The sequence below is a fragment of the Planotetraspora mira genome (genome assembly GCF_016863275.1).
Classification (GTDB): Bacteria; Actinomycetota; Actinomycetes; order Streptosporangiales; family Streptosporangiaceae; genus Planotetraspora; species Planotetraspora mira.
Map to the genome: position 1 here is coordinate 1 of NZ_BOOO01000005.1, position 57,671 is coordinate 57,671.

The 57,671-nt window shown below is 69.9% G+C and carries 49 protein-coding genes (1 of these 49 running past the window's edge); 23 read left to right on the forward strand and 26 right to left on the reverse strand.

The genetic code is table 11. From position 1 onward, the window contains the following. The first annotated feature begins 282 nt into the window (after positions 1-282). The 3 genes from Pmi06nite_RS06130 (at position 283) to Pmi06nite_RS06140 (ending at position 3,428) form a co-directional block, all read left to right on the forward strand. Entirely contained in the window at positions 283-885 is a 603-nt protein-coding gene (locus tag Pmi06nite_RS06130) for a DUF4291 domain-containing protein (protein ID WP_203951878.1), read from the forward strand. A gap of 48 nt (positions 886-933) precedes the next feature. Then, complete coding sequence (locus Pmi06nite_RS06135; protein WP_203951879.1) at positions 934-1,479, forward strand: MBL fold metallo-hydrolase; 546 nt, start codon at positions 934-936, stop codon at positions 1,477-1,479. Between the two features lie 80 nt (positions 1,480-1,559). Then, entirely contained in the window at positions 1,560-3,428 is a 1,869-nt protein-coding gene (locus Pmi06nite_RS06140; RefSeq protein ID WP_239113706.1) for a tetratricopeptide repeat protein, read from the forward strand. Between the two features lie 24 nt (positions 3,429-3,452). Here Pmi06nite_RS06140 and Pmi06nite_RS06145 read toward each other — a convergent pair whose 3' ends face one another. Continuing rightward, positions 3,453-4,241, reverse strand: coding sequence for an IclR family transcriptional regulator (locus tag Pmi06nite_RS06145; RefSeq protein WP_203951880.1), 789 nt, complete (start codon positions 4,239-4,241; stop codon positions 3,453-3,455). An 89-nt stretch (positions 4,242-4,330) separates the two neighbouring features. Here Pmi06nite_RS06145 and pobA point away from each other — a divergent pair, with 89 nt between their 5' ends. Genes pobA through Pmi06nite_RS06190 form a run of 9 tightly spaced genes read left to right on the forward strand, consistent with a single transcriptional unit; the run spans position 4,331 to position 11,708 of the window. Next, positions 4,331-5,503 (forward strand): 4-hydroxybenzoate 3-monooxygenase, encoded by a 1,173-nt coding sequence (pobA, locus tag Pmi06nite_RS06150; protein WP_203951881.1) that lies wholly within the window; start codon positions 4,331-4,333, stop codon positions 5,501-5,503. After that, a complete protein-coding gene (locus Pmi06nite_RS06155; protein ID WP_203951882.1) occupies positions 5,500-6,243 on the forward strand; it encodes a CoA transferase subunit A in 744 nt (247 codons plus the stop codon). The genes pobA and Pmi06nite_RS06155 overlap by 4 nt, the downstream gene beginning before the upstream one ends. Then, complete coding sequence (locus Pmi06nite_RS06160; RefSeq protein WP_203951883.1) at positions 6,243-6,866, forward strand: CoA transferase subunit B; 624 nt, start codon at positions 6,243-6,245, stop codon at positions 6,864-6,866. Before Pmi06nite_RS06155 ends, Pmi06nite_RS06160 begins: the two co-directional genes overlap by 1 nt. Continuing rightward, positions 6,863-8,044 carry a thiolase family protein gene (locus Pmi06nite_RS06165; protein WP_203951941.1) on the forward strand — a complete coding sequence of 394 codons (1,182 nt, stop codon included), beginning with the start codon at positions 6,863-6,865 and terminating at the stop codon, positions 8,042-8,044. The genes Pmi06nite_RS06160 and Pmi06nite_RS06165 overlap by 4 nt, the downstream gene beginning before the upstream one ends. After that, the gene (pcaH, locus tag Pmi06nite_RS06170; protein ID WP_203951884.1) at positions 8,041-8,709 is read left to right on the forward strand and encodes a protocatechuate 3,4-dioxygenase subunit beta; all 669 of its coding nucleotides are present in this window, start codon (positions 8,041-8,043) and stop codon (positions 8,707-8,709) included. The genes Pmi06nite_RS06165 and pcaH overlap by 4 nt, the downstream gene beginning before the upstream one ends. Then, positions 8,706-9,197: a dioxygenase family protein gene (locus Pmi06nite_RS06175; RefSeq protein ID WP_203951885.1), complete on the forward strand. Its 492-nt coding sequence runs from the start codon at positions 8,706-8,708 to the stop codon at positions 9,195-9,197. The genes pcaH and Pmi06nite_RS06175 overlap by 4 nt, the downstream gene beginning before the upstream one ends. 54 nt (positions 9,198-9,251) lie before the next feature. Continuing rightward, positions 9,252-10,019: a 3-oxoadipate enol-lactonase gene (pcaD, locus tag Pmi06nite_RS06180; RefSeq protein ID WP_203951886.1), complete on the forward strand. Its 768-nt coding sequence runs from the start codon at positions 9,252-9,254 to the stop codon at positions 10,017-10,019. Then, on the forward strand, positions 10,016-10,390 hold the full coding sequence (pcaC, locus tag Pmi06nite_RS06185; protein ID WP_203951887.1) for a 4-carboxymuconolactone decarboxylase: 375 nt from the start codon (positions 10,016-10,018) through the stop codon (positions 10,388-10,390). The genes pcaD and pcaC overlap by 4 nt, the downstream gene beginning before the upstream one ends. Positions 10,391-10,400: 10 nt before the next feature. Further along, the gene (locus Pmi06nite_RS06190; protein ID WP_239113707.1) at positions 10,401-11,708 is read left to right on the forward strand and encodes a DUF2716 domain-containing protein; all 1,308 of its coding nucleotides are present in this window, start codon (positions 10,401-10,403) and stop codon (positions 11,706-11,708) included. Positions 11,709-11,833: 125 nt separating this feature from the next. Here Pmi06nite_RS06190 and Pmi06nite_RS06195 read toward each other — a convergent pair whose 3' ends face one another. The 17 genes from Pmi06nite_RS06195 to Pmi06nite_RS06275 all read right to left on the reverse strand — a co-directional run bounded on the left by Pmi06nite_RS06195 (position 11,834) and on the right by Pmi06nite_RS06275 (position 36,632). Further along, the gene (locus Pmi06nite_RS06195; RefSeq protein ID WP_239113708.1) at positions 11,834-13,453 is read right to left on the reverse strand and encodes a HoxN/HupN/NixA family nickel/cobalt transporter; all 1,620 of its coding nucleotides are present in this window, start codon (positions 13,451-13,453) and stop codon (positions 11,834-11,836) included. Continuing rightward, a complete protein-coding gene (locus Pmi06nite_RS06200; RefSeq protein ID WP_203951888.1) occupies positions 13,450-14,742 on the reverse strand; it encodes a tetratricopeptide repeat protein in 1,293 nt (430 codons plus the stop codon). The genes Pmi06nite_RS06195 and Pmi06nite_RS06200 overlap by 4 nt, the downstream gene beginning before the upstream one ends. Positions 14,743-14,799: 57 nt before the next feature. Next, positions 14,800-16,182 (reverse strand): DUF4331 domain-containing protein, encoded by a 1,383-nt coding sequence (locus Pmi06nite_RS06205; RefSeq protein WP_203951889.1) that lies wholly within the window; start codon positions 16,180-16,182, stop codon positions 14,800-14,802. Between the two features lie 187 nt (positions 16,183-16,369). Further along, positions 16,370-19,051 (reverse strand): glycoside hydrolase family 38 N-terminal domain-containing protein, encoded by a 2,682-nt coding sequence (locus Pmi06nite_RS06210; protein ID WP_203951890.1) that lies wholly within the window; start codon positions 19,049-19,051, stop codon positions 16,370-16,372. Positions 19,052-19,106: 55 nt separating this feature from the next. After that, positions 19,107-20,300: a CehA/McbA family metallohydrolase gene (locus tag Pmi06nite_RS06215; RefSeq protein WP_239113709.1), complete on the reverse strand. Its 1,194-nt coding sequence runs from the start codon at positions 20,298-20,300 to the stop codon at positions 19,107-19,109. Further along, a complete protein-coding gene (locus tag Pmi06nite_RS06220) occupies positions 20,297-21,367 on the reverse strand; it encodes an ABC transporter ATP-binding protein (protein WP_203951891.1) in 1,071 nt (356 codons plus the stop codon). The genes Pmi06nite_RS06215 and Pmi06nite_RS06220 overlap by 4 nt, the downstream gene beginning before the upstream one ends. After that, positions 21,367-22,185, reverse strand: a complete 819-nt coding sequence (locus Pmi06nite_RS06225; protein WP_203951892.1) for a carbohydrate ABC transporter permease — start codon at positions 22,183-22,185, stop codon at positions 21,367-21,369. Before Pmi06nite_RS06225 ends, Pmi06nite_RS06220 begins: the two co-directional genes overlap by 1 nt. Further along, complete coding sequence (locus Pmi06nite_RS06230; protein ID WP_203951893.1) at positions 22,182-23,108, reverse strand: carbohydrate ABC transporter permease; 927 nt, start codon at positions 23,106-23,108, stop codon at positions 22,182-22,184. Before Pmi06nite_RS06230 ends, Pmi06nite_RS06225 begins: the two co-directional genes overlap by 4 nt. Next, the gene (locus Pmi06nite_RS06235; RefSeq protein WP_239113710.1) at positions 23,083-24,477 is read right to left on the reverse strand and encodes an extracellular solute-binding protein; all 1,395 of its coding nucleotides are present in this window, start codon (positions 24,475-24,477) and stop codon (positions 23,083-23,085) included. Before Pmi06nite_RS06235 ends, Pmi06nite_RS06230 begins: the two co-directional genes overlap by 26 nt. Positions 24,478-24,896: 419 nt before the next feature. After that, positions 24,897-27,872: a glycoside hydrolase family 2 TIM barrel-domain containing protein gene (locus tag Pmi06nite_RS06240; protein ID WP_203951894.1), complete on the reverse strand. Its 2,976-nt coding sequence runs from the start codon at positions 27,870-27,872 to the stop codon at positions 24,897-24,899. A gap of 38 nt (positions 27,873-27,910) precedes the next feature. Beyond that, the gene (locus Pmi06nite_RS06245) at positions 27,911-30,640 is read right to left on the reverse strand and encodes a glycoside hydrolase family 38 N-terminal domain-containing protein (RefSeq protein ID WP_203951895.1); all 2,730 of its coding nucleotides are present in this window, start codon (positions 30,638-30,640) and stop codon (positions 27,911-27,913) included. Positions 30,641-30,690: 50 nt separating this feature from the next. Continuing rightward, on the reverse strand, positions 30,691-31,548 hold the full coding sequence (locus Pmi06nite_RS06250) for a carbohydrate ABC transporter permease (RefSeq protein ID WP_203951896.1): 858 nt from the start codon (positions 31,546-31,548) through the stop codon (positions 30,691-30,693). Further along, positions 31,545-32,492, reverse strand: coding sequence for a carbohydrate ABC transporter permease (locus Pmi06nite_RS06255; protein ID WP_203951897.1), 948 nt, complete (start codon positions 32,490-32,492; stop codon positions 31,545-31,547). Before Pmi06nite_RS06255 ends, Pmi06nite_RS06250 begins: the two co-directional genes overlap by 4 nt. Before the next feature lie 7 nt (positions 32,493-32,499). Beyond that, positions 32,500-33,852 carry an ABC transporter substrate-binding protein gene (locus tag Pmi06nite_RS06260; protein ID WP_203951898.1) on the reverse strand — a complete coding sequence of 451 codons (1,353 nt, stop codon included), beginning with the start codon at positions 33,850-33,852 and terminating at the stop codon, positions 32,500-32,502. A 180-nt stretch (positions 33,853-34,032) separates the two neighbouring features. Continuing rightward, positions 34,033-35,274, reverse strand: coding sequence for an ROK family transcriptional regulator (locus Pmi06nite_RS06265; protein WP_203951899.1), 1,242 nt, complete (start codon positions 35,272-35,274; stop codon positions 34,033-34,035). A 237-nt stretch (positions 35,275-35,511) separates the two neighbouring features. Continuing rightward, a complete protein-coding gene (locus Pmi06nite_RS06270; protein ID WP_203951900.1) occupies positions 35,512-36,348 on the reverse strand; it encodes an SDR family oxidoreductase in 837 nt (278 codons plus the stop codon). Continuing rightward, positions 36,345-36,632, reverse strand: a complete 288-nt coding sequence (locus Pmi06nite_RS06275) for an antibiotic biosynthesis monooxygenase family protein (RefSeq protein ID WP_203951901.1) — start codon at positions 36,630-36,632, stop codon at positions 36,345-36,347. Before Pmi06nite_RS06275 ends, Pmi06nite_RS06270 begins: the two co-directional genes overlap by 4 nt. Before the next feature lie 62 nt (positions 36,633-36,694). Between Pmi06nite_RS06275 and Pmi06nite_RS06280 the strand changes: the two genes are divergently transcribed. The 4 genes from Pmi06nite_RS06280 to Pmi06nite_RS06295 all read left to right on the forward strand — a co-directional run bounded on the left by Pmi06nite_RS06280 (position 36,695) and on the right by Pmi06nite_RS06295 (position 40,733). After that, positions 36,695-37,147 (forward strand): MarR family winged helix-turn-helix transcriptional regulator, encoded by a 453-nt coding sequence (locus Pmi06nite_RS06280; RefSeq protein WP_203951902.1) that lies wholly within the window; start codon positions 36,695-36,697, stop codon positions 37,145-37,147. Positions 37,148-37,520: 373 nt separating this feature from the next. Next, positions 37,521-38,903, forward strand: coding sequence for an FAD-binding oxidoreductase (locus Pmi06nite_RS06285; RefSeq protein ID WP_203951946.1), 1,383 nt, complete (start codon positions 37,521-37,523; stop codon positions 38,901-38,903). A gap of 59 nt (positions 38,904-38,962) precedes the next feature. Beyond that, positions 38,963-39,589, forward strand: a complete 627-nt coding sequence (locus Pmi06nite_RS06290) for a TetR/AcrR family transcriptional regulator (RefSeq protein WP_203951903.1) — start codon at positions 38,963-38,965, stop codon at positions 39,587-39,589. A gap of 40 nt (positions 39,590-39,629) precedes the next feature. After that, complete coding sequence (locus Pmi06nite_RS06295; RefSeq protein WP_203951904.1) at positions 39,630-40,733, forward strand: SGNH/GDSL hydrolase family protein; 1,104 nt, start codon at positions 39,630-39,632, stop codon at positions 40,731-40,733. 162 nt (positions 40,734-40,895) lie between these two features. Here Pmi06nite_RS06295 and Pmi06nite_RS06300 read toward each other — a convergent pair whose 3' ends face one another. Continuing rightward, on the reverse strand, positions 40,896-42,872 hold the full coding sequence (locus tag Pmi06nite_RS06300; protein ID WP_203951905.1) for a phosphocholine-specific phospholipase C: 1,977 nt from the start codon (positions 42,870-42,872) through the stop codon (positions 40,896-40,898). 22 nt (positions 42,873-42,894) lie between these two features. Continuing rightward, positions 42,895-44,661, reverse strand: a complete 1,767-nt coding sequence (locus tag Pmi06nite_RS06305; RefSeq protein WP_203951906.1) for an endonuclease/exonuclease/phosphatase family protein — start codon at positions 44,659-44,661, stop codon at positions 42,895-42,897. Between the two features lie 133 nt (positions 44,662-44,794). Between Pmi06nite_RS06305 and Pmi06nite_RS06310 the strand changes: the two genes are divergently transcribed. Further along, positions 44,795-45,169, forward strand: a complete 375-nt coding sequence (locus Pmi06nite_RS06310) for a hypothetical protein (RefSeq protein ID WP_203951907.1) — start codon at positions 44,795-44,797, stop codon at positions 45,167-45,169. Positions 45,170-45,215: 46 nt separating this feature from the next. Here Pmi06nite_RS06310 and Pmi06nite_RS06315 read toward each other — a convergent pair whose 3' ends face one another. Both Pmi06nite_RS06315 and Pmi06nite_RS06320 read right to left on the reverse strand, forming a co-directional pair. Further along, the gene (locus Pmi06nite_RS06315; RefSeq protein WP_239113711.1) at positions 45,216-46,505 is read right to left on the reverse strand and encodes a M1 family metallopeptidase; all 1,290 of its coding nucleotides are present in this window, start codon (positions 46,503-46,505) and stop codon (positions 45,216-45,218) included. Between the two features lie 20 nt (positions 46,506-46,525). Next, positions 46,526-50,392, reverse strand: coding sequence for a Pls/PosA family non-ribosomal peptide synthetase (locus tag Pmi06nite_RS06320; RefSeq protein WP_239113712.1), 3,867 nt, complete (start codon positions 50,390-50,392; stop codon positions 46,526-46,528). 457 nt (positions 50,393-50,849) lie between these two features. Here Pmi06nite_RS06320 and Pmi06nite_RS06325 point away from each other — a divergent pair, with 457 nt between their 5' ends. Then, positions 50,850-51,689, forward strand: a complete 840-nt coding sequence (locus tag Pmi06nite_RS06325) for an NAD-dependent epimerase/dehydratase family protein (RefSeq protein ID WP_203951910.1) — start codon at positions 50,850-50,852, stop codon at positions 51,687-51,689. 98 nt (positions 51,690-51,787) lie between these two features. Here the strand turns inward: Pmi06nite_RS06325 and Pmi06nite_RS06330 are convergent, their stop codons facing one another. The 3 genes from Pmi06nite_RS06330 to Pmi06nite_RS06340 form a co-directional block, all read right to left on the reverse strand. Continuing rightward, the gene (locus Pmi06nite_RS06330; RefSeq protein ID WP_203951911.1) at positions 51,788-52,501 is read right to left on the reverse strand and encodes a RibD family protein; all 714 of its coding nucleotides are present in this window, start codon (positions 52,499-52,501) and stop codon (positions 51,788-51,790) included. A 25-nt stretch (positions 52,502-52,526) separates the two neighbouring features. Further along, complete coding sequence (locus tag Pmi06nite_RS06335) at positions 52,527-53,159, reverse strand: GTP cyclohydrolase II (protein WP_203951912.1); 633 nt, start codon at positions 53,157-53,159, stop codon at positions 52,527-52,529. 128 nt (positions 53,160-53,287) lie between these two features. Further along, complete coding sequence (locus Pmi06nite_RS06340; protein ID WP_203951913.1) at positions 53,288-53,752, reverse strand: MarR family winged helix-turn-helix transcriptional regulator; 465 nt, start codon at positions 53,750-53,752, stop codon at positions 53,288-53,290. A gap of 122 nt (positions 53,753-53,874) precedes the next feature. On the opposite strand from Pmi06nite_RS06340, the gene Pmi06nite_RS06345 reads away from it, so the two are divergent. Next, complete coding sequence (locus Pmi06nite_RS06345) at positions 53,875-54,525, forward strand: helix-turn-helix transcriptional regulator (protein WP_203951914.1); 651 nt, start codon at positions 53,875-53,877, stop codon at positions 54,523-54,525. A gap of 48 nt (positions 54,526-54,573) precedes the next feature. Further along, positions 54,574-55,050, forward strand: coding sequence for a DUF3291 domain-containing protein (locus tag Pmi06nite_RS06350; protein ID WP_203951915.1), 477 nt, complete (start codon positions 54,574-54,576; stop codon positions 55,048-55,050). An 85-nt stretch (positions 55,051-55,135) separates the two neighbouring features. Here Pmi06nite_RS06350 and Pmi06nite_RS06355 read toward each other — a convergent pair whose 3' ends face one another. Further along, the gene (locus Pmi06nite_RS06355; RefSeq protein WP_203951916.1) at positions 55,136-55,720 is read right to left on the reverse strand and encodes a hypothetical protein; all 585 of its coding nucleotides are present in this window, start codon (positions 55,718-55,720) and stop codon (positions 55,136-55,138) included. A 32-nt stretch (positions 55,721-55,752) separates the two neighbouring features. Here Pmi06nite_RS06355 and Pmi06nite_RS06360 point away from each other — a divergent pair, with 32 nt between their 5' ends. From Pmi06nite_RS06360 to Pmi06nite_RS06370, 3 genes are all read left to right on the forward strand, one after another. Continuing rightward, positions 55,753-56,019: a hypothetical protein gene (locus tag Pmi06nite_RS06360; protein ID WP_203951917.1), complete on the forward strand. Its 267-nt coding sequence runs from the start codon at positions 55,753-55,755 to the stop codon at positions 56,017-56,019. A 147-nt stretch (positions 56,020-56,166) separates the two neighbouring features. Next, on the forward strand, positions 56,167-56,436 hold the full coding sequence (locus Pmi06nite_RS06365; protein WP_203951918.1) for a YciI family protein: 270 nt from the start codon (positions 56,167-56,169) through the stop codon (positions 56,434-56,436). A 342-nt stretch (positions 56,437-56,778) separates the two neighbouring features. Next, positions 56,779-57,671, forward strand: the 5' portion of a protein-coding gene (locus Pmi06nite_RS06370; protein WP_203951919.1) for a MerR family transcriptional regulator. Its footprint extends 49 nt past the window's final position; only the first 893 of its 942 coding nucleotides appear in the window; it begins with the start codon at positions 56,779-56,781; the stop codon falls past the right edge of the window.

Genomic DNA, 57,671 nt, shown 5'->3' on the forward strand with positions numbered 1-57,671 from the left:
CCGTGGTCTTGCCCGCCCCGTTGGAGCCGAGCAGGGCGAAGATGCTGCCCCGCGCCACGTCGAAGTCCACACCGCGCAGCACCTGCAGCGTCTTGTACGACTTCTCCAGGCCCTGCACATGGATCGCGGGCGCCTGGAGATCGGCTGTTGGAGAAATGCTCATGACAGCCACGATGGAGGGTTGACGCTGCGTCAAGGTCAAGCCCGCAGGGCGGATTCGATTCGTCGCCGGTGCGCTAATTGTGTTGCCCGGCGATCGCCGGGTTCGGCACCGTAGCGGCCATGAACATCCCCTATCGGCAGATCCGTGCCGCGTACTCCGAGGAGTCCATCACCGTCTACCAGGCCTATGATCCGGCCGTCGCGGGACCCGCCGTCGCCGCGCAGCGGTTCGTCCCCCCGTTCAAGCGAGAACGGATGACCTGGATCAAGCCGTCCTTCCTCTGGATGATGTACCGCTGCGGCTGGGCCACCAAGGCCGGGCAGGGCCGCGTCCTGGCGATCGACATCACGCGCGCGGGGTTCGAGTGGGCGCTCGGCCGTTCGTGCCTGAGCCACCCGGCCCACGGCGCCGACCAGGCGGACTGGGCGGCGCGGCTGCGGCGGTCTCCGGTCCGCGTCCAGTGGGACCCCGAACGCGACCCGCACCACAACGCGTTGCCGTACCGGTCGATCCAGATCGGCCTGTCCGGCGAGGCCGTCGACCGCTACCTGGACGAGTGGACCGTGGCGATCACCGACATCACCGACCTGGTCCGCACCGCCCACGCGGTCGTCAGGAGCGGTCAGGATCCCGCCGGGCTGCTTCCCGTCGAGCGGCCGTACCCGATCAGCGCGGGCCTCGCCTCGATCATCGAGGCGACGACGGAGGCGGACGTCGTCTGAGCCGCCCTCGGCGCAGATGGGTCGGGTGAAGGTGAATAGTCTGGCGGGATGGCGACAGTTCATGTGCTGACCGAAGGCTACGTCGGAGACCGGGTGGCCGGCACGGTGACCCTCATCAGGGACGGGTCGACGATCGCCGTCGTGGATCCCGGAATGGTGGCGGACCGGCGCCTGATCCTCGATCCGATCGAGGCGCTCGGCCTGACTCCCGCGGACGTGACCGACGTGGTGTTCTCGCACCACCATCCCGACCACACGCTCAACGCGGCGCTGTTCTCCGAGGCCCGCTTCCACGACCACTGGGCGATCTACCAGGGCGACCGCTGGGACGACCGGGACGCGGACGGCTTCGCGCTCTCCGAGTCCGTACGGCTGATGCGCACCCCCGGCCACAGCCCGGAGGACATCACCACCCTCGTGGAGACGGACGACGGACTGGTCGCGCTCACCCACCTGTGGTGGAACGCCGACGGCCCGGCCGAGGACCCGCTCGCCGTGGACGGCGCCCTGCTTCTCACGTCGCGCGAACGCCTGCTCGGCCTCTCCCCCGCCTTGATCGTCCCCGGCCACGGAGCACCGTTCTCCGTGCGCTGACCGCCCGAAGCGAGCGGGTTCGTGTTCGGTGTCCGGGCATGGCATCGTAGGTCCTCATTTGCCGCGGATGAGGAGTTTTTGTGACGCCAGCACCGGAGGGCATGGGAGACCGCCGCATGGAGGCAGAAGGCGAGCTGAGCATGGCCCGCCTGGCCCTCGACGACGGTGAACGGCAGCACGCGGCGGAGCACATCGCGAACGCCCTGGTCTGCGATCCCACGCTGCCGGACGCCCATGAGCTGCTGACGGTGCTCACCGCACGCTCGAAGGACCGCCTCGACCTGTTCCCGGTCGAGCAGCCGGCCTTCCTCGGCGCGGTCGTCGCCCGCGCGCACGTGCTGGCCGCCGACGGGGAGCACGACGAGGCCCTCGGCCTGCTCGTGTCGGCTCAGTGCCATCAACCGGCGGGCCGGTGGGCGGACGTCCCCTGGGTGCTCGACGGCGCGCTCGCCACCCGGGTGCCGCCGGACGACCTGTGCGCCCTGGCCGCCCGGCTGCTCCGGGTGCTTCCCGACCCGATCCCGCGCGACATGCGGCCCGGCGTCCAGCCGTACCTCTCGCTGGTGCGCAACTCGGCCGGTCTGTGGCCGGAACACGCCGGGATCCTGTGGGTCACGTCCGTGCTGTCCCGCCGCATGGAGTTGTGGGACGAGGCGCTCGACACGGCTCTGCGCTCGGAGAAGGCGGCCCCTTCGCTGCAGGCGTCGGTGGCCGTGGCGTACGCCTACCGGAGCATGAAGCGCTGGGCCGAGGCCGAGCGGGCCTTCCTGCGCGCCCTGGAGCACGATCCCGGCAACGCCGCGGTGGAGACCGACATCGCGGAACTGCTCGCGACGAGCGGACGCGCCGAGGACGGGCTCGTCTGGGTGGAACGCGTCCTCGAACGCGAGCCGCACCAGGAGAACGCCTTCCCCACGGCGTGCGGCATGCGCTTCGCACGCGACGGCGACGTGCGCCACTTGATCGACCTCGCCGACCACCTGCGCGAACACCCCGACAATTCGCACGCCGAGGGCGTGCTGACGTCCTGGTCCCAGCGTCGTTTCTGGCTCGGCCCGGTGCCGGCGCCCTCAGAGTCGGTCGTCAACGTGCTGTCCCAGGTGCTGGAGGCGGAGGAGAAGCCGAGCGGGGGAACGTTGACCGTCTCGGCGCCGGAGCCGCCGAGCGCCCTGCTGGCCTTCAAACGCTCTCTCGCGGACTTCACGCTGACGATCGACGGCGTTCCCGACCCCGACCCGCGGTCGCCTGTTCCTGATGTGTTCGCGGCGGGCCCGGTCCGCTCGATCGGCAGAAGGGTGTGGGACTACGAGGGAACCGAGGCCCGGCCGTCGGCCGCCCCGCCGTCACCCGAGGCTGCCCGCGCGCTGCAGGACATCGCCCAGGAGGGATGGCCGCATCTCCTCGCCGCCTACGATCACGCGGTGCGCCTGTCGGGTCTGCCCCTCGACGACCTCCTCGGCGTTCTGGTCCACCCGCCGGCGCCGCTGAAGGACGACGCGGCCACCTGGCCGGAGTGGATCCGCTCGGTCCAGGCGTGGGCCTGCCTCGGCATCGCCCATCATCGGGCGGACCAGCCCTGGGCCGCCTCCGACCGGCGGGCGGTGCTCATCGATCTGGCATACGGGCCGGAGGACTGGGTGACCGAGACGGCCCTGCTGGGGCTGGTCGCGACGGCGTGGGTGACGCCTGACACCCGTGCCGACGTCGCCGAACTGGTCGGATGGCGCTTCATCGCGGCGATGGAGGCGAGCCGCACGCGCCCCGTCACCCTCCTGGAGTCGCTGGCGCTGCTGACGCTGGCGACCCCGGAGATGAATCCCGACGTCCGGGCCCTGGCCTCACGAGTCCTGACGCCCGACGACGGCGATGAGCCGCCTCGCGCGACCGGGGAGATCAAGCCTCGCTGGTGGCGCCGCGTCGTGCCGCGGCGACGCCGTGGCGGGTCCTGACCCGCGACTCTGTACCGTGCGCTCTCACTCCGAGCGGCCACGCGGCCGCGCCGGCGGAGCGACGGCGGTCTGGTAGGCCCGGGCGATGCCGCCGGTGGCCGCCAGGAGCGGGTCGACCAGGCGCGGCAACTCCCGCACACGCCGCGACGAGACGACGATCCCCACCGCCGCCACCGGCACGCCGTCCGCGATGATCGGCGCGGCCGCGGAGCATGAGCCGAGCGTCATCTCCTCATGGGTGACGGCGTATCCGCGGGCTCGGATCTGGGCGAGCTCCCGCGACAGCCGTCCCGGCTCGGTGACCGTGTGCGGGGTGAACCGCTCCAGCGGACGCGACAGGAAGGACGTCACGAACCAGCCGGGCTCGAACGCGAGGAGCGCCTTGCCGACGCCGGTGCAGTGCATGGGCAGGCGGCCTCCGGTGTGCGAGACGATCGGCACCGCGCGCTTGCCGAACACCCGGTCCACGTAGAGCACCTCGACGCCCTCGCGGATCGCCAGGTGGACGTTCTCCCCCGTGCTGCCGAACAGCTCCTGCAGCCAGGGATGCGCGACCGCCTGCAAGGAGTCGGGGGCGAGTTGCCCGAGCTCCCACAACCGGATCCCGATGTGGTAGCTCCCGTCCGCCGTGCGGCGCAGCGCCTGCCACTCCTCGAGCTCGCCGACCAGCCGGTGGACGGTGCTCAGGGCCATCCCGCTGCGGGCCGCGATCTCGCTCAGTGTCAGCCGGGAGTGATCGACGTCGAAGGCGTCGAGGATCGCCAGGACACGCGAGGTGACCGAACGTCCCGGATCGCGCGCGCCCCCGGCCATCCGCCTCACCACCGAAAATCGTTCGGGCGATTCCACTGAGTAGAAGCAAAGACTACGCTCCACCCCCCGCGCTCCCGAATGCTCGTCTCATGCGAACCAAGGTCGGGATCATCGGAGCGGGGCCGGCGGGCCTGCTGCTCTCCCACCTGCTCCACATACGCGGCATCGACTCGGTGGTGCTGGAACGACGCTCACGGGCGTACGTGGAGCAGCGGATACGGGCAGGCGTGCTGGAACAGGGCACGGTGGACACCCTCGTCGCCTCGGGGGTGGGCGAGCGCCTGCTCAGGGAGGGGCTGCCCCACCAGGGCATCGAGTTGCGGTACGGCGGCGCGGGCCACCGCATCGCGTTCGAGAAGCTGGTGCCGGGACGGGCCATCACGGTGTACGGCCAGCAGGAGGTCGTCAAGGACCTCATCGCCGCCCGGCTCGCGGCGGGCGGAGACGTCCGGTTCGAGGTCGACGACGTGGCCGTGCACGACATCGGCACGGACCGGCCGTACGTGACCTTCGGAGACGAGCGCCTGGACTGCGACGTCATCGCGGGGTGCGACGGCTTCCACGGGGTCTGCCGGCCCTCGATCCCCGAAGGGACGCTGACCGAGTTCCGGCGCGACTACCCCTTCGCCTGGCTGGGCATCCTGGCCAGGGTCACCCCGTCGGCCGACGAGCTCATATACGCGCGCACCGACCGCGGCTTCGCCCTGCACAGCATGCGCTCCCCCGAGATCAGCAGGTTCTACCTGCAGGTGGCGGCCGACGACCACATCGACGCGTGGCCGGACGAGCGGATCTGGGCGGAGCTCAGGACGCGTCTGGAGACCGTGCCGGGCTTCACACTCGCCACCGGCGAGATCATCGAGAAGGGGATCACCCCGATGCGCAGCTTCGTGGCCGAGCCCATGCAGTACGGCCGGCTCTTCCTCACGGGGGACGCCGCGCACATCGTGCCGCCCACCGGGGCCAAGGGGCTGAACCTCGCGGTGGCCGATGTGCGGGTGCTGACCGAGGCACTGGGCGCCTTCTTCGCGGACGGCTCGACCGGCCCGCTCGACGACTACTCCCGCGCCTGCCTCACCCGGGTGTGGCGGGCCCAGCACTTCTCCTGGTGGATGACCACGCTGCTGCACACCTTCGACTCCGACGACGAGTACGGCAGGCGGCTGCAGACCTCTTATCTCGACTACGTGACCACCTCCGAGGCGGCGGCCACGACGCTCGCGGAGAACTACGTGGGCCTGCCGTACGGGGAGGAGGGATGAGCAAGCTGGTGGCCGGAGCCCATGACGCCGTGGCGGACGTCGGCGACGGCGCATCGCTGGCAGTGGGCGGCTTCGGGTTGTCCGGCGTGCCGTCCGTGCTCGTCCACGCCCTGCTCGAACGCGGCGTCAGCGGCCTGCACGTCGTCTCCAACAACTGCGGCACCAACGGACGCGGGCTCGGCGAGTTGCTGGCGGCCGGCCAGATCGCCCGCGTGACCGGCTCCTACGTCGGAGACAACAAGGAGTTCGCCCGGCAGTACCTCGCGGGTGAGGTGGAGTTGGAGCTGATCCCGCAGGGCACGCTGGCCGAGCGCCTGCGGGCGGGCGGTTGCGGCATCCCCGCCTTCTACACGCCCGCGGGAGTGGGCACGCTCGTCGCGGAGGGCGGGCTCCCGTGGCGGTACAACCCGGACGGCAGCGTCGCGGTCGCCTCCCCTCCCAAGGAGGTCCGCGAGTTCGACGGGACGCCGTACGTCCTGGAGCGCGCGATCGTCACCGACTTCGCGCTGGTCCGCGCGTGGAAGGGCGACGTGCACGGCAACCTCGTCTTCCACGCCTCCGCGCGCAACTTCAACCCCCTCGCCGCGATGGCGGGACGCGTGACGATCGCCGAGGTCGAGGAGATCTGCGACCTGGACCCCGGCGAGGTGCACCTTCCCGGGGTGTTCGTGCAGCGCGTGCTCGCCCTCGGCCCCGACGAGGCGGCCGACAAGCCGATCGAGAAGCGGACGGTGCGCTGATGTCCTGGAGCAGGGAGCAGATGGCGGCTCGAGCGGCCGACGAACTGCCCGACGGCGGCTACGTCAACCTCGGCATCGGCCTGCCCACGCTCATCCCCGGCCATCTGAACGGCAGGCCCGTCGTCGTCCATTCGGAGAACGGCGTGCTGGGCGTCGGGCCCTACCCGGAGCCGGACGAGGTCGACCCCGACCTGATCAACGCGGGCAAGGAGACCGTCACGGTGCTCCCCGGGGCGTCGTTCTTCGATTCCGCGTTGTCGTTCGGCATGATCCGCGGAGGGCACATCGACGTTGCGGTTCTCGGCGCGATGCAGGTGTCGGCCCGGGGGGATCTGGCCAACTGGGCCGTCCCCGGAAAGATCGTCAGAGGAATGGGCGGAGCGATGGACCTCGTCCACGGCGCGAAGAAGGTGATCGTCCTCATGGAGCACACGGCCAGGGACGGCACACCCAAGATCGTGCCCGAGTGCACGCTTCCCCTGACGGGCCGGGCCTGTGTGCACCGGATCATCACCGACCTGGCCGTCATCGACGTGACCGGCGAGGGGTTGCGCCTGGTGGAGACCGCCTCCGGCGTCACGGCCGAGGACGTACGAGCGAAGACGGGAGCCGACCTGTGGTGAGAGACGTCTACATCGCGGCCGCGGTCCGCACGCCGATCGGCAGGTACGGCGGAGCGCTCGCCGGGGTGCGCCCCGACGATCTGGCCGCCGACGCGATCCGCGCGCTGCTGGACCGGGCCCCCGGTCTCGATCCGGAGAGGATCGACGACGTGGTCTTCGGCGCGGCGAACGGCGCCGGCGAGGACAACCGCAACGTGGGCCGGATGGCCGCCCTGCTGGCCGGGCTGCCCGTCTCCGTGCCGGGCGCCACCGTCAACCGGCTCTGCGCCTCGGGCCTCGAGGCGGTCGTCCAGGCGGCCAGGGCCGTGGCCTGCGGCGACGCCTCCGTCGTGGTGGCGGGCGGCGTCGAGTCGATGAGCCGCGCGCCCTGGGTGCTGCCCAAACCCGAGCGCGGTTTCCCCCGCGGGCACGAGCAGTTGTACTCCACGACGCTCGGCTGGCGGATGGTCAATCCCCGGATGCCGGAACAGTGGACGGTCTCCCTCGGCGAGGCGACCGAGATGCTCGGGAAGCGGTACGGCGTCAGCCGCGACGCCCAGGACGCCTGGGCCGCGCGCAGCCACCGGCTGGCCGCCGCCGCGTGGAAGGACGGCCTGTTCGACGCCGAGGCCGTCGTCACGCAGGACGGGCTCGACCGCGACGAGTCGATCAGGGAGGACACCTCCCCCGAAGCGCTGTCGCGGCTCCGGCCGGCCTTCGCCCCCGACGGCACCATCACGGCGGGCAACTCCTCGCCGCTGAACGACGGCGCCGCCGCCGTGCTGGTCACCGACTCCGACGGCCTGGCCGAGCATGACCTGCGGCCGCTCGCCCGCGTGGTGTCGACCGGTGTCGCGGGCACGGACCCGGTCGACTTCGGCATCGGGCCCGTCCAGGCCGTCGCCAGGGCCCTCGGCCGGGCGCGGATCGGCCTCGGCGACCTCGACGCGGTCGAGCTGAACGAGGCGTTCGCCGCGCAGGTGCTCGCCTGCCTCGCCGAGTGGCCCGACCTCGACCCCGGGGTCGTCAACCCGCAGGGCGGGGCCATCGCGCTCGGGCACCCGCTCGGCTGCTCGGGCGCCCGGCTGGCCGGAACCCTGGCCCACCAGCTGTCGCGCCGCGGCCGCGGCTACGGCGTCGCCACGTTGTGCGTCGGCGTCGGGCAGGGACTCGCGCTCGTCCTCGAAGGAACCTCATGACGCACCCCCCTTATCTGAGTCCCGCCTACCGCAGCACCCTCCTGCGGGCCCCCTCCCGCCCGCCTCTGCTGCTCAAGGCCGATCCGGACACGATCGAGCTGACCAGCCCCGTGTTCGGCCATCACGAGGTGGCGGAGCACGAGGCGGACCTCACCCGGCAGCACTCAGGTGAGCCGCTGGGTGAGCGCATCACCGTCTCCGGCCGGATCCTCGACGCCGCGGGCCGCCCCGTGAGGAACACGCTGGTGGAGATCTGGCAGACCAACGCGGCCGGACGCTACGCCCACCCGGTCGACCGGCATCCCGCGCCGCTCGATCCCAACTTCACCGGCGCGGGACGCTGTCTCACCGACGACGACGGCCGCTACCGCTTCGTCACGATCAAGCCGGGCGCCTACCCCTGGCGCAACCACCACAACGCCTGGCGCCCCGCCCACATCCACTTCTCCGTCTTCGGCACCGCTTTCACCCAGCGCCTGGTCACGCAGATGTACTTCCCCGGCGACCCCCTGTTCCCCTTCGACCCGATCTTCCAGTCGGTTCCCGACCCCGCCGCCCGCGAACGGCTGATCGCCGCGTTCGACATCGACGCGACCGAGCCGGAATGGGCCCTCGGCTACCGGTTCGACGTCACGCTGGGACGCACCCCCATGGAGGACTCATGACGACCCCGTCCCAGACGGTCGGTCCCTTCTTCGGCTACGCCCTGCCGTACGAACGGGGCTGGGAACTCGTCCCCGAGGACCACGCCGGGGCGATCACGGTGACCGGCCGGGTGCTCGACGGCGCGGGCGAGCCGGTCCCCGACGCGCTGCTGGAGTTGTGGCTGGGCGAGACGGGGACCCGTGGCGCGCTCGACCGCCGGGGCCCCGGCGTCTCGGGCTTCGGGCGCTGCCCCACCGCGCCGGACGGCGGCTATCGGTTCCGTACGGCCCGGCCCGCCACGCCGTACCTCGCGCTGCTGGTCTTCGCCCGGGGCCTGCTCAGGCCGGTGCTGACCCGTGTCTACCTCGAGGACGTGCCGGACCCGTTGCTGGACTCCCTCGAACCGGCCCTGCGGGCCACGCTGGTCGCGCGGGCCGAAGGAATCGGCACCTACCGGTTCGACGTCCGACTGCAGGGCGAAGGGGAGACGGCCTTCCTTGAGTTCTGACCTTCGCTCCCCCTTCACGGCACACCCCGGCGACGGCCGGCGGACGGGAACCACATGATGCTGCACCACCGTTTCGACGGACCGTCCGAGGCCCCTGTCGTGGTCCTCGGCCCCTCCCTCGGGACCTCCCTCGCCCTCTGGGAGTCTCAACTGCCCGCGCTCACCCGCCGCTGGCGCGTGCTGCGCTACGACCTGCCCGGGCACGGCGACTCCCCCACCTCCGGCCTCACCATGGACGGCCTCACCATGGACGACCTCGCCGGGATGGTCCTGGCCGTCCTGGACCGGCACGGCCTGGACGTGGTGGCCTACGCGGGCGTCTCGCTGGGCGGGGCCATCGGCACCACGCTCGCCGTCACCGCGCCCGGACGCGTCGGCAGCCTGGTGCTCTGCTGCACCTCCGCGTCCTTCGGCCCACCGGAGCCCTGGCGCGAACGGGCCGCGCTCGTGCGGCGCGAGGGGATGGAGCCGGTCGCTCAGGCCACGGCGGCCCGGTGGTTCACCCCCGGGTTCGCCGGGGCCGAGCCGTACCTCGCCATGGTGCGCCACGCGGATCCGCAGGGATACGCCGCCTGTTGCGAGGCGATCGGCGCCTTCGACATACGGGACCGGCTGCACCTGGTCGGGGCGCCGACACTGGTCATCGCGGGAGCACAGGACCCCGCCACGCCGCCGGACCACGGACGTGTGCTCGCCGACGGCATCCCGGACGCGGAACTCCTCGTGGTCCCTGAGGCCGCGCATCTCGCCAACGTCGAGCGGCCGGACGTCGTCACCGGCGCACTCACCGCCCACTTCGAATCCCCCTGGAGGACCCCATGAGCTCGTACGACGAGGGCGAGAAGGTGCGGCGCGAGGTGCTGGGCGACGCACACGTGGACCGCGCGGCGGCGGCCACGACCGGCTTCACGGCCGACTTCCAGGACCTCATCACCCGCTATGCCTGGGGCGAGATCTGGACCCGCCCCGGCCTGGACCGGCGGACCCGCAGTTGCATAACGCTCACCGCGCTGGTGGCGCGCGGTCATCTGGAGGAACTGGCCCTGCACGTGCGGGCGGCACTGCGCAACGGGCTGACCCCCGACGAGATCAAGGAGGTCCTGCTGCAGACGGCCGTCTACTGTGGCGTCCCCGCGGCGAACTCCGCCTTCGCCGTCGCCCAGCGCGTCCTCTCCGAGAACGGAGACGTCTAGAGTCGGCCATGTGAGACGTGGAGACACCCCCGCCGCCTACCTGCTGGCCACCCACGACGCGCAGTTACGAGGGCGGGTCCCGGAAGATCCGCCCGTGGGTGCGGTGATCGAGCAAGACGGCCCGGTCGTGCGAACCCATTACGGCACACATGGGTCCGTCGATCATGGGGACCTGACCGGCGTCGACATCGGTGCCTTGGTCCGCCGGCAGCGGGACGTCTTCGCCGAACGGGGCGAAGCTGCCCGATGGACGGTGCACTCCCACGACTCACCGAGTCTGGACGAGCACCTGCGAGCCGAGGGTTTCACCCGAGGATGGGACCGGTCTGTGCTGGTGGCGACACTCGACACGATCCCGCCCCCACCTCGGGTCCCCTCACATAAGCGCAGAGTTCGGCCGCTGTCGGGCGACGGACGCGAGTACGAGGACGTTCGCCGCCTGGCCGCCGAAGCCGGGCCGCAGCGGACCCCGCTCGCCGAGTTGGAAGCTGACGGCCTCGCCTGGGACATGCAGGTGTTGGTGCTGGAAGGCCGTTCCGGGCTCCTGGGCGCCGGTTGGGCCGAGGTGGTGCAGGACACCGAGTTCGTGTCGCTGGGTGGGATGACCGCCCCTCACCCCGAACTCGTGGAGGGGTTGGCCGAATGGGCGCGGCAACCTAAGCATCGATATGCGCCCTCCCCGGCCCGTCACCCTCGCTATCTGATCGCGGAGGCCGACGGCGATCATCGGACCGCGCTGCGCGAGATCGGTTTCTGCGAGATCACCCAAGCGACGTCCTACCAGTGGAACCCGCCCGTGACGCCCCCGGCCACTCGGCCGGTCACGCTGCTGTTCGGCGAGCCTGAGCACAACGAGATCTGGGACGCCTTCGAAAAACGCTTCGCGTTCAAGCCGAGCACTACACGCTATCCGGGGATCGCAGAGCCGCCCGTGTCCGCCACCTGGGACCTCACCGCTCTGAAAGGCGAACGGGACACCCTCGTCGAGGCGATCCAGGCCATCGTCGAGCGTGGGCTGGTCGCCTGCACGCGGCCGGGCGAGTTCCTCTATTGGCTGGACTGGAACCACGCGGGTTATCGGTTCGACCCCCACCGGGTCTCAGGTCCCGGTCGCCCCCGATGGCCCGGTGCGGTCGACCCTGATGGCGACTACTACCTCTACCTCACCTCGGATCTTCGTCTCGGCACGTTCGGGCATCCCTGGGAGGACACCCTGTGCGTCTTCGGCGAGGATCTGCTGGCCGAGGTCGAAATGAAGCTCACCGAGGTGCTCGGCCCCGTTCTACGTCGTGGCGGTCGCACTTCCGGCGGCGGCTAGGGCGCGCCGTCGAAATCCAACAAGATCAGCCGAAGAGACGGCCCGATCCTAGGGAACGGCGCCATCCGCGTAAACAGTCGGAACGCGGCCGCCGGCGTTGTGCCGGCGGCCGGATCTCCAGCAGGTCAGACGGCTCCGGTGAGGCTGCGTACCGCAAGGCCCAGGCCGAGCACGATGACCACGCAGGCGGTCGCGATCGGCGCCAGCGCCGACCAGTGGGCCGCCAGGCCGCGGCTCCTCACGGCGATCCGGTCGAGCGATCCTGCCAGCCTGACCAGGAGCAGTCCGCTGGCGGTGAGGGAGGCGGCCATGCCGATGCCGTAGGCGAGCACGAGGGCGATCCCGAACCAAGTGCGGCCGAGTGCGATCGCGCCGAGCAGGACGACGAGCGCGGAAGGGCTGGGCACCAGGCCTCCGGCCACTCCCATGCCGACCAGCCCGCCTCGCGATCGCCCCTTTCGGAGGGGAGCGACGCGCTCCCGCTCCAGCAGCGCCACCTGGCCGCCCTCCCGAGTCTCGTGTCCGTCGCCGTGCTCATGGCCGTGTCCGTGCTCATGCCCGTGTCCGTGCCCATGCCCGTGACCGTGCCCATGCCCGTGACCGTGCCCATGCCCGTGACCGTGTCCGTGGCCGTGGCCGTGGCCGTGGCCGTGGCCGTGAGGCTCACCGCCGTTCCGGGCGTTCCACGCGGACCTCAGGAGACCCGCGCCGACGACGGTGATCAGCAGGCCGCTTGCCAGGCCCAGCCAGCCGAGTACGGATTCTCCGGTGAGCGTGGAGAAAACGGTCAGCAGCAGCCCGGCGACGAGAACGCCGAGCGTGTGGGTGACGGTCACGGTGGCGCCGATGACCAGCGCGTCACGTGGACGCCCCCTTCGCCCGGCCAGGTAGGCGGCCATGATGGTCTTGCCGTGCCCCGGAGCGAGAGCGTGGCCGGCGCCGAGCAGAGCGGCCAGAAGGACGGCCAGCAGGCCCAGCGGCACGGTCAGGGAGCCGGTGCCGATCAGCCTGGTGAATGTGCCGTCCAGAGCGGCCAGCACCTCCTCGACCGGCCCGCCGGACACCAGGGGCGACGCGACCGCCACGGATCCGGGCCCCGGAGCGACGCTCAGCTCCGCGGTGCGCTGGTCGAGCGGGCTCGCCAGCAGGTCGCCCGGATAGCCTCGCAGTTCGTGGCTGACGCTGACGCCGGGAACCGACGATTGTGCCAGCCGCACCCCGCCCGTGGACACCGCGGTGATCTCCCGCCAGCCCAGCCGGTCGGCGAGGAAGCCGTCGCTGAACCCGACCTTTCCCTGCGTGGCCACGGACACCGACAGCCGGCACGTCAGGCGGCTGACCTGCAGCCCGCCCTGCCCTGGCTCGTAAACGAAGCGGGCCTCGGAGAGCCGCCACGGCGTGGCGGTCGCGTTCACCGTCAGGCGCTGCGCGGCGGCGAGTTCGCCGCACCGGGCGGTGCCGTACGACGATCGTTCGGCGTCGGAGACCGTTCCCGACCGGTCGGCGTCCACCGTGGAACGGGCCTGGAGGGTGGGCAGCTCGGCGCTGTCCACGATCGCCAGGTTCTCCACTCTGTCCGGAGCGATCCGCAGGCCGTTGTAGTGGTTGACGGTGAAGTTGCCCAGGGGGTGCATGATCGCGGTCTGGGCGGCGGCGGGATCGGCGGGCAGCAGGACCGTCACGCACACCGCCATCCCGGACACGACCGCGGCGGCCGCCGTCCTGACGACCCTTCCGAGCATCATGAGAACCTCGCCAGTGCGGGAAGATCGGGTGAGAAGGAGGGGTCTGCGTCGCGAACCCTGGCCGCGGATCTGCGGGCTTCCTCGTCCATCCCGAGCGAGCGCTCGATCTCCGCGCGGTGGTGGTGGAGCAGCGCGTTGCGCCAGCCCGTGGCGGTGGCCTTCCGGGCGTACGGCAGCGCCTCCTGGTCGTGCCCGTCGCGGTGCAGGGCCCAGGCCAGGGCGTCGGCGGCGACCACGTTGGGATTGCGGGCGTACTCGGCCCTGGCGTGTTCCACAGCGAGCGCGGGAGAGCCGTGATCGGCCTCATACTCGGCCCAGGTCAGGTCGTCCTTGACCCCGGACTCCTTCATCAGGTCCCGCTGCGCGCGCAGCAGCGCCCACTGGTCCGCCGGGTCCCTGCCCGCCGATGACAGCACCTCGGCGTACTCGGTGACGTACTGGGCCAGCGGCAGCCGGGCGACCACGGTGCCGTAGAGGTCGGCCGCCTCCGCCGACCGGCCACTGAGCGCGGCGGCCCTGGCGGTTCCGGCGAGGGCCGGGGTGAAGTCGGGAGCGGCCTTCAGCGCGAGGCGGTACTGCTCGGTCGCACGCTTCAGATCACCGGAGTGCAGGGCCAGCTCTCCCAGGTAGTAGCGGCAGTAGGCGATGTCGGAGGGCGCGAAGGCGTCGTCGAGGGCGCGCTCCAGCATGCGGCGCGCCGTGGTGTGGTCACCATGGAGCTCGGCGTCGTAGGACGCCCGGGTGAAGGCCCCGACGCCGGGGTGCAGCGCCATCATCCTGTCGATCGCCCGCGTGGCCTCGCCGTACCGGCCGAGCTGGGTGTAGGCGTCGGCGAGCACAGCCTGGGCGCCCTGGCCGTACGGGTTGGCGGCCTCCGACAGCCGGGCCAGCCGTACGGCCTCGGCGAAGTCGTGGCGGCCGGCGGCGAGCGCGGCCTGGCCGGTCAGCGCGGCGAAGTCGCCGGGACGCAGCGCGAGGGAACGGGCCAGCGCCTGCTCGGCCCGGGGGTAGAAGGACGGGTCGGCGGTCAGTCGTGCCTGCTGGACATAGGCGGAACCGAGCTGGGCCCAGGCCTGGTAGTCGCGGGGCAGGCGCTGGAGCCGGGTGGTGAGTGCCCGGATCGTGTCCTTGACCGAGGTGGCGGAGACCGGGATCTCGCCGGCGGCCTGAGACATGCCGGTGACGGCCGGTGACGGCCGCTCGCCGGGGATGAGTGCGGCACCCAGGGTCAGGACGGCGGCCGTGCCCAGCACGGCGGCGGCGATCCGGACTGTGGCGGAAGTCTTCACGATGATCCCCTCAGGACCGGGCGCGGGACCCGGGAGGACCGGGTCCCGCGCGTCGGATCAGCCGGCGTTGACGGACGTGTTGCCGGGCAGCGGGATGTACGGGAACTGCACGCTGAACGGCCTGTCGTTCTTGTTCACCTTGTCGCCGGCGGCCAGGGGGCCGACGAGCTTGCCCGTCTGAGCGGCGCCGGCCATCGCCTGGAGGGCGATGTCGATCACGTCGTCTCCGAGGCGGCGGCCGTTCGGGAAGCCCTGCAGGTCACCGGCGAGTACGCCGAGCCGGTTCGGGCTCGCGGCGGGAGGGATGGCCATGTTCAGCCGCAGCATCTCCGAGGGACGCAGCTTGCCCGCGTCCTTGTTGAGGCTCTGCGAGTTGAGGTCGGCCTTGATCGGGCCGTTGGCCTTGGCGATGCCGGTGAGGAAGATCTCGACCAGGTCGTTGCGCGGAGTCTTGGGCGCCTTGAGTCCGTAGATGGACTGGAGCAGCTTCGGCACCTCGGGGTTGGTGACGCGCTTGACCACGGCCGGGACGTCCGCGTCCTTCGCCGGAGGCAGCGCGTTGAACGCGTCCTTCAGCGCGGCCGGGACGACGACCTCGTTGACCAGGGGCTGACCCAGTCGGGAGACCTGGACGTAGCCCCTCGGGCTCCACTTGTCCACGGTCGACCAGACGCCGATGACCGGGTTGCGACCGGCGTTCCCGCGCAGCGCGACGTCCTTCTTGGGCACCTGCAGGGCCAGGCTGTGCACGTTGTAGCCCTTGAAGGTGTCCTGGCCGACCTCGGACAGGTTGCCGCCGTAGAGCAGGTCGAAGACCCGCAGGTCAGCGAAGAACGCCTCGTCGGCCTGGCCGGCGAACGCCTTGCTGCCACCGGGCAGCCACTTGATCGACTGCGCGCGCAGCACGGAGTACATCGGCATCGAGGCGGGTCCGCTGTTGCTCGGCGCCACGATCCCGTCGGAGACCAGGGTCCGCGTCCCCGCATGCGTGATCTTCTTGAGCGTGTAACGCTGCTTGAACAGCAGGTTCTTGTCGGTCAGCGAGGTGACGGGACCGTTGTTGTAGAGGAAGGTCCCGGTGCCGCGCCTGTCCTCGTTGCGGAAGACCCACTGGTAGGTGACGTCGGGCTTCGCGTCGCCGTCGTTGTCGATCTTGATGTTGTACCGCGAGTTCGTGTCGAACTGGTAGAAGTTCGGCCCGCCGTTCGGCTCCTGGAACGGGATGAAGTTGGCCATCAGGGTGACGGTGTCGGGCCTGTCCGGGCTGACGAAGGCGTACACGTCGGTGTTGTCGTTCCGGGGGTCGCCCGCGATCATGGGTGCTTCGCGGTGCGAGGACGCCACGCCGGCCTCCGGCCGTAGCAGGGCGAGAGACGACACGGCCACCGCGCCCGTCAGGCCGAGGGCGATGAGGTTGCGCCGGTTGGTTCGCAGCTCCATTGTCTGCTGGGTCCTTTCGGCTCCCGGCCACGCGAGTGGCCGGTCGGGGACGTTCGGGAAAGGATCCGGCCGGATTCCTGTCTCTCATTCGTCGCCGGTCGACTCACGGATTGCCCTGATTTCCGATAAATCCGGACAGCAATCAGCCCCCGAACCCATGCAGGTCCGGGGGCCGTTCACCTGTCGTCTAGTTGGCCAATTGGACGGTGGCGATCTCCCATGCGCGCAGGGGCAGGCGGACGACGCCGGAGCCGGCCTCGATCGAATCGCCGGGGCGGCCACGGAGGTCGGCGTACCGGGCGCGGGTGAAGGCACCCTCGATGACCGCCTCCGTGTCCGTGTCCGACAGGGCCACGACGCGCAACTCCCGCCAGTCGTCCCTGGCGCGCAGCGAGGTCATCACGACGCCGTCGCCGGTGACCGCCAGCCCGGAGGCCGCCGGGGGCAGGTCGAGCGAGGTCGGACCCGTTCCGGGCACCGCGAGCAGGTCGTGGCGGAATGTCTCCGCCGCGGGCGGGACGGCCGCCCAGGATCCGCCGTACGGCATGAGCGCCAGGCCGACCGAACGCAGCCCCCGCACCTGGGCGGCCGGGGTCGCGAGCTGCGGCCCGGCGGGTTCTGGCCGCATGGCGTGCAGGTTGCGCGACAGGTAGCCGACCGAGCGCAGCAGCGTGAGCGCCAGCTCGGTCCCGTCGTTCACCAGCTCGTACTCGGTGACATGCTCGAGCAGCGCCGCCACTCCCCCGGCGGCCACCCACGAGGAGGCGGGGAAGGTCGGCAACGGCTCCTCGCCGCACCCGCCCTCCGCGGTGAGGCCGCGGGTGACGACGGCGAACTGCCCCTCGGCGTGCGAGGCCGCCGCCGGTGCGGGCAGTGGCACATGCAGCCGGACCCGGTGGTCGGAACACCGGTTGTCGAACTCGACGTGGAGCCTGACGTACGGCTCGCCTGCCCGGAGCTCGACCCGGGTGCCGACGACGATCTCCTCGGTGGCCTCGGTCCTCGACGCCGCGGGGATCTCCGGGATGCCCTTTACGCCATCGCCCGCGGCGGGCCACCGGTAGGTGCGGACCACGTCGAACGCGGCCACCAGCGGCCCCGAGCCGACGACCGACACCTCGACCGACGAGGGCTCGGAGACGATCCGGTCGATGGCCGGAGGCGCGTAGTTGTAGGTGTCCCCCACGTCGCCGCCGTCGACGATGCGGCCCGCGCCTGTCAGCGTGGTGCCGTCCGCCCCGGTGAGGGTCAAGGTGCCGTCGTCCGCCACCTCCACGCGGAGCAGCCCGTTGTCCAGGACCCGGTCGCGGGCGCGTACTCCGGCGAACGGGGCCGGCGCCCGGTGGGCGTCGCCGTGCGCCTCCGGCCGCACACTGGTGTGCCCCAGCGGCGGCGCGTCGACGAGTGCGGCCACGGTACGGCGGGGCTCGGCGACGATGCGCACCCTGGTGACCCCGTCGAGCGCTTCGCGCACCTCGGCCACGTCGAACGCCGCCGAGGAGACCTTCGCCACGGTGAAGGTGAGCGTGTCGCCGGCCACCTCCCAGCCGACGATGTGCCGGCCGTACAGCTCGGTTCCGTGGATGAAGGTCAGCGCGGTGGCCGGGTCCATCTCGGCGTCGAGCAGAACTGTGGGCGCGTGCTCCAGTGTCTGGGCGGGGACCCGGGCGCCTGTCGAATCGACCAGCGGGTCAAGCCCGGCCACGTCCATCAGCACGATGCCGCGCCGCCGGGTGGGCGTCGGGTTGACGACCAGCACGCCGTCCGCGGGCACCACGGCGGCCAGGCCGGCGGTGACCATGTCGCGGACGGCCTGACCGAGGTGTTCGGCCTCGGCGATGCGAGCCGCCACCTGCTGGGCCGTGTCGTCGACGCCGCAGCCGGTCACCGAGTCATGGCCGCCGGCGTCCACCAGCCGCCACCATGCCATGTCGAGGAAGCGGCCCGGCCAGCGGTCGCCCCACAAGGTGGCCAGCGGTTCGGCGTAGCGCTCCACCATCCGCTCGGCGCGGCCCATGGCCTGTTTGACGTGCGCGCGGACCGAGATGACGCCGGGCAGGATGTTGGCGCGGGCGTGTGACCGCAACTCCCCGGACACCCGGGGCAGCCCGTCCACCTCCCCCGGATAGGCGCCGATATAACCGGACAACGTGTCCATGCGGGCGCCGATGCCTGCCACCATCTGCGGCAGGCCGCGCACCGGCGCGGAATGGTCGGCGCCGTACATCGCCAGCAGCGCGCCCTCGGAATCGTGCCACTCCCGCATCCGCGCGGTGAAGTCCGCGGCGCGCTCGGCCAGGTGCGCGGGGTCCTCGAACAGGTGGGCGCCGTTGCCGTATCCCCCGAGGGGCAGGTACTGGGTCCGCAACGCCGTTCCGTCGGGGGCGACCCAGGCGAACGCGTCCGTCACCACGGACGACGGCACCCCCCGGTAGACGCACGCGTGCAGCAGGCCCGCCCGCTTGAGGATCTGCGGCATCTGCGCGATGTGCCCGAACATGTCCGGCAGGTAGCCCACCGGCATGGCGCCGCCGAGTTCGTCGGCCCGGCCCATGCCGAGCTCCAGGTTGCGGATGACGTTCTCACCCGAGCAGAGGAACTCGTCGAGCAGGATCTGCCACGGCCCCGCCGCGAGCCGCCCGGACTCGACCAGCGCGGCGACGCGGTCCCGGTTCTCCGGCCGCACCTCCAGGTAGTCGTCGACGCAGGCGAACTGTCCGTCGAGGGTGAAGTGGTAGCCGGGCTCGCGCTCCATCGTGTCGAGCACCTCGTCGAGCAGCGCCACCAGCCTCAGGCGGAAGCGCTGGAACGGCTCGTACCACTCGCGGTCCCAATGGGTGTGCGGGACCACGACGATCTCGGCGGTCATGCGGCCTCCCAGCCGATCGGGTCCAGGCCCTTGGCGCGCATCAGGCCGGCGCGTGTCACCCGCATATGGCCATGACCTCGTTCTCATACGTTTCCAGCCGATGCCGCCCCTCACCCGCCGGGACGAGCACCCGCTCACCGCGGATCACCTGCCGGTCGCCACCGGGACGGACCAGGATCAGCCCGTCGGCATCGAGCGCCAGCAGTTCGTCGCCGAGCCTGACGAGCAGCGGCTCGCCGGGGCCCGCCGAGATCGCGGTGCGTCCGGCGGCCAGCGCCTCGAAGATCGAGCCGGTGTCCTCGGCCAGCACCCACGTGGTGGGCTGACCGGGAAGCCCGTCCTCGCCGACCTTGTGGAAGTCGCTGGCGCCGATCGCCACCAGGTCGGGGCGCCAGGCGTCGGCCCAGGCCAGGGGCGCGCCCCAGCGCCGGTCCCACCAGCCGGAATGCCACACCTCGGCGATGCGCGGCCGCTCGGTCACCGGCTGGAGCCAGGCGCAGTCGCCCCCGAGTGGGTGATTGATCGAGATGAGGCCGCCCTCGCGGGCCGCGTGCCGCATCCAGGAGTCGACCGGCTCCCGGAAGTCGACCCAGCCCACGTCGCCGAACACGTTGGCGTGGCCGCGGTCGGTGGTGACCTCCTGGCCGGGCAGCAGCGTGATGCCCCGGTCCTTGCCGACACCGGCCAGATACGGGTGGTGGCTGGTGGTGTTGTGGTCGGTGACCGTGAGGAAGTCGAGCCCCCGGGAGGCGGCCAGCTCGGCCAGCGCGGGGATGGTCAGCGAGCCGTCGCTGTGCAGGGTGTGGGCGTGGAAGTCCCCCGCGAACCAGCGCAGGCCGTCCACATCGGGGACGTCACGGCGCGCAGGACGCTCTCCGAGAGGCGGCTCCTCGGCGACCGGCTGCGCCGGAACGGCCGTCGCGGTGGTGATCTCCAGCGAGTAGTCGAGTCCCTGCGGCGGCACCCGGTGCAGCCGCAACCACACCTGCCAGGTGCCGTCCTCCAGCGAGCCCGGCAAATAGCCGGGCGTCGCCCACTCCTCGGTGATCGTGTACTCGTCGCGCGCCCCGCCGGACCAGCCGCGGAAGCCGTCCGGAGAGGCGCACCCGAGGTCGAGCACCCCGAGCGACCTGTCGAAGCGCAGCTTGACGGTCACCGCCCGAGTCCCGGCGGGCACCTCGAACGGCACCTCGCGCAGGATCCGCTCCAGTCTGTCGTCGAGGCTCCAGTGCCCGCGGATCACGGTCACGCCGACACCAGCTCGCCGTCGCGGTAGATCAGGGCCCGGTCACGCCGTGGCAGCGCGTAACCCTCGTCGCCGATCGCCGGCTCGTGACCCTCAGGCACGACGGCCTGGACGAGCACCCCGTTGACGTCCAGAGTCACCAGATAGGACGCCCCCAGGTTCTCCACGATCGACACGTTTCCGCCCAGCGAGCCGTCCACGGGCTCGGCCGAGTAGACGTTGTACTCGGGACGCACGCCGTAAACGATCTTCTCTCCGTCGTGCAGCAGGCCCTCGGCCGACTGCGGGACCGCCAGCTTGCAGCCCGTCACCTCCAGGGTGTCGGCACGGACGACCCCGTCGAGCAGGTTCATCGGAGTCGAGCCGATGAACCCGGCGACGAAGGTGTTCGCGGGACGCTGGAACACCTCGGCGGGGGTGCCGATCTGGCGGATGTGCCCGGACTCCATGACGGCCATCCGGTCGGCCATGGCCAGGGCCTCGGCCTGGTCGTGGGTGACGAAGACGGTGGTCACGCCGAGTTCGTGCTGGAGCTTCTTGAGGAACGTGCGCGCCTCGAGGCGCAGCCTGGCGTCCAGGTTGGACAGCGGCTCGTCGAACAGGAACGCCTGTGCCTGTGTCGCCATGACGCGGGCCAGCGCGACGCGCTGCTGCTGACCGCCGGACAGCTGGCCGGGGCGCCGGTCCATGAGTTGCTCCAGGCCGAGCCTGGCGCCGACCTCGGCGGCCTTCTGCTGGCGGGCCGCCCTGCCGACCTTCTTGATGCGCAGCGGATAGGCGATGTTGTCCGTGACGTTCATGTGCGGGAACAGCGCATAGTCCTGGAAGACCATGGCGATGTCCCTGGCGCCCGGCTGGAGACCGGTTACGTCGCGGTCGCCGATGACGACGGCCCCTCCCGTGGCGGTCTCGAGACCGGCGATCGTGCGCAGCAACGTGGTCTTGCCGCATCCGGACGGGCCGAGCAGGGCGAAGAACTCGCCGTCGGGGATGGCCAGGTCCAGCGAGTCGAGCGCCTTCACTCCCCCGGGATAGACCTTGGTCAGGCCCCGCAGTTCGATTGCGGACATCAGCGCTTGATCCCTCCGTGGAAGCGGAAGCCGTACTTCTTGCTTACGAACAGGTACATGAGCACCACAGGCACCGAGTAGAGCAGGCCGAATGTGGCCAGCAGCTTGATGTTGGCCTGACCGCCCTCGGTGTACAGCGTGTACATGATGACCGCGGCAGGCTGCTTGTCCACGTCGCTGAGCAACAGATACGGCATCAGGAAGTTGCCCCACACGTTGGCCACGGCCCAGACGGCGATGGTGGCCAGGCCCGGCCGTACGAGGGGGACGACGACGTGACGGACGATCTGCAGCGGCGAGGCCCCGAAGACGCGGGCCGACTCCTCGTAGGACTTCGGCGTCGAGTCCATGAAGTCCTTCATCATGAAGATGGCCGCCGGCAGCAGGCCGCCGGTCATGATGAGGATCAGCCCGAGTTGCGAGTCGATCAGATGGAGCTCGACCGCCAACTGGAACAGCGGCACCATGGCGGCCGTTCCCGTGATGATCGACGAGAGCAGCAGCAGCGTGTAGAGCAGCGCGTCACGGCCCGGCAGGTGGACCCGGCTGAGCGCGTACGCGGCCAGGGCCGCGAACACGACCACGAGTACGGCGGTGCCCGCGGCCAGCAGGACCGAGTTCCACAGCGAGCCGAGGGCGTAAGGGTTGTCGAGAATCGCCCGGAAGTTCTCGGACGTGAAGTCGGGCAACCGCACCTTGTACGTCGGGTCCGACGTGAATGGCGCGGATGCCAGCCACAGCAGCGGAACGGTGAAGAAGGCCAGCAGCACGGCGATCAGTACGTAGAAGCCGATCCGGTGCAGCACGAACCGTGTCATTTCTTACTCCGCAACAGCCGCAGGTAGAACACCGCCACGACCAGATTGATCAGCAGGATGACGGTGGAGACGGCGGCGCCGTAGCCCAGCTCGCCGCCTTGCAGCGCCACCTGGTAGACGTGGACGGCCAGCACCTCGGTCTTGCCGTCGGGCCCGCCGGCGGTGAGCAGGAACGGTGTGAAGTCGTTGAACGTCCACAGGCTGATCAGCAGCAGGTTGGTCAGCACGTGTCCCCTGATGTGCGGGAACACCACGTCACGGAGCTGCTGCCAGCCGGAGGCCCCGGCCAGCCGGGCGCTTTCCAGATGGGAGGGCGGCACGTTGCCGAGCGCCGCGCCGTACAACATCATCGAGAAGGCGGCACCGCGCCAGATGTTGAAGATGATGATCGACAACATCGGGTGGTCGAGCAGCGGCGCGAAGTCCTGCGAGTGGAGCAGCGTGTTGAGGGTGCCGTCGTCACGGTCGAGCAGAGCCACCCACAGAAACGAGACGACGGCGCTGGGCAGGATCCACGCGAGGATGACCAGCCCCTCGACGATCCGCTTGAGCGGGCCGGTGCGGTCACGCATGATCCAGGCGAGCAGGAAGCCGAGCACGACCTGCCCGATGACGGCCGAGCCGAGCACGAACTCGAACGTCAGCCAGGTCGAATTCCAGAACTCCGGGTCCGTCAGAGCCTTGACGAAGTTGTCGAACCCGACCAACTGGGGCGCGGCGGCGGCCGCGCCGGTGAGGCGGTAGTTCGACAGGCCGAGGTAGAGCACCCAGAGCGCGGGGAACACGAGGAAGAGCGAGATGAGCGCCAGAGCCGGCGCGACGAACGCGCCCGCCCTCAGCCTGCCCAGGCCCGCCGCGTCCGCGCTGTAGCGGCGGGCCTTCGCGTCGTCGAGGACCTCAGGAGGCAACGTTGCCTGCGCCACCGACGATTCCTTCGAGCTTCGCCTGGTAGTCGGCGGCGGCCTGGTCGGGCGTCTTGCCGCTGACCACTTCGGCGGTGGCCTCCTGGAGCGCCACGGACACCTGCGTGTAGGCGGCGACCGGCGGCCGGAAGGCCGTGAGCGGCACCACCTTGTCGGAGATGTAGGTCAGGAGCGGCTCGCTCGAGAGGATCTCCTTGTTGACGTCGGTGCGCGGGGTGATGCGCACGTTGCCGTTCTTGGTCTCCTCCTTCAGCCCGTCGGGCGACAGCGTGAACGCCGCCAACTCGAACGCCTCCTTCGGGTGGGCGCTGTTCGGGTTGACCGCGCGCAGCGCGCCGCCCGACATGCTCACGAAGTCCTGGCCGTTGATGCCCTTGCCGGGCTCCTCGGCCGGGATGAGCGCGTAGCCGACGCTCTGGTCCCGGTCGGCCATCTTGGCCACGCCGGTCTCAGGGTTGAGCACGCCGCGCCAGAGGTAGTCGCTCTCCAGCAGGATGCCGATCTCGTTGCCGGCGAACTGCTGGAAGGACTTGTCGCGGCCCTTGGCCTCCTGCTGGAGCTTGGGGTCGCCGAGGCCGCTGCCGCCGTAGATCTTCTGGTAGAAGCCGAGGGCGTCCTTGAGCGGCTGGGACGCGCCGGTCCACTTGCCGTCCTGCTGCAACTGGCCGCCCGCGCCCGCGAGGAGCGGGAGGACGCCCTGCATGGTGGTGGCCTCGCCCATCGCGGTGCCGGCGTTGATCTGAATCGGCACCGGAACGCCGGCCGCCTTCAGCTTGTTGCCGGCGTCGAGGATCTCCTGCCAACTCTTGGGCTGCCAGTCGGCCGGCAGTCCGGCCTTCTGGAAGAGGGTCTTGTTGAAGTAGAGGACCCGCCCGTCGGTGCCGACCGGCAGGGCGTACTTCTTGCCGTTGTAGGTGGCCAACCCCTGGACGGACTGAGGAATCTGCGCCCAGCCGTCCCAGTTGTCGGCGTCGGCGCCGACAACGTCGGACAGCGGCTTGAGGTAGCCGGCCTCGGCGAACTCACCGGCCCAAATGCCGTCGAGGTCGAAGACGTCCGCGCCCTTGCCCGACTTGAGGTCGAGGGAGAGCTTGGTCTTGTACTGCTCGTCGTCGACACCGCTCGGGACGAACTTGACCGTGACGTTCTTTCCCTTGGCCTTCTCGGCGGCCTCGAACTTCGGAATCACCCAGTTGGTGATGTAGTCCGCCGCGGCCGCGTTCTTGCCACCCGAGATGGAGTTCTGAGCGATCGTGAGCTCGATCGTGTCCCCGCTGCCGCCATCGGACGACTGACCGCAACCGGTGAGCCCCAACCCTGACGCGACGACGACCACGGCCGCGCCCATCAACCTATTCCGTAACCTCATGTAACGCCTCCGACGCATCCCATATCCCAGGAGGAACTTTGCCAATATGTCATGTCATATTCATGACGTGAAGACTTGTCATAATCGGTTGCACAGCTGAAACTCACATGCAACAGAGAAGAAATCTTCCGCTCCTGACGGGCAGTCTTCTTAGAAGCGCCACCACCCACATTCGCCCAGCTCATAAGCCATTCATCAAACCTCCGGACCGCTGAATCACGCCGGTGACACGGTGCCCCGCCGGGTTACGAGTGCGTGACTCCGGCGGACATCGATGCCACCGATGTCACGGCGGCCGCGGCCGCCGTGACGGTTCCCTGCCGCGGTCGAGCGGACGCGGACGTCTCATCCGGGTGCCGCAGGACGGTGTCGTCCGGCCTCGCGATCGGGCGCCGGAATGGAGGGAGTGAACTGCGCGGCTAACCTGCTGTGATGCGCAGCCTGATCGTGCGGGCTTCAGGGCGAAGCGCGAACTCAGGCCACACATCCGGTCCACAGGCCCGTGAGCCGAGCCCGTGCTGGGCCGCGTCGACGAACAGGTGACTTGTCGTCGAATCCGGCAACTCGAAGGGGTGACCCGCCTGTGCGATCTGCTGCGGGGTGTGGCGGCTGAGCGTGAATCCGGGGCGGCGTCCGTGCGTGTCCGGGAATGTCTCGATGCGCAGCACCTCGGCGCCGGCGCTCGTCAGCGTCAGCTGTCGCAGCTGGGAGCGGTGTCCCGTCTCCTGGGGTCGCGCGTAGTCGACCGAAAGGTCGCGGATGCTCGAGGAGAAACGACCGGTACGTGCCGCGCGGATACTGTCGGGGTAGGACTCGAGCGGGCCGAGGCCGAACCACTCGGCGCCGTCGACGGGGGCGGCGCCATCGGGCAGATCGAAACGAATCCCGATCCGCGGCCACACCGTCAGCCAGCCTCTCGAGGGCTCGATCTCCACACGTAGCTCGAGTTCGTCGCCCACAAGCGACCAGACAGACTCCACGATCACCGACAAGGCGGAGTTCGCCGCGGAGACTTTGGCGATCGTTCGCAGGGCGTCCGCGGTGCGCTCCACGGACAGTCGCCGCGTGGTCAGCCGGTCGAGGCCGTCGCGACGCCACAACTCGGCGTTGGAAACCCCGGAGAGGCTCGCGTCGCTCTCCTCGACCTCCTGGGTCGCGCCTTCGTCGTTGTCGGTCGGGGCACGGAACAGTTCCAACCGCGGGCCCGCCACAGCACGGCCGGCGAGGCTTACGAGGGACCCGTCGACGAACTCGGCGATTCCGAGCGTCAGCGTTCCGTCGCTCCGCCGCCAATCGGTTTCGCGCCGGACGGCAGGCACGGGACGACGCGGCGAGCGGTCCAGTTGGGCGGTCGCGATCACATGCCCGGCGTGCGCCCACGCAGTCTCAGCGGCCAGTACCGCATCGATGGTGAGCCACGTCTCCGCGTCCTGGGTCACCGCGATCCGCGGAAGGGGCACACGCGCCGACTCCCCCGCCGCGACGACGGGGACCTCCATGTCCCCGGATTCCACGAGAGTCCCGTCGTGCTCGACACGCCAGCGGAAGCGCAGGTCGGACATGTCGGCCGAGTGCCGCAGGTTGGCGATCGCGACTTCGTCGCCGTCGAAGGTGAAGCGGACCGGCTGCACGACCGCCTTGTACTCATGAAGGCTGGGAGTCGGGACGTCGTTGCTCAGGAGCATTCCGTCCATCACGAAGTTGCCGTCGTGAACGACCTCTCCGAAGTCGCCGCCGTAGGCGTAGAAGGGCGTCCCATCCGGGGTCGTCGTCAGGATGCCGTGATCGCGCCATTCCCAGATGAAGCCGCCGTGCAGCCGCGGGTGCTCGTGCACCAGCGCCTCGTACTGGTCGAGCGCTCCCGGCCCGTTGCCCATCGCGTGGGCGTACTCGCAGAGCAGGAACGGCTTGGTACGCTGCCGGGCGCCCTGCGCGGGGGTGCAGTTCAGCAACGGCGCGCGCGAGCCGTCGGTTCCGATCTGCTCAGTCTCGAGGACCGACGAGTACATACGCGAGTAGACGTCGGTGTATTCGCCGGCGTGGTCGCCTTCGTAGTGCACAGGTCGCCCGGTGTCGCGGGCGTGGACCCACGCCGACATCGCCGCGAGGTTGCTGCCGGTTCCCGCTTCGTTGCCGAGCGACCAGATGACGATGCTGGGGTGGTTCTTGTCTCGCTCGACGGTGCGCCGGATGCGGTCGAGGTACGCCTCACGCCACGCCGGGTCATCGCTGGGATTGCCGACCCAGTCGAGGTCGCCGAAGCCGTGCGTCTCGAGGTCGCATTCGAGGATGACCCAGAATCCGAGTTCGTCCGCGAGGTCGAGCAGTCGTGGATGCGGTGGGTAGTGGCTGGTGCGGATCGCGTTCACGTTGAACCGCTTCATGCGGGCCAGGTCTTCGCGGGCGTGCTCCTCGTCGAAGACGCGGCCACGCTCGGGGTGCGTCTCGTGGCGATTCATCCCGTGGAACACGACGCGGCGGCCGTTGACCAGGAACCGGTCGCCGCGGATCTCGACCGTGCGGAAGCCCACCCGCATGGCGATGCTCTCCGCGGCCGTCGACACGGTGACGTCGTACAGGCGAGGCTGCTCGGCCGACCAGGGCTCCACATCGTCGACCTCGAGCGGGGCCACGTCGGCCGCGGTCGCCCAGACCTGCTCGATGCCGAGTTCGGGGAGGCGGAGGGTGACCGGGAACGCCGCCGCGTCGGCGGTGATCTCCGCCTCCACCTGTCCGCGCCCATTGTCGAACCCGGTTCGCAGCCAGACGTCCTCAATGCCTCCGACCGGCCGTGCGATCACGGTGACGTCGCGGAAGATGCCGGGCAGCCACCACTGGTCCTGGTCTTCGACGTAGCTGGCCGCCGACCACTGGTGCACGCGTACGGCGACGACGTTGTCGCCCGGGCGTACGGACGAAGTCACGTCGAATTCGTGGGCGAGCCTGCTGCCGCTGGCGCTGCCGATCTCGTCGCCGTTCACCCACACCTTGAACAGCGACTCGACACCGTCGAACCGCAGCACGACGCGCTCGGCTTCCGACCAGTCGGCGGGCACCTCGAAGTGACGACGGTAGTCGCCGGTGGGGTTCTCATCGGGCACATGGGGCGGGTCGATCGGGAACGGGAACTGCACGTTCGTGTAGATCGGTCGCCCGTAGGCTCCGTCACCCTGGAGCACCCAGTGCGAGGGCACCGGGATGTGGTCCCAGCCGCTGTCGTCGAAGCCTTCGGCCGCGAAATCCTCTGCCACCGACGCCGTCGGCGACAGACGGAAACGCCAGAGCCCGTTCAGCGAACGAGAGGGAGCGTCGGAGTGCAGCCACGACCGCGCAGGGCGCAGCGCGCCGCGCTCTGGCGCGGTGTCCGAGACATACGCGGAAGGTTGGGAGGGCACGAGATCACAGCTCCTTCTCGATGGCAAAGGGATGTCGCCTACCGGACCACGACCGTCCGGATCTCCCACGGGCCGAGGGCGAGTTCGAGTCCGTCCGCGGCCGGCGTGGTGGAGAGCGGCCGGCCGAGCAGGTCGACCGTGGTGGCTTCGGTGAACACGCCGGTCACGCGGGCGGTCGATCCGGTGTCGCTCATCGCGACCAACCGCACCTCGGTGCCGGCACCGCGCTCGTCGTCGGCGACGCGGCGGATGCTCGAGACGAGGATGTCCGCGCCGTCGACCCGCACGCCGGTCGCGTCGGGGGGAAGCTGACCGTCGGCGGGCGCGGTCCCGCGGGCGACCAGCACGTCGTTGCGGAAGTCTTCGGCGAGCGCGACCGCGTTCGCGCCCTGCCAGCCGGTCGCCGAAGGCACGACGGCGAAGCGGTTCTCGATGCGCACGCCGAGATCTTGCGCGCCCGGTGCGGGGATCTCGCTCGCCGCGGGCTCGTCACGGAGTGGATGGATGTTGACGCTGATCGAGCCGATCGCGCGCAGCAGAGTGATGGCGAGTTCGGAGCCGTCGCCGACGAGTTCGTACTCGGTGGCGTGGTCAAGCAGTACGTTGGCGGCGCCGGCCGACACGAACGTGCTCGCGGGGAAGGTCGGGATCGGGTATTCGCCCCAGCCGCCCTCGGCGGTGAGCCCACGCTCGGTGACGGCGAACTGCCCGGCGGACGCGGACACGGACACCGGCTCGGGCAGTGGCACGTGGAAGCGCAGCCGGTGGTCGGCGGACCGGTTCAGGAACGACGTGGAGACGCGCACGAACGGCTCACCCGCGCGCACCTCCACGAGTGTCTCCACCGGGGTCGGCACCGTCTCGCTGTTGCGAAGGTCGCGCTCGGAGGAGAGCGCGGCAGGCCATTCGTAGACGCGGGTGACACGCATCCTCGAACGCAGCGGGCCGTTCTCGAGGAGTTCGACGGCGACCTCGGCCGGCTCCGACACGAGCACATCCCGTCCCGGCGGAGCGTAGTTGTAACTGTCGCCGCGGTCACCGCCGTCGACGAGACGGCCGACTCCGTGGAGCACGGTCCCGTCGGCCCCGGTCACGTCCAGGGTCCCGTCTGCGGCGATCGCGACCTCGACCAGTCCGTTCGCGAGCGTGCGCCCCGTCGCCGTCGCGGGTGCGAACGTCGTCGACGGTGCGGCGGCCTGGTCGCCCGGCTGGACCCGGAAACTCGCGAGCCCGGAGGCGGGGACGTCCACGGGCACGAGCGCGGTCGCGCGAGCTTCCTCCAGCGTCAGCACCCTCCACTCGCCCGGATGCGCGGCGGCCGCGGCGGCGACCTCCCTGCGCAGGATCAGCAGGTCGAACGGTCCGCTGGTCGGCACCTCCGCGAGGTGGAAGACGAGCGATCCCGGGGTGAGTTCGTAGTGGTCGATCAGACGGCCGAAGAGCTCGCGGCGATGGATGCGGCGCAGCACACGTTCGAGCTGCGAGGCGTCCATGCGCTCGTCGCTGAGCACGGTCGGAGCCTGGGAGGTCAGCTGCACGGGATGCGCCGAGCCGTCGGCGGCGGTCGCGACCAGAACGGTCCCCTCGGGCGGGGCCACGACATCCACCTCGACCAATGCCGTGCGCGGGAACGGCAGCGGGTTGGCGACCAGGTAGCCGTCACTCGGCACCAGGGTGGCAGGCTCGGCGAGGGCCGCGTCCCGGACCGCCCGTGCGGCGTGCGTGGCTTCGGCGAGACGCGCTTCGACCTGATCGGAGGTCTCGTCGGTGCCGGAGCCGACGACCGAGTCGTGCGCGGACGACTCGATGATCTTGTGCCACGCGAGCGAGAGGAACGGCGAGTCGTCGCGCCGGGACCACAGGGCGTTCACCCGCTCGGCGTGGTCGACGGTGCGCTCGGCGACGGCCATGCGCTGCTTGAGCGCGAGCCGTACGGAGAGCACGCCCGGGAGGATGTTGCCGCGCACGTGGCTGCGCAACTCGCCGGTGACGACGGCGGAGACCTCGTCGCGCACGTGCTTGCGGATGTACTCGTCGAGCGTCGCGATGGTGATGGCGCGCTCGTCGCTGGACGCACGCCGCAGCCAGGTCGCGAGTTGCGGGTCGGGCGCGTTGTGGTCGGTGCCGGCCATCGCGAGCACCGGGTCGCCGCCCCACCGCTCGACCGTCATCTCCGCGTACTCGCCGAGCGCGCGCCGGATCTGGTCGGGCACCAGCAAGACGTCGAGGCCGTTGTCGTAGCCGTCGAAGAGGAACTCGGTGCGCACTTCGGAGCCGTCGGGAGCGCGCCAGCGGAAGGCGTGACCGTCGACGGAGCCGGGGACACCGCGCCACAGCGCCGCGTGCTCGATTCCGGCGCGCGCCAGGATCTGTGGCATCTGCGCGACGTGGCCGAACATGTCCGGCAGGTAGCCGATGGGCATCGAGCCGCCGAGGTCCGCCGCCGCCGCCCATCCCATCTGCAGGTTGCGCACGATGGTCTCGCCGGAGCACAGGAACTCGTCGAGCAGGATGAGCCACGGCCCGATGGCGAGCCGGCCCTCGGTGACCAGGGCCGCGACTCGATCGCGGTTCTCCGGCCGCATCTCCAGATAGTCCTCTATCGCGGCCATCTGCCCGTCGACGGTGAACCGGAAGTCCGGGTTCGCCTCGGCCGTCTCCAGCACGGTGTCGAGAGCGGTGACAAGCCGGTGCCGGAACACCTGAAAAGGCTCATACCATTCCCGGTCCCAGTGGAAATGGGGCACGAAGACGGCGGAGTTCTGCATGAGGAGAGAGGACCTTCTTTTGATGGGACGTGGGAGAGCGAACAGACGGGTTACTTGATCGAGCCGGACGCGAGCCCGGTGCGCCAGAACCGCTGCAGGAGGATGAACACGATGATCACGGGCACGATCGAGACCAGCGCGCCGGTGATCACAGATTCCTGAAGGAGCGAGACCCGGGCGGTCTGACCGTTCCACTCGTAGAGGCCGAGCGTGATCGGGAAGAGCGACTCCTTCTGCAGCATCACCATCGGCAGGAAGAAGTTGTTCCAGATGCCGACGAACTGGAACAGGAAGATCGTCACCAGCGAGGGCGTCAGCAGCTTGAGCGCCACCGAGAAGAACGTGCGGAACTCGCCGGCGCCGTCCAGGCGCGCCGACTCGAGGATCTCCTCGGGGACGGCGGCGGCGGTGAAGATGCGGGCGAGGTAGACGCCGAACGGGCTGACGATGCTGGGCAGGAACACCGCGAGGTAGGTGTTGACGATCCCGGTGGCCGAGAACAGAAGGAACAGCGGGAGCGCGAGCGCGGTGGTGGGAACCAGGACGCCGCCGAGGATGACGGAGAACAGGAACTCGCGGCCCCGGAACTTGAACTTGGCCAGCGCGTAGCCGCACAGCGCGGAGATCAGGGTTCCCACGGCCGCGCCCAGCACCGCGTAGATCACGCTGTTCAGGGCCCACCGGCCGAAGATGCCGTCGCTGCGGCTGAACAGGGTGCCCAGATTCTTGAACAGGTCGAAGTGCGAGAACGCCAGCCCGAAGGTGGAGGCGAGGTCGCCCTGCGGTTTCGTCGCCGCGACGATCAGGAAGTAGATCGGCAGCAGGAAGTAGATCGCCAGGAGGAACATCAGAGCCATGACGGCCGTACGGCTGACGCGGCTTTCGCGCATCGCGGTCTGGTTGCTCACAGTCCGGCCCTCTTCGAGGTCAGTCGCATGAACCCGAAGCTCAAGACGAAGGTGATGACGGCGATGACCACGGAGATCGCCGCCGCCTGCTGGTAGTTGTTCCCGGAGGCCACCGCATACGCGAGCATGTTCGGTGTGAACGTGCTCGAGATGTTCGAGGAGATCTGGCGCAGCACGGCCGGCTCGGCGTAGAGCTGCAGCGTGCCGATGATCGAGAACACCGTGGTGAGGATGATCGACGGGGCGATGATCGGGACCTTGATCTTCCACGCGATCGCCCAGTTGCTCGCACCGTCGAGCTTGGCGGCTTCGTAGAGCTCCTGCGGGATCGCCTGCAGCGCCGAGAACATGATCAGCATGTTGTAGCCGGTCCACAGCCAGGTGGAGACGTTCGCCGCCGACCACAACACGGCACCCGGGCCGAGGAAGTCGGGCTGGAGGCCGATGGCTTTCAGCAGGTCGACGACGGGGCTGAGCTGCGGCGAGTAGAGGAACGACCACATGATCGCGGCGATGACGCCGGGCACGGCGTACGGCATGAACGCCGCGATGCGGAAGAACGCCTTCAGCTTCAGCAACGGAGTGTCGAGCAGCAGCGCCATGATCAGCGCGACGAACAGCATGACCGGCACCTGCACGATGCCGAACAGTCCGATACGCCCGATGCTGGACCAGAACTCCGTGTTCTGGAACACCTGCACGTACTGGTCGAAACCGCCGAAGGTCGTGTACGAGGTGCCGTACTGGCCACCGGTGCGGCGCACGACGAGGAAGCTCTGCCCGATCGCGTAGGCGATCGGCACCAGGTAGAACAGCACGAACGGAAGGAAGAACGGGATCAGGAACGCGGCGATGGTGCCCGCCCGGGGGCCGCCGCCGTTGTGACGACTGCGGCCTCCGGTCGTTGCCACCACGCGGGTCCCGCGGGTTGCGATGTCAGTCATGCTGAGGTCAGTTGCCCGCGACAGCCGGGATCGCCTGATCCTGCATCGACTTCAGCGCGGCCGCCTGGGCGGCCGTGAGCGCGTCGGCGAGCTTGCCGTCGCCGGCCGTCGCCTTGGCCAACGCATCCTGAAGCGCCAGGTTCACCGTCTTCTGGGTGGGCCCCCAGGTGAAGCTGGTGTCGATGTTCTTGGACGAGTCGGCGAAGACGTCGAAGATCTTCTCGTTGTTGTAGTACGGGACGCCCTCAGCGAGCGCGGGAAGCGCCGAGCCGGCGGTGGCCGCCGGGTAGAGGCCGCCCAGCTTGTTCTCCAGCGCGAGCGCTTCCGGGTCGGTGTTCAGCCAGGAGTTGAACTTGACCGACTCGTACAGGTGCGTGTTGCCCTTCATGAACGCGACGGTGGATCCGCCCCAGTCGCCCGACGCGGCGCTCGAACCCCACGTCGGCATCGGGACGATCGTCCACTTGCCGGACTGGTCGGGCAGGTTGTCGCGGAACATGCTGTAGCCCCAGGCGGCGCCGACGTAGGTGGCGATCTGGTTCTTCTGGTACGCGGCGTACATCGGGGTCGAACCGTGGGCGAGGTCGGTGCGGACGAGCTTGGCGTCGATCAGCTTCTGCCAGTACTCGGCGACCTGCTTGCTCTGGTCGGACTCGACCGTGACATGCCACTTGTCGCCGGCGTAGCCGTACATCTCGGCGTTGTTCTGCCAGAGGAGCCCGTTGAACCACTCGGCGTTGTTCGGGTCGAAGAACGTGATGCTGAGGTTGGGGTCCGCGTCGTGCAGCTTCTGCGCGTCCGCCGCGTACTCGTCCCAGGTCTTGGGGATCTCGAGGTCGTGCTTCTTGAAGATGTCGCTGCGCACGTAGAGGGCCATCGGGCCGGTGTCCTGCGGGAAGGCGAACACGCCGGTGTCGCCGAAGCTGGTCTGCGACCAGGTCCACGGCACGAACTTCGACTTGGCCGCGGTGGCGTCCGCGCAGGCCGAGGCGTCCACGAAGGCGTTCTGGGTGCGCAGGTCGGGGAGCTCGTCGTAACCGACCTGAGCCAGCTCCGGCGCCTTGCCCGCCTTGAGGGCGTTGCCGATGGTGCCGTACTGGTCGTTGGAGATGTTCTTCATCTCCACCTGGATGTTCGGGTTGTTCTTGTTCCACAGGGCGACGACCTGGTCCATGCCCGGAACGGTGTTCCAGTACTGGAGGGTGACGTTGCCCTTCGCCGGCTCACAGGCGGCTGCGGGTGCGGCTGCGGCCGCGTCACCCGACGGAGCGGGCGACGAGCACGCGGCGAGTCCGGCGATACTGGCTGCCGCGGCGACGACGGCACCCGCGATGCGGATGCGCGTGGCTGTGTTGCTCATATTTTCCTCAGAGAACGACTAGCGACGGCGCTAGACGGGTCGACGTTGACACCTCAGACAAGTGGATGCCATCCGGTTGGACAGGACGCAACGGTGCCGGTTCGAGCGCCGAGCTCCGTGGCGGGAATTAGCAAATCATGTTGTCTAATTGCCCGCAACACTTTGTGAGGACAAAGTTGCTCACTCCGCCGCGAGGAGCAGGGCGGACGGCCGGGGCGAGAAGGTGTTGTCGAGCACCAGAGTCGCTGCTCCGACGGCGGCGACGTCGACGGGGATCGCGGACTGGGCGAACCGGATGGGGTGCGGCGGGATCAGGGCGGGATCGCTCCGCACCGCGTCCGGCAGCGCATCGAGGATCACCGGGGAGACGCGCGCCCAGAACGGCCCGCCGAAGATGACCTCGTCGATGTCGAGAAGGTTCACGATCACCACGATCGCGCGCGCCAGAGAACGTGCGGCGTCGGTCAGAATCGCGTTCGCTTCGGGGTTCCCAGTGGCGGCGAGGTCCGCCAGTCTGCTGAACGCCGCATCCACGTCGACCATGTGTTCGAGGTTGCCGGCCTCGGCCACCGAGAGCACGCCGTCGAGCACCGCGCGTTCGACGAGCGCCCGCGGAACGGTGATGTACCCGACGCAGCCGCGCCGGCCGCAGGTGCACACCGGACCTTCGGGGTCGACGGTGATGTGGCCCGCGTCGCCCGCATTGGAGCTGATGCCGCGAACGACCTCACCCGACACCGACAGGCCGGTGCCGAGACCGGTGCCGTAGTACATGAACGCGAAGTCGCGACTGCTGCCGGGCCCCGCGAACCACAACTCGGCGACGACCGCGGCCGTCGTGTCCTTCTCCAGCAGCACGGGCAGGCCGGTCGCCTCGGCGAGGGCGCGCCGCAAGGCCACCCGATGCCAGTTGGGCATCATCGGCGGGTTCAAGAGCACGCCGTCGTCGACGTTCACCGGACCGGGCGACGCGATGCCGATGCCGAGGATGCGGGACCTGTCGACGGCGGAACCCGCGATGAGCGCCTCGATCGCGTTCGCCATCTCGTCGATGATCGCGCTCGGGTCTCCCGCGGTCGGCGTGCCGGTGCGTGAGTGGTCCCTGACCGTGCCGGACAGGTCGACGAGGACGTAGGTCACCGCTGCGGGATCGATGTGCACCCCGACCGCGAAACCGCCGCTCGGGTTCAGTTTGACGACCGCCGCCGGCTTGCCGGGACCGCTCGTGCGGGTGCCGTGCTCGTCGACGAGACCGGCATCGAGAAGGCGCCGGCAGACCTTCGTCACCGTCATTCCGCTCAGGGCGGTCAGGGCTGCGAGTTCGGACCGGGTGATCCCCTCCGGGCGCCGGCGGATGGCGTCGAGAACGACCGTCTGGTTGTACTCACCGACGGCGGGAAGGTTTGTTCCCGTGCGATCCAAGGCTGATCTCCCCACGCGCTGTGGCCCGTCGAAAGCCTAGCGGTTTGTACTGAGTGGAAATCGAACGCTACGTCGCGATGACGATTGGTTTCACCCTCGACGGCGTGCCCTCCCCCGACATGTCTCGCCGTCTCACCGCGGCAGGCATCCACACCGGCGCCTCAGCAGTCGCCTCCGCCCGCTGTGACGCGGCGGGCCGGTGGAGTCGGCCCGGAAGCCCGGTCCGATGGTGCGGCCTCATCCGCCGATCTGGTCGGCGTAGTCGCGGGCGAACTGGGCGAACGTCCTGCCCGGACGGCCGGTCACGGCGGTGAACGTGGGCGTGGTGTAGTCGCCCCAGCCCGCGTCGTAGGCCTTCAGGTATTCCTTGGTGACCTCCGCGTCCCACTCCTTCATCCCGGCCTTCAGCAGCACGGGGTAGGCGTCGTCCGGGCTCAGCGGCTGGTAGGTGATCGGCCTGCCGTACACCTCCGACAGCGTGTCCGTCATGTCCCGCAGTCTGACCGCCTCCGGTCCGGTGACCGTGTAGGTCTCCCCCTGGTGGCGCCCGGGGTCACGGAGCACGACGGCGGCGAAGTCGGCGATGTCCCGCACATCGATCATGCCGACCCGGCCCTCCCCGGGTGCACCGTAGAAGGTGTCGCCGTTGACCGCGCCGAGAATGTTCTGCATGAAGTACGCCGGGCGGATGACGGTCCAGCCGAGGCCCGAGGCCGCGAGCTCGATGTCCGACAGGACGTGCAGCCGTCCGTTGCGGGTCGGTGCGTCGTGCCCCGCGCCGATGGCCGACATGCGGACGATGTGCCGCACGCCCGCCTTCTTGGCCGCCCAGAGTGCGTTGCTGCTGGCGTGCGGGGAGTCCGGGCCCATGGCGGTCAGCTGCCACACCGTGTCCACACCCTCGAACGCCTGGTCCAGCGTCTCCGGGTGGTGGAGGTCGCCGACGGCCACCTCGACATCTGACGGCGCCTTGGCCCTGTCACGTACCAGCACCCGCAGGTCCGCTGTGCCCCGCAGCGAGCGCAGCACCTCTTTGGAGACGGTGCCGTTGGCACCGGTGATCAGGATGGTCATCGCAATGTCCCCTCTTCCGTGGAAACGAGTTCGTCGATCAAGGCGAAGAAGGCCTGGATCCCGGGCAGATTGCCGCCCTTGGTGCGCGAGGCCGCGAAGTCGGCCGGCAAGCGCCACTCCACGATGTCCAGCCATTCGCCGTCGGGCAGCTGAACGAGCTTGGCGCCGAGAAACCCGTCCCGGTCGGCCTGGAAGTCCGCGATCATCCCGCCACGGGCGGCCAGGAGCTCCGCCGTGTGCTCGGGAGAGACCCGGAACCTGGTGATTTCTACTGTCGTCGTCATGCCATGACGATATAGTAATAATCAGTGACGGTCAAAATTAGTGACTAAATGCGAGGCGTGCAGTGCGTAGGAGCGAGCGCAAGCGTGAGGTGCCCGACTTGGGGATCCTGTCCAGCCGGACGCTGTTCAGCGTGCAGAAGGAGTTGTTCTCCCGGCTGTCGGAGACAGGGCACTCACAGGTCAGGCCGCGGCACGGGGCCGTGCTGGCCTACCTGGACGTGGAGGGGAGCCGGGCCTCCGACCTGGCCGCGCAGTCGGGCCAGCACAAGCAGGTGATCGGCACCCTGGTGGACGAACTCGTGGCGCTCGGCTACGTGGAGCGCCGGCCTGATCCCGCCGACCGCAGGGCCAAACTCATCGTGCCCACCGAACTGGGCCGCGATCACATGGTGAAGTCGGACGCCCTCCTCGTGGAGATGGAGGCCGAGCACGCGCGGGCGGTCGGCGAGGAGGCGTACGCGGAGTTCAAGCGCGTCTTCCGACTGGTCGCCGAGCGCCAGACCAGGACGAAGTGACCATTACTGACCCCGCCGCGGGTCAGGTCCGGCGGAGGGGCATCACCAGGTAGTGGAGGGCCGGCTGGGCCGGCCGGCCCAGCCCGGACCGACTGAGGTGCCGAGGACCTCGCGGTGGCGCCGGCGCCGTCCTCGGCATACCGGTTCGGGGTTGTAAGCGCACCCAAAATCGGTATGGTGGTACCGTATTGTTATGCTGATCGCGTAGCGGTCGGCTTGAACAAGACGCAGGGCGGTCGACAAGGACTGCGGATCGCATGCCGGGCGGCCTCCACACATTCGCCGGGCAGTAGACGACTGCCTCCGACGCGCCTGCGGTCATCGGCACCCGGCTCGTACCGGCTCCGCGAGTCACGATCAGAAAGACATCACCATGCCCCTCCGTTCGAGTTCCTTGCTGCTCTCCTCCGTCAAAGGGCCCGTCCTCTTCCCGGAAGACGACGGTTTCGCCGACGAGGCGTCGGTGTTCAACATGTCCGTCGCTCATCACCCGCATGTGATCGTCGGCGCCACCGACGTTGCGGACGTCCAGGCGGCGGTGCACTTCGCCAGGGACCAGGATCTCCCCGTCGCGGTCCTCAACACCGGGCATGGTCCTTCCGTGTCCGTTCCCGGAGAAGCCGTCATGATCACCACGCGTCGTATGACGGAGGTGAGCATCGACAGTGCGACAAGGACCGCACGGGTCGAAGCCGGCGTCCGCTGGGGTCAGGTGGTGCAAGAGGCAGCCAAGGTCGGACTCGCGCCTCTCGCCGGCTCCTCACCGCAGGTCGGCGTCGTCGGTTACACGCTCGGCGGCGGGGTGAGCATCGCGTTGGGGCGGGCCTTCGGCTACGCGGCCGACCATGTCCTGGCGATCGACGTCGTGACCGCGGACGGCCGGCTCCGCCATGTCACACCGCATTCCGACGCGGAGTTGTTCTTCGCCCTGCGCGGCGGGAAGGGCAACTTCGGCGTCGTCACCGCGATGGAGTTCAGCCTGTTCCCCGTGACGGAACTGTACGCCGGGGCGCTGCACTTCCCGGGTGAGAACGCACGCGCCGTGCTCCATGCCTACCAGCGGTTCACTGCCACGGCGCCCGATGAGGTGACCTCGTCGATCGTCTTCCTGCGCGCGCCCGACCTGCCGTTCATCCCCGACTTCATGCGCGGGAAGCTCACCGTCACCATACGGATCTCCTACCTGGGTTCGGCAGACGACGGTGAAGAACTGGTCGCCCCGTTGCGGGCGGCTGCGCCGGTACTCGCCGACACCATGGCCATGATGCCCGCCGCGCACATCGCCGCCATCACCAATGATCCGACCGAGCCGGGCGCCGCCGTGGAGCATTTCGCCATGCTCGACGCATGGTCCCCGTCAGCCACGGAAACGATCCTGGAGGTCGCCGGACCGGATTCCGGCTCGGATATCACCATGGTCAACCTGACGCATCTCGGCGGCGCACTCGGAAAGGCTCCGGAGCAGGCCAACGCGGTGGGACGGCGTGACGCCGCTTACGCCGCGTTCGCGTTGACAGCGGTCATGCCCGGCGATGACGGCGGCCACAAGGACATGGGCCTGGAACTGATCGACAGGCTCAGTGCGTCCGAAGGCGGCCGGAAACACCCCAGTTACCTCTCGCCGGCCGACGCCTCCGTCGAGAGCGTACGGCTGGCGTACGACGAGCCGACCTATGAGCGGCTGCAGGCGGCGAAGACCGCGTACGACCCGCGCAACGTGTTCCGCTACAACCACAACATCCCGCCCCTGGCATAGTCGCGGAACGCCTGCTCGCGGGTTTTGACCGCCGTCAGGCACAAAAGTATGGTACGGCCATGCCTATAGCGAACCGGAAAAGGCGTGCGGGCGGGGAGAAACGGACTCTCGCCCTGGACGCGGTGACAGACGTCCTCGCCGAACGCGGCTATGAAAACACCCGTTTCGCCGACGTGTCGGCTGCCAGCGGTGTCGCGATCAGCACGCTGCAGAACTACTTCGGTTCGCGTGAGGACATGGTCATCGAGGCCATGGGGCTTTCCGTCGATCGGGAGGTGGCAGCCCTGGAAGCAGTGGCCGCCGCTGAACGTGATCCATGGGAGCGGCTGGTCGCCATGATCGATCGGAGCCTGGATCATTCCGATCGCACGCGCCGGATGCTCGTCGAATTCTGGCGGTCCGCCATGCGGGACGACGAGCTTCACGCGTACAGCACGACAGTGCAACAGCGCTACCGGGCGCCCTTTCTGGCCGCCGTAAGGGAAGGCGGTGAGCAGGGTGAGTTCACCCTCACCCATGAACCCGACGACGTGACGGACTTCCTGCTCTCCGCCCTGACCGGAGCCGTCGTCTCCCGGGTCCTGCACCATCCCACGCCGGCGCCCGCCGACTACCGTGGTGTTCTGCTGGCCCAACTCCGCGTGATGCTGGGACTCCATGGTGCGAGCCCCGCATCTCGCCGGTGAGAAACTCCACAGCTCACGCGAGGATGAAAGAGCAGCGAGCATGATTTGGACGGCCGGCTTCCGCACCGCAGTGATCAGTCCTTATGGGCGGATCCAGTTCGCCGAACCGCGCGGCTTCGCCGACCAGACGGTGCGTCAGGTGCTTCACATGGCCGGCGGAGGAGAACTTCTCCGTGTACGCCTGACGAACCGCTACGGCCGCACGCCCTTGACCATCGCCGCCGCGACGGCCGCCACCGAGCACGGGCAGGCCGACCTCACCGTCGACGGATCCGCGAGGCTCACCATCCCGCCGGGAGAAGAGACCGTCAGTGATCCGATGGATCTGCCCATCGCCTCCGGCGACGACCTGTTCCTCAGCCTCTATCTCCCTGAGGAGACAGGTCCGGCCACCTATTCCCACATGCCGATGGAGACCGCTCACATAGTCGGCGGCAACCACGTCACGTCTCCCGCGCTGCCTAAGGCTGAGCGGGTGGGCGCCAGGTTCTACGTCTCAGGCGTGGACGTGCTCACCTCGGACCACACCCCGATCGCCGTGGCGTTCGGAGACTCCTGGTTCGAAGGGGTCGGCACGACGACCGGCGCGAACAATCGCTCCGTGGACTTCCTCAACCGGCGCCTGAAGCGGGGATGGGTCGTCAACCAGGGCATCGCCGGGAACCGCCTCCTGAGGAACGAGGTCGGCGAGCACGCACTGGCGCGCTTCGACCGCGACGTTCTCTCGATTCCGGGCCTGACCCACGTCCTGGTGCACTTCGGCATCAACGACCTCGGCCTCCCCGGCCTGTCCGGCGAGCCTCCCGCCACCCCCGAGGCGCTCATCGAGGGCTTCAAGGCCCTGGCCCACCGCGCTCACCGGGCCGACCTGAAAATCCTCGCCGCCACCATCGGCCCCTTCGCGGGTGCCGTCCCTCCCGGGTTCAGCACCCCCGAGGGCCTCGCCGCTCGACGCCAGGTGAACGACTGGATCCGTGCCACCGACACCTTCGACGCCGTCTTCGACGTGGCCCGAGCCGTCGAGAACCCCGAAGACCCCGACTACATCCACCCCGCCCTGGACAGCGGCGACGGCATGCACCTCAACGACAAGGGCGCCCAGGCCATGGCCGACGCCGTAGACCTGGAGACCCTCGCCCTCTAGAAACCTCGTCCTTCGCCCACTGAGGACGATGCCGATCACGTGCGGCACATCCCCGCCACGTCACCGCAATGACGGGCGGGACCGGGCACGGTGTCGGCCACCGCGCCCGGCCCCGCCTGCCGTACGGTCAGACCCGCCGTACGGCCACAAGGCGGTGGACGGTCAGACCTGGTGCACGGTGCCCGCGTAGCGCTGGGCGAAGCGGGTGCCGGTGCTCGCGCTGACGGTGAAGTCGTACCGGCCGTCATCGGTCCGCCACGTCGTCTCGGCGTGCCGGCCGGGCCCGACCCAGACCGTCTGCGCCTTGCCGTCGAAGTCGTTCGGCGTGATCGTGAAGGCGACCTCGGTGCCGCCGTCGTTGACCAGCTTCAGCTCGATCGAGGCCTTCTCCGGGCGCCCCATGTGCCGCAGCTTCGCCTCCACGGACGGCACCGCCACGTCGTCCTGGCCGTCCCGGACGACCGTGCCGGAGAAGCGCCGGACGAAGCCGTCGGCCCCCTGCACGGTGAAGTCGTACCGGCCGTCGGTCTTCGTGGTGTCCCACACGTAGGTGCGCGAAGAGCGCGGCGGGACCGTGAACGGCGTGCCGACGAAGGGCAGCGCGATGTTCGGGAGCACGGTGAAGTGGAAGCCGACCGTGCCGCTGTTGGTCAGCTTGCAGCTGACCTTGCCGCTCGCCCGGTCCACCGAGACGTCCGCCCAGGGCAGGTAGGGCAGCGGACGGTGCGGACGGTCCCCCGGCTCCTGTACGGCCATGGCCTGCTGGCCGGCCGCGGGGACCTTCACCCCGGGCAGCGAGTTGTTCGCGTCGGCCTTGGCCATGAGCGCCACCGTGTCGGGCAGCCGCGGGATGCTGTAGTCGGGCTTGCTGAAGTCGAAGCAGCTCGTCAGGTCGCCGCAGACGGTGCGCCGCCAGTCGGAGATGTTCGGCTCCTTCACCCCGGTGATCCGCTCGAGGAATCGCAGCACCGAGGTGTGGTCGAAGACCTGGGAATTGACCCAGCCACCACGCGACCACGGCGAGACGGCCCACAGCGGAACCCGGCTGCCCAGTCCGATGGACTTCCCGCCGGCGAACTCGTCCGGCGTGCCCGGCTCGGGGAACGGCGGGATGACGTGGTCGAAGTACCCGTCGTTCTCGTCGTACATCAGCAGGAAGACGGTGTGCTTCCACACCTCGGGGTTGGAGAACAGCGACTGCAGCGCGGTGTTCACCCAGTGGGCGCCGTAGTCGGGGCTGGCCGCCGGGTGCTCACAGAACAGGTACGGCGCCACCAGCCACGAGACCGTGGGCAGGGTGCCGTCCTTGCAGTGCTGGTCGAACGCGGTCAGGTCCCACTTCGTCATCGCGTTGATGTACCGCGGGTCGTCCTTCGGGAACGCGTGGAACTGCTTGAAGTACGACAGGGCGTTGTCGTCGTAGTCGCCGTTGCGGTCGTCCGAGCCGTCCGGGTTGTGGTAGACGCGCCAGGTGACGCCGGCCTCTTCCAGCCGCTCGGCGTACGTCGTCCAGTCGGCCACCGGGTTGTCCGTGACCGGCGTGTTGTCGGTCCAGGGGCCGGTGGTGCCGTCCACGCCGGGGCCGGCCGTGCCGGTCCACAGGTAGAGCCGGTTGGGGTCGGTGGGCCCGTTCTGGGAGCAGAAGTAGCCGTCGGCCAGGGTGAAGGCGTCGGCCAGCGCGTACTGGTAGGGGATGTCCTCACGGGTGAAGTACCCCATGGTCCGCTCGCCCTTGGCGTTGACCCACTTGTCCATGGCGCCGCCGTCGACGGCCGTGTGACCGGTGTCCCAGTCGTGCGGGAGGCCGCCGGCGTTCTGCGCGTTGTACTTGGTGGTGTCCATCCGGAAGGGCAGCAGATGCCCCTCTGGGCGCCCTCTGTCGGGCTGCTGGAACACCGAATCGCCGTTGGGGAAGACCAGCGCCTGGCGGTCGCCGAAGCCCCGCGCCCCGCTCAGGGTGCCGAAGTAGTGGTCGAAGCTGCGGTTCTCCTGCATCAGGATCACGACGTGCTTCACGTCGGCGATGCTTCCGTGTTCGTGGTCGGAGGCTTCGGCCGTGCCCGTCATGGCGGGCAGGGCCGCCACCGCTCCGGCCGCCGCGGTTGCGCCGATGAAGGCGCGACGACTGATGTCACTCATTGGGGAGATTTCCTTAGGTCGGTCAGCCGCGGGCGGCGTTGAGGGAGAAGGTGACGACGGCCGCGGCGTGGTCGGACGGCCAGCCGTTGGCGGCGGTACCGGGCACGGGCTGCGGCCAGCCGGTGAACAGGGAGTGGGCCTCGACGACCTTGAGCGATCCCCGGTACTGGACCTGGTCGACGCGGTCCTGCGGTTCCGCCTTCCCGCCCTCGTTGGTCGGCCGCACCGGCGACCAGGTGATGCCGGGGTCCTTCGCGGGGTTCGAGTTGACGTCGCGGAAGGCGTCGGTCAGACCGCCATGCTGGAGCGCGTCTGTGACGGGCCAGCGGAGCTTGCCCACGCCCCCGTGCGCGGAAGCCGTACGGGACGTCCAGTCCAGGTGGGACGGCGAGGCGAGGCCCGCCGCGAGGACGACCGGGACGTCGGAGGCGAGGTCGTGCTTCATCGCGGCCAGCAGGGCCTGAACCTGCTTGTAGCGGAGCGTCAGCTTCTCCGCGGCCTCCACCTGCGCCGCCGTCTTGCCGGCCGACAACGCGTACGGGCCGTAGTCGGCCTCGTCGAGCTGGGCCGTCCACAGCCGGATCGTGCGGCGGCCGGGCAGGGTGACCGTGACCGCCGCGGCGGGCAGGGCGGCCGTGGGGGCCACGACGGAGCCGAGCGGATAGCGGCTGACGATGCCGAGGCTGCCGTCGCTCTGGTAGGACTGCCAGCCCAGCGCCTTGGCGAGCGCCTGTGCGACGGTGCCGCCGGTCTCCTGCAGCGCGAGGACGTCCAGGCCCTGGGTGAGCACGACGCGCATCAGCTTCTCCAGGAAGCCGTCGACGTGCGATCCGCCGTCCCAGACGTTCAAGCTGGCGATCTTGACCTGGACCCGGTCGTCGCCCCCGCGCACCGGCACCTGAACCCTGAGGGTGTCGCTGCCGATCACGCTGTCCTGCACGCCGACCACGAGTTGCCCCGGCGTCCTCAGCGGGAGGACGGGCGCGGTGCCGGTGACGTCTCCGCCGGCGGTGACGGACAACCAGGAGGGGCCGCTGATGCGGCGGAAGGCGGCGGAACCGGCCGCATTGCCCTCCGGTCTGATCCAGAGCCCGCCCAGGTGGAGGGAGACCGCCGAGCCGGCCGTCTGCGGGGCGGCGGTGACGGCGTCGACCACCGCGTGGGGGCGCGGGATGACCGGGCGGACGCCGAAGCTGAACGGGCTGGTGCGGGCGAGGATGCCGTAGCCGTCCTTGGCCAGCAGGTAGGCGGTGTAGGGACCGCCGCTCAGGCCGGAGGTGTCCAGGGTCATGTCGCCGGAGGCGCCGGGGGTGTACTCCCACACGATCGAGCCGCCGTTGCCGGGCTGCCGGTCGCCGTCGTAGATCCCGATCCAGTTGGTGGGGTCAGGGGTCTCGGTGGTCCAGTGGAAGGTCAGCTTGTCGCCCTCGAGCGGGGCCGTCGGCGACGTGAGCACGATGGTGTCGGTCTGCGGGCCGGCGAAGCTGAACGGGGCGCTCTGCGCGAGGATGCCGTAGCCGTCCTTGGCCAGCAGGTAGGCGGTGTACGGCCCGCCGCTCAGTTTCGAGGTGTCCAGCGTGAGGTCACCGGAGTCTCCGGGGACGTAGGCCCACACGGGCGCGGTGCCGGTGCCCGGCTTCCGGTCGCCGTCGTAGATTCCGATCCAGTTCTTCGAGTCGGGTGCGTCCGTGGTCCAGTGGAAGGTCAGCCGGTCGCCCTTCTGAGGGTTGGCCGGAGAAGTGAGCGTGACGGAGTTCCCGCCGGTCACGGCACGTGAGAGGGGTGACACAGGTACGGTCCTCTCTGCCCGGACACCGCGTGTGCGATGCCGGGAGTGAGCAAGTTGTCTATATAACTTGCTCAAGTAAGCCCGCTCCGGACGGCGTGCTCGTGAACGTCGGGTGACGATTATCTTGGGACTGGTGGAAGAGAATCGGGCACGGCGGGTCGTGGACGCGCTTCGTGAGCGCGGCATCAACGGAACTCTCGCCAGAGTCGGCGTCTACCAGTTCGGGATTCGGGTGTCCCTGCCGGACGGCCGGGAGGCCGAATGGGACACCGACGGCACGGCCGGCCTCGAGGCCCAGGTCATGCGCAACGGCATGCTGGTGGGGTTCGTCCCCGTGATCGAAGGGTCGGAGGACTTCGACGAGCATCAGGTCGTCGACGCCATCGCGCGGACCGACTACGACCAGCCCATCGCCAGGCAGCGTCCGGTGGCGCCGCCCCCCGGCGAGCCCCTGCCGCGTGTGGGCGGGCTCTTCAGGCGGTTCCTGGACGGCTTCCGCTACCGCTGACCGGCGCGGCCTCCCGGCCGCGCCAGAGCAAGCCTGAGGGCAGGCCTCAGGGCAGGAAGGGCAGCCGGGAGTCGTACAGCCAGGTCCACAGGAACGTGTCGAGCGGCCGGGTGGCATAGCGCTGGACATGGTCGGCGAACGCGTCGGTGCTCACCACGCCGTGCCGATGCCTGGCCGTCCAGTCGCGCAACATCGGGAAGAACGCGGCGTCGCCCAGCGTCCGCCGCAGGGCGTGCAGAGTCAGGGCGCCGCGCTTGTAGACGCGGTCGTCGAAGATCCGGTCCGGGCCGGGATCGGCGAGCACCAGGTCCTGGGGCATGGCCGCGAGCCTGCGGTGCCACCGTTGTGCGTGCTCGTGCGCGTGATCGCCGCCCGAGTCCTCCGACCACAACCACTCCGCGTACGCGGCGAACCCCTCATGCAGCCAGATGTCGCGCCAGTCGGCCAGCGTCAGGCTGTTGCCGTACCACTGGTGCGCGAGTTCGTGGGCGACGAGCCGTTCGTAACGGCGGCGGCCGTCCACGTGGTTGGCGCCGAAGACCGACATTCCGTGCGCCTCGATCGGGATCTCCAGTTCGTCGTCCACGACGACGACGGTGTAGTCGCGGAACGGGTAGGGCCCGAACCGCTCCGTGAAGACGGCCAGCATCTGCGCCTGGCGGCCGAAGTCGTATCGCACCTGGGCGGCCAGCCGGACGGGGTGGGCCAGGTGCTGAGGGACCGGTCCCGGCAGCTCGGCCCGCTGGTAACGCCCGATCTGAACGCCCACCAGGTACGTCGCCATCGGCTCGTCCTGCTCGTACACCCAGGTCGTGCCGGAAGCCGCCCGGCGCTTGGACACCAGATGGCCGTTGGCGACGACCTGGTAGGCCGCGGCCGCGGTCACCGAGATCCGGTACGTGGCCTTGTCACCCGGCCGGTCGTTGCAGGGGAACCACGACGGCGCGCCGGTCGGCTGGCTGGCCACGAGGGCGCCGTCGGTCAGCTCCTCCCATCCGAGCCCGCCCCAGTGACTCCGCACGGGGCGGGGGGTTCCGGCGTAGCGGACCTCGACGGTGACCGGTTCGCCCGGCGGCAGCGACCGGCCGGGCGTGATCCGGAGCTTGCCGTCGCGGTGGGTGTACGGCAGGCGCTCCCCGTCGATCAGGACCTGGGTGACCCGGAAGACGCCGAGATCCAGCGTGAGCCGGTCAAGCGGCTCCACGGCCGTCACCGTGAGCCGGGCGACGCCGCCGAGCCTGTTGGAGGCTATGCGGTAGTCCAGCGTGAGGTCGTAATGGTCGACCCGGTAGCTCTCGTCGCCGTGTTCGGGGAAATAGGGGTGGTGCACGCTCACGTTCCGTTTGGTTCCCAGCATCAGTCGGCCGGAGCCCACGCCACGATCGGGTTGCCGAACCAGCGGGTCTGGGACGGCACGGACTCGCCGCGCATCACCAGTGACGCCGGGCCGACGGTGGTGTCCGCCCCGACCGTGGCCGCGGGCAGGACGACCCCGTGCGGGCCGAGCGTCGCTCCCTTGTGCAGGACCACCGTATCGATGCTCATGACCCGGTCGTGGAACAGATGGGTCTGAAGCACGCAGCCGCGGTTGACGCACGAGCCGTCGCCCAGCTCGATCAGGTCCGCTTCGGGGAGCCAGTAGGTGTTGCAGGTCACACCGCGGCCGATCCGGGCCCCCAGCGAGCGGAGCCACAGGTTCAGCGGGGCGGTGCCCAGCCACGGCTCGGCGAACCACGGCGCGGCCAGCACCTCGACGAAGTTGTCGGCCAGCTCGTTGCGCCACACGAACGAGCTCCACAGGGGGCGGTTGCCCGCGGTGATCCGGCCGACGATCATCCACTTGGCCAGGCTCGCGACCGCCGCCGCGGCGACTCCGGCGCCGAGCAGGACCACCCCGCCCAGCAGGGCCGCGACGCCGAAGCCGTACGACACGGCGAGCTGTTCGAGGGCCGCCAGGACCAGCACGGCGAGCGCCACCGTGGCCATGGCGGGGACGATCCGGCACAGCTCGACGGCCGCGCGCGCGACCTTCAGCCGCCGGGGCGGGTCGTAGGTGCGGCTGCGGTCTCCGCCCTCGACCGTACGGCGGAGCCTGACCGGCGGCATGCCCAGGTAGGACGAGCCGACCTTGGCCTTCTTCGGGGTCGCGGACAACACTCCGACCAGGCCGTCCTTGGGGACCTTCCGGCCGGGGGCGGTCATCCCCGAGTTGCCGAGGAAGGCCCGCTTGCCGATGCGCGCGTTCGCGACCCGCAGCCGCCCGCCTTCCAGCTCGTACGGGGCGACCATGGTGTCGTCGGCGAGGAAGGCGCCGTCGCCGATGGAGGTCATCGACGGCAACGCCAGGACGGTCGACAGCTCGACGTCACGCCCGATCTTCATGCCGAGGGCGCGCAGCCACGACGGCGTGAGGACGCTCGCGTAGAGCGGGAACAGCCAGACGCGGGCCATCGCCATCAGATGACCGCTCGCCCACGCCTGCCAGGCCTGGCGGCTGTGCACGGGATGACTGCCCTCGCGCAGGCCGACCGCGAGCAGCCGGACGCAGACGAAGATTGCCAGGGCGAACGCGGCCATCGAGACGAGCGTCGCGAGCGGCACGGCGTACATGGCGGAGACCAGCGGCGACGTGCTGTGCCGCAGGAAGGCGGCCAGGACGGCGAGGCCCGGGACCGCGGCGGCCACCGGGAGCAGGCTCAGGACCAGAGCGGACACGCCGTAGCCCGCGACCCAGCGCCGCGTGCGCGCGGGACGCTCCTCGGGCTTGCGTGCCTTGCCCTGCCGTACGGCGGGAGCCCCCGCCCAGCGCTCGCCGGACGGAACCGTGCCGATCACCGCGGATCCCGGGGCGATCTGGGCGTTCTTGCCGATCTTGACGCCGGGAAGCAGGGTCGAGCGCGAGCCGACGGTCGCTCCGGGGCCGACGCGGATCTCACCGACGCGGACGAGGTCTCCGTCGTGCCAGTAGCCGCTCAGGTCGACCTCGGGCTCGATGGCGGCGTTCGCGCCGAGCCGGAGCAGCCCGGTGATCGGAGGCAGGGAGTGGAGATCGGCGTCCTTGCCGATCCTCGCACCGAGCGCCCTGGCGTAGTAGGTGACCCACGGAGCGCCCGAAAGTCCGGGGACGCCCAGGCGGGCGGCGAGTTGCTCGGCGAACCAGAGCCGCAGGTGCACGTGGCCACCGCGCGGGTAGCTGCCCGGCCCCACTCCGCGCAGGAGCAGCCGGGCGCCCCCGGCGGCGAGGGCCATCCGCCCGGCGGGTGAGAAGAACAGCAGCCACCCGGCCAGCACCCATCCCCACGAGACGGTGGGAGCCCAGGGCAGGGAGACGACGTTGTTGATCGTGGCCAGCGCGGTCAGCCAGCGCAGCGCGCCGATGGTGAGGAGCGGCAGCATGAGCGCCGCCTGCGCGACCGCCGCCCGCCGGGGCATCGGGGTGACGACGCGGTCGGTGGTCGCGATCCGCCCGGTGTCCGACGCGGACAGACGGGCCGCCAGCCCGCCCAGCGTCGGATGGTCGTAGATGTCGCCGACGGCCGCGGCCGGATATTCGGCACGCAGCGCGGAGACCAGCCGGGCCGCGGCCAGGCTGGTGCCGCCCTCGGTGAAGAAGTCCGCGGCGGGGTGGTCGGGGGTGACGCCGAGGACGTCGCCCCAGCGCTCCGCCAGCCACAGCTCCGCGCCGGACAGCTCGACGTCCGGTGCCCTCTCCCCCGATGTGGTGGTGGGAAGCGGCCAGGGAAGCGCGTCACGGTCGATCTTGCCGGAGGTCCGGGTGGGCAGCGCGTCCACCGTCGCGAGGCGGGGGACGAGCGCGGCGGGCAGCGACTCCCTCAGCAGGCTCGTCGCCAGATCTTGGTCGAAGCCCTCGCCGGGGACCAGGTAACCGATCAGGAGCTGGTTGCCCGCGCCGGCCGTGCGGACCGCCGCCGCGGCTCCGGCGACTCCCGGGAGCGCCTGCAGCGCGGCGTCGACCTCACCGAGCTCGATGCGCCGGCCGCCCAGTTTGATCTGCTCGTCGGCCCGGCCGTTGAAGATGAGGCCTTCGGCCTCGGCGCGCACCAGGTCGCCGCTGCGGTAGGCCCGCTCCCAGCCGAGCGACGGAAGCGGGGCGTACTTCTCCGCGTCCTTGACCGGGTCGAGATAGCGGGCGAGCCCGACGCCGCCGATCACGAGCTCACCGGTCTCCCCCATGGAGACCGGCTCACCGTTACGGTCGACGACGGCCAGGTCCCACCCGTCGAGCGGGAGGCCGATCCGGACCGGGCCCTCCCCCGACATCCGGGCGGCGCAGGCGACGACGGTGGCCTCGGTGGGCCCATAGGTGTTCCAGACCTCCCGGCCCGGCACGGCGAGGCGCTCCGCCAGCTCGGGCGGGCAGGCCTCGCCGCCGAAGATCAGCAGGCGGACGCGGTCGAGCGTCTCGACGGGCCAGAGGGCAGCCAGCGTCGGCACCGTGGACACGATCGTGATGCCCCTGTCGATCAGCCAGGGCCCGAGGTCCATACCGGTCCGCACGAGGGCGCGGGGGGCGGCCACGAGGCAGCCGCCGTGCCGCCACGCCAGCCACATCTCCTCACAGGACGCGTCGAACGCCACGGACAGGCCGGCGAGGACCCGGTCGCCGGGGCCGATGGGCCGGTCGGAGAGGAACAGCCGTGCCTCCGCGTCCACGAACGCCGCCGCGCTGCGGTGGGTCACCGCGACGCCCTTGGGCTTGCCCGTGGACCCGGACGTGAAGATCATCCAGGCGTCGTCGTCCAGGCCGGGAGGTCCCGTACGGCCCAGCGGAGCGCCCGTGACGTCGAGCACCTCCCCGAGGACCGCGCAGACGCCCGCCTCGGAGAAGACCAGCTCGGCCCGCTCGTCCGGGTCGTCGGCGTCGACGGGGACGTAGGCGGCGCCGGCCGCCAGGACGGCCAGGATCGCGACATAGAGCCCGGCCGTGCCGGACGGGCGGCGGACCCCGACGCGGTCGCCGGGGCCGATGCCCACGGCACGCAACTCGTCCGCCATCCGGTCGACTTCGGCGCGCAGGCCGAGGTAGTCGAGACGGGTGTGACCGTCGTCGAGCGCGAGCGCGTGCGGATGACGCCGTGCCGTGCCTTCGAGGATGTCGATCAACGTCCTCGGCCGGGGAGCGGCCCCGCCCGACAGGAAGACGGCGCGGGTGTCCCACAGAAGATCGGCGTCGTGGCCTGGCTCGGCGATGAAAGGACGCAAAACAAGTCTCCTTCGATGTCCGCGTACCTGGCAGTGGCTCCCCAGTGGGGATCGCGCGTACCGCGCGGGCATCGAGCCCTTCGCCGTGATCGTTCGTACTGTTCAGAACAGCCAACAATATCGATCTATTCCATGAACATAACGGAAACGCCCGGGATCGCCGCAACCTGCGGGCCTGCGGCGACGGCCCGGACGCCGTCGTCGGGCGGGACGACCTTCTGCACCAGAAGATCGGCGAGGTCGCGTGAGGCGAGCCGATCCGGCGCCTTCCGAAGTCCTCTCAGCGTCGACCGAACGCGTCGGCCGAATGGGTCGGCCGCAAGGGTCGGCCGTAGGGGGCGGCTTTGTGTCGCAGCCGATATATCTAGATATGGCCCCCTGGATCGGCCGTGGCGGATGATTGTCGCGAGAGTATCCGTGGGCCCCTGAACCCTCATGAACCACCGCAGGAGGAATGATGGCGAGGATCTGCGTCACCGGAGCGAGCGGGAAGCTCGGCCGGAGCGTGGTGCGTGACCTGCTCGAACACGGCTTCGACGTGGTGGCGACCGATGTCAGGCCAGGGCCGCAGGACCTCGGGGTCCAGGTGCTCGTCGCGGACCTGACCGAATACGGCCAGGCGGTCGAGGTTCTGCAGGGCGTCGACGCCGTCGTCCATCTGGCCAACATCCCGGCGCCGGGTCTCAGGACCCCGTCGGAGACCTTCAACGACAACACGGTGATGAACTCGAACGTGTTCCTCGCCGCGGCACAGCTGAAGATCGGCCGGGTCGTCTGGGCCTCCAGCGAGACGACTCTCGGCCTGCCGTTCGACGTGCCTCCGCTCTACGCCCCCGTCGACGAGGCGCACTATCCCTTTCCGACCTCGACGTACGCGCTGTCGAAGGTGGTCACGGAGACCCTTGCCGGGCACGTCGCCGAGTGGTCGGGCATCCCGTTCGTGGCGCTGCGCTTCTCGAACATCCTCGGCCCCGACGACTACCGGGCGTTCCCCGGTTTCTGGGACGACCCGCGGCTGCGCCGGTGGAACCTGTGGGGGTACATCGACACCCGGGACGCCGCCGCCTCCTGCCGGCTGGCCCTGGAGGCACCCGTGCAGGGAGCCCGAAGCTTCGTCATCGCGGCCGCCGACACCGTGATGAACCGGCCGTCGGCGGACCTGATGAAGGAGGTCTTCCCCGGCGTGGAGATCACGCGCGAGATCGGGGAGTTCGAGACGCTCCTCGCCATCGACAGCGCCCGGGAGGTCCTCGGCTTCGTCCCGCAGCATTCCTGGCGCGATCACATCGCGTCATAGCGCGGCGCGATCACGTCGCGTCATAGCGCGGCGGGGAGCGGCCTCGGCGCCCGTGACACGGCGGGAGCGGTCACGGCGCCGGCGACGGGCGCGTCCCGTCAGCGGGCGCGTTCCTTGGGCGAATAGCGGAGCAGGACGACGTCGCCGATCGGCCGCGCCTCGAGCAGCCGCATGCGGGCGAGGGGGCCCCCGGGATAGTCCGCGGGGCCCAGGAACCTCGGCGCCTGCGGCTGTCCCACCAGCAGAGGGGCGACGGCCACGTGCACCTCGTCCGCCAGGTTCGCGGACATGAGCTGCGTGTGGACGGAGCCGCCGCCCTCGACCATGAGGCGCCTGACGCCGCGGTGGCCGAGTTCGTCGAGGACGGCGGGCCACTCGAGTGCCGGCCCGGTGCTGACCACGTCGGCCAGGGATCCGATCGTGTCGAGCAGCTTCGCCACCGCGGAGTCGACCGTGAAGACCAGTTTGTCGCCCCCGCAGTGCCACAGCGCGAGGGAGGCGTCCAGGTCGCCGGAGCCGGTGACCACGACCTTCATCGGATATTCGGGCAGGCCCCTCGCGACCCGGGCGGCCCGGCGCTCCTGCGAGCCGACCAGCAGGCGGGGGTTGTCGCGGCGCACGGCCGTGGCCCCGAGGAGGATGGCGTCGACACCGGCGCGGACGTCGTCGACCCGGTCGAAGTCCAGCGCGTTGGACAGGAGCAGCCGCTCGGGGCCCGTGTCGTCCAGGTAGCCGTCGACGCTCACCGCGGCGGAGAGCAGCACGTACGGACGGGGGTTGTCCGCCTGGGGGATGTTCGCCGTGTTCGCCATGGCTCCGGTCTTCCCGTTCTCGGCGTCAGCTCGCGAGTCCGGTGAGGGCGATGGTGTGTCCCGTACGGTCGATCTTCGCGCGCAGGTAGCGCATGTTGCTCTCGGTCGCGAACACCCCGGTGGGCACCCGGCGGCGGACGGCCACGCCGAGGCCGGATAACTGGCGCGCCTTGTCGGGGTTGTTCGAGAGCAGGTCGATCGTGCCGATGCCCAGCACACCGAGCATCTGGGCGGCGACGGTGTAGTCCCGCCCGTCCTCCGGCAGCCCGAGTGCCGCGTTGGCCGCGTAGGTGTCCAGGCCCTCGTCCTGCAGGGCGTACGCGTCGAGCTTGTTGTACAGGCCGATGCCGCGGCCTTCCTGGCGCAGATAGAGCAGGACCCCGCCGGCCACGGACACGCGCTCGACGGCCTCGCGCAACTGCTGGCCGCAGTCGCAGCGCGCGGACCCGAACACGTCGCCCGTGAGGCATTCCGAATGCAGGCGGACCAGCGGGATCTCCCCCACGGCAAGCTCACCGAACACCATGGCGACGTGTTCGCCGCCATCGGCCAGACCCCGGAAGGTGACGGCCTCGGCCGTGACGCTGAAGCCGTCGGCGAAGCGCAAGGGGATGCTGACCTTGGTTCGAACGGCGGCTTCCGCTGGCGTGGAGGTCATGCTGGTCTCCGATCGAATGGGTGTTCAAACTCGAACAGGGGTAGACCGTACTCTTTGCTTCGAATTCGAACAACCCCCTCGGACCACTCCCCGTGACAGGTGACATTCACTGGGTGTGCCGTCGGCCGTCAGTCGACGTGGGCGTACAGCCGGCCGAGCAGTGCCGACAGCCCTGCGGCGAAACCGGCGAACTCCTCCCGGCTGAGGCCGCTGACGAACAGTTCACGGACCAAGGCGGCATGGCCGGGCGCCGCCGCGCGGAGCGCGGCCCATCCCTCGTCGGTGAGCGAGGCGATGACCCCCCGGACATCGGTGGGGCAGGCCCGCCGCCGGACCAGGCCCGCCTTCTCCAACTGGGCGACCTGATAGGTCAGGCCACTCTTCGAGGTGAACGCGGCGCCGGCGAGTTCGGTCATCCGCAGCTCTCCGTCGGTCGCGTCCGCCAGCCGGACCAGGACCTCGTACTGCGAGTGGGACAGGCCCGAGTCATCCTTGAGCTGCTGCTCGACCAGGCGGTTGATGATGGCGCCCGTCGCGAGGAATGCCTGCCAGGCGCTCAACTCGTGCTCGTCGAGCCACGCGGGTTCGTCCATGCCCTCACGGTACAACCAGTTGTTCGAACCCGAACCAACCCCCCGGGACCGCGCGCCGCCGGCGGCCTCGATCTCTTGGTCGCCGACAGGGCCGTCGCCTGGGTGCCGCCTAGACTCCGGCTGTGAAGAGCGACGACCTTGAGTCGATGAGCATGCTCGCCGATCCCGTGCGGCGGGAGTTGTACCGCTTCGTCGCCGCGCAGGGGCGGGACGTCGGGCGGAACGAGGCGGCGGAAGCGATCGGCGTTCAGCGCACGCTCGCCGCGTTCCATCTCGACAAGCTGGTCGAAGCGGGACTGCTGGAGGCGGATTTCCGTCGGCTCAACGACCGGACGGGCCCGGGGAGCGGCCGGCCGGCGAAGGTCTATCGCAGAGGCGGGCCGGAGCGGATGGTGAGCCTGCCGCCCCGGGACTACCGGACCCTCGCGCTCGTCCTGGCCGAGGTGGTCGATCAACTCGACGGCGACGAGCAGGCGGAGAAGGCCGCCCGCCGTACGGGAGAGCGCCTGGCGGCCGCGAGCCACGAGACCGGGCTGACAGACGTCCTCGTCGAGCGTGGCTACGAGCCGTACGAGGAGGAAGGCCGGATCAGGTTGCGGAACTGCCCGTTCCACGTCCTGGCCGAGACGCACCCCGTGCTCGTCTGCTCGATGAACCTCGCCATGTGCGAGGGCATGCTTCGCGGCCTGGGCGAAGACCGGATCGCGGCGGCGCTCGACCCACGTCCCGGTGAGTGTTGCGTCGCGTTCATCGCGAAGGACGTCTCCGAGTAGCCCTCGAAGACCTTCTAAAAACAATCACGGCTGACATAGACTCCAGCCATGCATCTCGCCCAACTGAACGTCGCGCATCTCATCGCCCCCATCGACGCCCCCGAGTTGGCGGATTTCGTCGCAGCCCTCGAGCCCATCTACGCCGTCTCCGACTCCGCGCCCGGGTTCGTCTGGCGCATGATGGAGAGCGACGACCCCACCGAGGTCATCACCCACCAGTACGGTGACGACCTGCTGGTCAACGTATCGGTCTGGGAGTCGCGCGAGGCGTTGTGGAATTTCGTCTACCGCAGCGCGCATCTGGAGATCCTGCGCCGCCGCCGCGAATGGTTCGTTCGCACGGCCGTGCCGTACACGCTGATGTGGTGGGTGCCCGAAGGACACACGCCGACGCTCGGCGAGGCGATGGAGCGTCTCGCGCTGATCCGCGCCCAAGGGCCGGGGCCGGAGGCGTTCACCTTCAAGGAGTTCTACGAACCGGGTGCATCGGCGGCCTCCCCTCCCATCGCGGGAGTTCCGCACTGACCTCGCCTCCCGTCTGGGGGTCCCGCACCGACCCTCACGTGCGGCCGCGATGACCCTCTCAGCCGGGACACGGGCAGCCCGGATCTCAGCCGCCCGCGCCGACCTCGTTGTTCGGAGCACCGTCACCTGCGGTCGGCAGGTCTCCTCGTTGGACCGGCGTCCGCGGCGGCTCCGGAGTTCCGCTCCCGTCGCTCACCGCATGCCGCGCCCCGGCGACGGCGGCCTTCAGCGCGTCCCGGCTCACCTCGGTCACACGCCCGTTGAGCGTCAGGAGGCGATCCCCCTGGACCGACACGTACTCATGGCGGTCGCCGGCCACCCGGTACCAGCCCGCGTCATCCCGCTCACACGTCACCCGCGCGTCCGGCGGCGTGGCGTTGTGGACCGGAACGCCTTGGCAGACGTCGTCGCCGAAAGCGCCGTGGTCCACCCGCAACTCGACCTGCCGCCCCTCGGGTGAGGCGTAGACGGCGCCGAACCCCTCCTCGTTGATCACACCCATGGACTGCTCGGCGAGCTCATATCCCGGCAGGTCGACCAGATAGACGAGATCCGGGGCCACACCCTGCGCGCGGAGCCGCTCCATCTCCGCGCCGCTGACCGCCGCGTCGGAACCACATCCGGACAGGACGACGAGACCGAGGGCCACGAACAGGATCAATCGGCTCACCACGTGATCATCCTGTCGTACGGCCGGCCTCAATGCGACAATCGGCGGCATGGCCGCTTTCAAGCGACTCACCGTCGAGGAAGCACGCACCCTCAGCCGCGACCAACTCCTGCCGCGTCGAAACCGAACAGCAGCACTGGGACCAGCTCATCTCACGTGGGCAGATTCGCGTCGGCGAGGACGAGGCCTACAAGACCTTCATCCAGATCGTGCACGTCGTCATCGACCCCATGGCCGAGGAAGAACACCACGACCCGGACTTCTGGACGAAACCGCTCGGCGAACTCGGCGACCTCTGAGCCGCGGCCCGCGCATCACGGAACCGAGAACGTCCCAGGAGAGGTGGCCGCCTCGGCCGCAGCGAGGCTCGGGGTGCGGAGGCCGGCAGGTGCATCTCGGGCGCCCTCACCGATAGCGTTAGTCGACACTTACGCTTGGAGGGCTCAATGAAGTACGTGATGTTCTACGACTCAGGGGACGACGTCGCATCGAAGGCGCCCGCCCACTTCCCCGCCCACCGCGCCCGGCTCGACGACTTCCACGCCCAGGGCACGCTCCTGATGGTCGGCACCTTCGGCGACCCGCAGAACGAAGGCTCGATGGCCGTCTTCACCACCCGCGAAGCGGCCGAGGAGTTCGCCAAGGAGGATCCCTTCGTCCTGAACGGCGTCGTCCGCAACTGGTACGTCCGCGAGTGGAATGAAATCTTCGGATGACCTCGGGCCGAACACCGATGACGATCCGAGGCGGGCACTTTCGGCCGGCGGCGTGACAAGGCCGGCGGCGTTATGAAGCAGCCAGCGTTATGAGGCAGCCGGCGAAGGTATGACCACGGCGCGCGCACCGGCCGCCTGCGGGGAAGGGCACCCGCGCACTTTTCGATCCTCACGGAATCCTGAGCGACTTCCGTGAGGATCGAAACCCGACGCAGTGCAGGAGCCCGGGGCAGGATCTGTTCTCCGTCCGAGCCGGCCGGATTCACCGTGCGCGCGCTGATCGACTTTCTGGCGCGGAACGCGCTTGAGTCTCCAGTAAGGGGAGGCGCGAGAGTGGGGGGCATGGACGGCGACGCGCTCTACTCGATCGGTGATCTGGCCCGGCGGACCGGGCTGACGGTCAAGGCCATTCGGTTCTACTCCGACTGCGGAATCGTGCCGCCGACCGACCGCAGCCCGGGAGGCTACCGCCTCTACGACATCGACGCCGTCGCGCGCCTGGACCTCGTGCGGACGCTGCGCGACCTCGGAGTGGACCTTCCCACGATCCGGAAGGTCGTGGACCGGGAGAGCTCGCTCCCCGACGTCGCCGCAGCGCACGCCGAGGCACTGGCGGTGCAGATCCGAACGCTGCGCCTGCGGCGTGCGGTGCTGACGGCGGTGGCCAGACGCGGATCAACCCCTGAGGAGATGGATCTCATGCACAAACTGGCCAAGCTCTCCGAGGACGAGCGTCGACGTCTGATCGGCGAGTTCCTCGACACCGCCTTCGACGGCCTGGACCCCGACGCCGAATTCGTGGGGATCAGGCGCTCGATGACCCCCGAACTGCCCGACGATCCCGCGGCCGAGCAGGTCGAGGCATGGGTGGAGTTGGCCGAACTGTCCCAGGACCCGGATTTTCGCGCCGGCATGCGGCGCACGGCTGAGCAGCACGCGACCGAGCGTGCCCAGGGCGACACCACGACCCTGCGGCGCGACTCGGCCGCGATGGTCCGTGACCACGCCGGCCCGGCCCTGGCAGCGGGCATCGACCCGGCCTCGCCCCAGGCCGATCCGGTTGTCGCGGCGGTCACGGCCCAGTACGCGCGCGTCTTCGACTGCCCCGACGACATCGCGCTCCGGCGCCGGCTGCTGACCCGGCTGGAGCAGGCGAACGACCCTCGCAGGGAGCGATACCTCCAGCTGCTGGCAGTGATCAACGGCTGGCCGGCCCCGGAAAGCCTGGCGCCGGT

Bases quoted from the DNA above. Each gene is read 5' to 3' on its own strand.
- Pmi06nite_RS06340 (WP_203951913.1), bottom strand. From the start codon at position 53,752: ATGGACGAACCCGCGTGGCTCGACGAGCACGAGTTGAGCGCCTGGCAG.
- Pmi06nite_RS06255 (WP_203951897.1), bottom strand. From the start codon at position 32,492: ATGACTGACATCGCAACCCGCGGGACCCGCGTGGTGGCAACGACCGGA.
- Pmi06nite_RS06290 (WP_203951903.1), top strand. From the start codon at position 38,963: ATGCCTATAGCGAACCGGAAAAGGCGTGCGGGCGGGGAGAAACGGACT.
- Pmi06nite_RS06350 (WP_203951915.1), top strand. From the start codon at position 54,574: ATGCATCTCGCCCAACTGAACGTCGCGCATCTCATCGCCCCCATCGAC.
- Pmi06nite_RS06130 (WP_203951878.1), top strand. From the start codon at position 283: ATGAACATCCCCTATCGGCAGATCCGTGCCGCGTACTCCGAGGAGTCC.
- Pmi06nite_RS06145 (WP_203951880.1), bottom strand. From the start codon at position 4,241: ATGGCCGGGGGCGCGCGCGATCCGGGACGTTCGGTCACCTCGCGTGTC.
- Pmi06nite_RS06160 (WP_203951883.1), top strand. From the start codon at position 6,243: ATGTCCTGGAGCAGGGAGCAGATGGCGGCTCGAGCGGCCGACGAACTG.
- Pmi06nite_RS06300 (WP_203951905.1), bottom strand. From the start codon at position 42,872: ATGAGTGACATCAGTCGTCGCGCCTTCATCGGCGCAACCGCGGCGGCC.
- Pmi06nite_RS06155 (WP_203951882.1), top strand. From the start codon at position 5,500: ATGAGCAAGCTGGTGGCCGGAGCCCATGACGCCGTGGCGGACGTCGGC.
- Pmi06nite_RS06325 (WP_203951910.1), top strand. From the start codon at position 50,850: ATGGCGAGGATCTGCGTCACCGGAGCGAGCGGGAAGCTCGGCCGGAGC.
- Pmi06nite_RS06330 (WP_203951911.1), bottom strand. From the start codon at position 52,501: ATGGCGAACACGGCGAACATCCCCCAGGCGGACAACCCCCGTCCGTAC.
- pobA (WP_203951881.1), top strand. From the start codon at position 4,331: ATGCGAACCAAGGTCGGGATCATCGGAGCGGGGCCGGCGGGCCTGCTG.
- pcaH (WP_203951884.1), top strand. From the start codon at position 8,041: ATGACGCACCCCCCTTATCTGAGTCCCGCCTACCGCAGCACCCTCCTG.
- pcaD (WP_203951886.1), top strand. From the start codon at position 9,252: ATGATGCTGCACCACCGTTTCGACGGACCGTCCGAGGCCCCTGTCGTG.
- Pmi06nite_RS06195 (WP_239113708.1), bottom strand. From the start codon at position 13,453: ATGATGCTCGGAAGGGTCGTCAGGACGGCGGCCGCCGCGGTCGTGTCC.
- Pmi06nite_RS06135 (WP_203951879.1), top strand. From the start codon at position 934: ATGGCGACAGTTCATGTGCTGACCGAAGGCTACGTCGGAGACCGGGTG.
- Pmi06nite_RS06360 (WP_203951917.1), top strand. From the start codon at position 55,753: ATGCGACAATCGGCGGCATGGCCGCTTTCAAGCGACTCACCGTCGAGG.
- Pmi06nite_RS06270 (WP_203951900.1), bottom strand. From the start codon at position 36,348: ATGACCATCCTGATCACCGGTGCCAACGGCACCGTCTCCAAAGAGGTG.
- Pmi06nite_RS06245 (WP_203951895.1), bottom strand. From the start codon at position 30,640: ATGCAGAACTCCGCCGTCTTCGTGCCCCATTTCCACTGGGACCGGGAA.
- Pmi06nite_RS06175 (WP_203951885.1), top strand. From the start codon at position 8,706: ATGACGACCCCGTCCCAGACGGTCGGTCCCTTCTTCGGCTACGCCCTG.
- Pmi06nite_RS06225 (WP_203951892.1), bottom strand. From the start codon at position 22,185: ATGACACGGTTCGTGCTGCACCGGATCGGCTTCTACGTACTGATCGCC.
- Pmi06nite_RS06365 (WP_203951918.1), top strand. From the start codon at position 56,167: ATGAAGTACGTGATGTTCTACGACTCAGGGGACGACGTCGCATCGAAG.
- Pmi06nite_RS06285 (WP_203951946.1), top strand. From the start codon at position 37,521: ATGCCCCTCCGTTCGAGTTCCTTGCTGCTCTCCTCCGTCAAAGGGCCC.
- Pmi06nite_RS06260 (WP_203951898.1), bottom strand. From the start codon at position 33,852: ATGAGCAACACAGCCACGCGCATCCGCATCGCGGGTGCCGTCGTCGCC.
- Pmi06nite_RS06295 (WP_203951904.1), top strand. From the start codon at position 39,630: ATGATTTGGACGGCCGGCTTCCGCACCGCAGTGATCAGTCCTTATGGG.
- Pmi06nite_RS06205 (WP_203951889.1), bottom strand. From the start codon at position 16,182: ATGGAGCTGCGAACCAACCGGCGCAACCTCATCGCCCTCGGCCTGACG.
- pcaC (WP_203951887.1), top strand. From the start codon at position 10,016: ATGAGCTCGTACGACGAGGGCGAGAAGGTGCGGCGCGAGGTGCTGGGC.
- Pmi06nite_RS06220 (WP_203951891.1), bottom strand. From the start codon at position 21,367: ATGTCCGCAATCGAACTGCGGGGCCTGACCAAGGTCTATCCCGGGGGA.
- Pmi06nite_RS06210 (WP_203951890.1), bottom strand. From the start codon at position 19,051: ATGACCGCCGAGATCGTCGTGGTCCCGCACACCCATTGGGACCGCGAG.
- Pmi06nite_RS06275 (WP_203951901.1), bottom strand. From the start codon at position 36,632: ATGACGACGACAGTAGAAATCACCAGGTTCCGGGTCTCTCCCGAGCAC.
- Pmi06nite_RS06235 (WP_239113710.1), bottom strand. From the start codon at position 24,477: ATGAGGTTACGGAATAGGTTGATGGGCGCGGCCGTGGTCGTCGTCGCG.
- Pmi06nite_RS06335 (WP_203951912.1), bottom strand. From the start codon at position 53,159: ATGACCTCCACGCCAGCGGAAGCCGCCGTTCGAACCAAGGTCAGCATC.